The organism is Nonomuraea sp. NPDC048826, from assembly GCF_043198225.1.
Classification (GTDB): Bacteria; Actinomycetota; Actinomycetes; order Streptosporangiales; family Streptosporangiaceae; genus Nonomuraea.
Genome location: NZ_JBICUQ010000003.1, coordinates 112,835 through 168,347, shown reverse-complemented (window position 1 = coordinate 168,347; position 55,513 = coordinate 112,835). Strand labels below are relative to the sequence as shown.

The window sequence follows — 55,513 nt, the reverse complement described above, 5'->3', positions numbered from 1 at the left end:
CGCGCTGGTGACGACCCTGGCCGTTACGCTGACAGGCTGCGGCTCCGGGGGAACAAGCTCCAACACGGACGATGCGCTGGAGATCTGGATCAGGCAGGCGCCCGATTCCGAGTCCGCCAAGACGGCGCAGCGGCTGGCAGAGGCGTTCACCAAGGCCAGCGGCGTCCAGACCAAGGTGGTCGCGCTCTTCGACGACTTCGAGACCAAGCTGCAACAGCAGGCGGCGCAGCGCGACCTGCCCGACATCGTGATCAACGACACCGCCCAGATCGGCAACATGCAGACCCAGGGCTGGCTCACCGAGGTCGACAAGGCCTCGCTCGCCGGCGGCGACAAGGTCTCCGACCTCGCCTGGAAGGCCGCCACCGCCAGTGACGGCAAGACCTGGGCCGCGCCGTTCTCCGCCCAGGCCTTCGCCATCATCGCCCGCAAGGACTGGCGCGAGAAGGTCGGCATGGAAGTGCCGCAGACCTGGGAGGACCTCACCGCGCTGGCCAAGGCCTTCACCGAGAAGGACCCCGACGGCAACGGCCAGAAGGACACCTCCGGCTTCGTCATCCCCGGCGGCACCAAGCGCGGCTACGCCTCGTGGTACGCCTCCTCCTTCATCTACGGCAACGGCGGCGACTTCGTCACCCCGGCCGGCACCGGCGCGTTCACCTCCGCCGTGAGCGACCCCAAGACCGTCGAGGCGGTCCAGTACCTGCAGGACCAGTTCTGCGACGCCAAGACCGTCAACCCGGGCGCGGTCAGCAACGACACCACGGTCACCCACGAGGTGTTCGAGAAGGGCCAGGGCGGCATCTACCTGACCGGCCCGTACGTGCTGGCCCGGTTCGTGGAGAGCATCGGCACCGACAAGATCGAGGTGTACCCGGTGCCCAAGGGCCCGTCCGGCGGCCCCGGCACGCTGGGCGAGGGCGAGAACGTCTACCTGATGGCCGGATCGAAGAACACCGACGGCCAGAAGAAGTTCGCCGAGTTCGCCATCTCCGCCGAGGGCCAGCGGATCGGCATGAACAAGGACGCCAACGGCGCCATCGTCCGCCTGCCGGTCAACTCCGAGGTGGACCTGGCCGCCGAACGCCAGGACCCGCGCTGGAAGGTGTTCCAGGACGCCTACGCCGACGCCGTCTACGCCCATCCGGTGCCGAACTGGGCGCCGATCCGGCAGACGTCCGCCGACTCGATCAACACCGTCTGGGCCGACTGCGCCAAGGACGTCAAGGCCGAGATGGACGCGCTCAACACCAAGCTGACCCAGGAACTGCAGAGCCAAAAGGCATCATGACCCCGACGCTGACCACGGCGCCGCCGCGGGCGGCGGCCCCTCGCCAGGCGCCCAGACGGGCGCGCTGGCGGGGGCCGCTGATCGCCTGGGCCTTCCTCGCGCCCGCCCTGCTGCTCTTCCTGTACTTCAAGTTCATCCCGATGTTCACCGGGCTGACGATGAGCTTTCAGGAGATCCGCTACATCGACAGCACCTGGGTCGGGCTGGACAACTACGCGACCATCCTCAGCGACGACGCCTTCCGCTCGGCGATCTGGCACAGCCTGGTGCTGGCGCTCGGCACCACGGCCGGCTCCCTGCTGTTCGGGCTCGGCCTGGCGCTGCTCATCGAGGGGCCGGCGCGGTATCTCTGGTTCGTCAGGACCGCGGCCTTCCTGCCGGTCGTGGTCACCATGGCGGCGGTCGCCGAGGTGTGGCGGATCATGTACCACCCCGGCGACAACGGCACCCTCAACATGATCCTGGGGTGGGTGGGGGTCGCCCCGCAGCCCTTCCTGGCCGACGAGGACTCCTCACTGCTGTCGATCATGGGCATGAGCATCTGGCGCGGCGCGCCGTACGACATGATGATCTTCCTGGCCGGGCTGGTCGGCATCGACCGCACGCTGTACGAGGCCGCGGCGGTGGACGGGGCGTCCACCTGGCACCGGCTGCGGCACATCACGCTGCCCGCGCTGCGGCCGGTGTTCTGGATCCTGTTCACGCTCGCGGCCATCCGCGGCCTGCGGGTCTTCGTCGAGGTGTACGTGCTCACCAACGGCGGGCCGAACGGCTCGTCCGAGGTGCTGATGACGCTCATCTACAAGCTCGGCTTCCAGACCGGCGAGCTGGGCATCGCGTCCGCGGGCGGGATCGTGCTGTTCGCGGCCACGCTGGCGCTGACCGTCCTGGTCCAGCTGATGCGCAGGAGGCAGTCGGCATGATGAGGTTCGACAGCGCGCTGGGGCTGGAGTCGCGGCGCGGCCCGTTCGCCACCGCGGGCAAGATCCTGCTCTACTCGGGCATGGTGGTGGTGTTCACCGGGCCGCTGGTCGGGCTGCTGATCAGCGCCTTCAACAAGACGCTCGACCCGACCTCCTTCACCTGGTGGCCGGACGAGTTCACGTTCGACAACTTCGTGCACGCCGCCGACCGCAACGTCTACCACTACCTGTTCAACTCGTTCGTGGTGGTCGGGTTCGGGCTGCTGCTGCAGGTGATCGTGAGCGTCTTCGCCGCCTACTCGCTGGCGCGCAAGAAGTTCCGCGGCATGGGCGTGGTCATGCTGATCATGCTGGCCACGATGATGCTGCCCGAGGAGATCATCGCGATCCCGCTCTCCCTGGTGCTGGCCGACATGCCGGTGCTGCACCTCAACCTCATCGGCACGTACGCGGGCATGATCCTGCCGGTCGGGGCCTGGGGCTTCTCGATCCTGGTCATGACCGAGTTCATGAAGGAGGTGCCGGTCGAGCTGGAGGAGGCCGCCCGCATCGACGGGGCGGGCGAGCTGCGCACGTTCTTCACGATCATCCTGCCGCTCTGCCGGCCCGCGCTGGGGGTGATCGGGGTGTTCGGGTTCACCATGATCTGGGACCAGTATCTGCTGCCGCTCATCGTGGCGCCGGAATCCAGCATGTGGACGCTGCCCATAGCGCTGCGCTCGCTCCGGTCGGACGAGGAGGTGGGCATCGGGGTGCTGCTGGCGGCGACGCTGCTGGCGCTGCTGCCGTCGATCATCGCGTTCCTCGCCTTCCAGCGCCAGTTCATGCGCGGGCTCACGAGCGGGGCGGTGAAGGGGTGACCGCGTCCATGTATCTGGACAACATCCCATATGCTGACGGCCAGAAGTCGCAGTCGAGATGGGACGAGCATGGAGCCGCAGTTGGTCAAGTCCGCCGAGCGGACCGTACGCATCCTGGAGACCCTGGCCGCCTCCCCCCACACGCTGACCCTGGCGGAGCTGCAACAGCGCACCGGGTTCCCGCGCAGCAGCCTGCACGCGCTGATGCGCACACTGGTGGAGCTCAACTGGGTGGAGACCGACGCCGCCAGGTCCGCCTTCGGCATCGGCCCGCACGCGCTGCTGACCGGGACCGCCTACCTGGACAAGGACCCGGCGCTGCCGTACGCCCAGGCCACCCTGGAGGACCTCCGGGAGGAGACGGGACAGACCGCCCACTTCGCCCGCAGGGACGAGGCGCACGTCCTCTACCTGGCCACCCGCGAGTCGCGCGACGCGCACCACATCATCCCCCGGGTGGGCAGGCGGCTGCCCGCCCACGTGACGGCGCTCGGCCAGGTGCTGATCGCCCAGCTCACCGACGACGAGGTCAAGGCCCTGCTCCCCGACCCGTTGCAGGCCATCACCGAGCACACGATCACCGACCTGGGCAAGCTGACCGCCGAGCTGGACCAGGTCCGCACCCGCGGCTGGGCCTACGAACGCGAGCAGGGCACCTCGGGCGTGGCCTGCGTCGCCGTCCCGGTCGACTACCGGATCCCGGCCACGGACGCGATCAGCTGCTCGATGCCCGCGGACCTGCCGCCCGACCGGATCGAGCGGGTCATCGAAGCGGTGATCACTCACACCCACAAGCTGGGTGCCACTCTCCGACGGGAGGGCATCCGCTAGAAGGAGGCGTTGATGCGGCTAGAAGGCGTTCTGTTCTTCCCGGTGACTCCGTACGGTCCCGACGGCGACGTGGCCGAGCAGGTGCTCGCCCGGCACGTCGACAGCGGGGTCACGGCGGGAGCGGGAGGGGTGTTCACCGCGTGCGGAACGGGTGAGTTCAACGCTCTCGGCCCCGACGACTACACCGCCGCCGTGCGGGCGTCCGTGGCCGCCACCGGCGGGCGGGTGCCCGTCCTCGCCGGCGCGGGCGGCACCCTCCCCGAAGCCAAGGCCCTGGCCCGCGCCGCCGCCGCCAACGGCGCCGACGGCCTGCTCATCATGCCCCCGTACCTCGTCAGCGCCCCACCGGCCGGGCTGGTCCGCTACGTGCGCGAAGTCGCCGCGGCCGGCGGGCTGCCCGCCATCATCTACCAGCGCAACAACGCCCGCTTCTCCCCCGCCGCCGTCGCCGAACTGGCCCAGCTGCCCGAGGTGATCGGGTTCAAGGACGGGCTGGGCGACCTTGACCTGCTGCAGCGCATCATCCTGACCGTACGCGAGACCGCCGGGCCGGAGTTCACCTTCTTCAACGGGCTGCCGACGGCCGAGCTGACCGTGCCCGCCTACCGGGGGCTCGGGGTCGACCTCTACTCCAGCGCCGCGTTCGCGTTCGTCCCCGAGATCGCGCTGGCGTTCCACCGGGCGATCACCTCCGGCGACGCGGAGCTGACGCGGCGGCTCCTGACCGGCTTCTACAAGCCGCTGGTGGAGCTGCGCGACCAGGTGCCCGGGTACGCGGTCTCGCTGGTCAAGGCGGGCGTCCGGCTCCGCGGGCTGGACGTGGGCGGCGTCCGCCCCCCACTGGTCGACCCGGCGCCCGAGCACGTGGCGGAACTGGAGAAGATCATCGCCGCGGGCCTGGCGATCATCGGCCCCTGACGACCGATCCCCGGGAGGGTTCCGGCCCTCCCGGGGATCGCCGGGAACCTACCGTCCGAGGACGCCGTCGACGCGGCGCGGAATCCCCAGGGGGTTGTCGTCCTTCAGCTCGTCAGGCAGCAGCGCCTCCGGCCAGTCCTGGTAGGCCGTGGGCTCCAGCCACCGGTCGACGGCCGTGGCGCCGACCGAGGTGGTCGCCGTGGTCGTGGCCGGCCAGGGGCCGCCGTGGTGCATGGCCCAGGTGACGGCCACACCGGTCGGCCAGCCGTTCCAGATCAGCCGCCCGGCCTTGCGGCCGAGCACGTCGACCAGCGGCTCCGCCTCGTCGGCGTTCGCGGCGTGCACGGTGGCGGTGAGCGAGCCCTCCAGCCGCTCCAGCACCGGCGGCAGGTCGGCGACCTGCCGATAGGTGACCACGATGGAGGCCGGCCCGAAGCACTCCTCGCCGATGCCGGGCAGCTTCTCGGCGAAGGTGTCGAGATCGGTGGTGAACACCTTCGGCGTCACCGCCCAGCCGCCCTCAGCAGGCCGGCCCGCGGCCAGCAGATCCAGCTGCCCGAGCCGGTCCAGGCCGCCCAGGTAGCCGTCGCGGATCCGCTCGGCCAGCATCGGCCCGCCGCTGGTGCCCTCGACGGCCTCGGCCAGCGCCTTGCGCAGCTCGTCGCCCTCGGGCACGAACATCAGCCCCGGGTTGGTGCAGAACTGCCCCACGCCCTGGGTCAGCGAGGCGGCGAACCCGGTGGCCACCTGCTGCGCGGACGCCGACGGCAGCACCACGACGGGGTTGACGCTGCCGAGCTCGCCGTAGAACGGGATCGGCACCTCGCGCTCGTCGATGAGCCGCTGGATCGCCTTGCCGCCCGCCACGGACCCGGTGAACCCGGCCGCGACCACGGTGGGGTGCCGCACGAGGTCCGCGCCGGCGTCCACGCCGTGCACCAGCCCCAGCAGGTCGGGGTACGGGAGCGCGTCGCGTACCAGCTTGGCCACCCGCTCGGAGGTGCCGGGATGCCCGGGATGCGCCTTGACCACGACCGGGCAGCCGGCGGCCAGGGCGGAGGCGGTGTCGCCGCCCGCCACCGAGAACGCGAACGGGAAGTTGCTGGCCGCGAAGACCGCCACCACGCCGGGCAGCGGGAGCTTCATCCGCCGCACGTCGGGCCGCGGCGGGTCGGCGTGATCGATGATCGCGTCCAGGTAGCCGCCGTCCCTGACCACCTGGGCGAAGAACCTGAATTGGCCGCTGGTCCGGGCCACCTCGCCGCGCAGCCGTACCTCGCCGAGCGCGGTCTCCTGGTCGGCGAGCCGCCACAGCTCGTCGACGTGCGCGTCGAGCGCGTCGGCGACCGCCTCCAGCGCGGCCGCCCGGTCGGCGGCGGGAGCGGCCCGCCAGGCTTGACCCGCGGCCGCGGCGGCGGAGACGACCAAGTCGACCCCGGCGCGGTCGGTCTCGGGCACCCCGGCGCCCACGGGCTCACCGGTCCTGGGGTCGTATCCGTAGATCATCGAATGGCCCTTCGGAGTCTTGACACCTTCTCAGGTCGATTCTTACAGTTGCCGCATTCTGTCCACAAACCTGGCCCCTGTTCACATACATGGACGGCGATCATATGATCATCAGGCAGATCCACGTCACCCCTGTCGCCTTCAAGGATCCGCCCCTGCTGAACGCCGCCGGAGTGCACGAGCCCTGGGCGCTGCGCACGATCGTCGAGGTGGTGACGGACGAGGGCCTGACCGGTCTCGGCGAGACGTACGGCGACCTGGTACACCTGTCCAAGGTACGTGAGTGCGCGCAGGCGCTGATCGGCCTGGACGTGCATCACACCAACCAGATGTACGCGCGCGTCGCGGCCACCGTCGGCGACGCCGTCAGCGATCTGCACGGGCTGACCGGCGTGGCCACCAAGGAGAAGAGCATCGACCGGGTCTACTCCCCGTTCGAGGTGGCGTGCCTGGACATCCGCGGCAAGGCCGCCGGCGTCCCCGTGGTCGACCTGCTCGGCGGCCGGGTCCGCGACGCCGTCCCGTACAGCGCCTACCTCTTCTACAAGTGGGCGGGCCACCCGGACGCGGACCCCGACCGCTTCGGCGAGGCGCTCGACCCGGCCGGGGTGGTCGAACAGGCGTCGCTGTTCATCAAGGAGCACGGCTTCACCTCGATCAAGCTCAAGGGCGGCGTGTTCCCGCCGGACGAGGAGATCGAGGCCGTCAAGGCGCTGCACGAGGCGTTCCCCGGCGTGCCGCTGCGCCTGGACCCGAACGCCGCCTGGACCGTCGACACGTCCGTCCGGGTGGGCCGGGCGCTGGAGGGCGTCCTCGAGTATCTGGAAGACCCCACACCCGACATCTCCGGCATGGCGGAAGTAGCGGCCAAAGTGCCCATGCCGCTGGCCACCAACATGTGCGTGGTCACCCCCGAACACCTGCCCGAGGCCATCGCCACCCGCGCCATCGGCGTGCTGCTGCTGGACCACCACTACTGGGGCGGCCTGCAACGCTCGGCGCAGATCGCCGCGCTCTGCGGCACCTTCGGCCTCGAACTGTCCATGCACTCCAACTCCCACCTCGGCATCAGCCTCGCCGCCATGACCCACCTGGCCGCCGCCACCCCCAACCTCACCCACGCCTGCGACACGCACACCCCCTGGCAGGACGGCCAGGACGTGGTCGCCCCCGGCGCACTCCGCTTCGAATCCGGCGCCGTCCCCGTGCCGGCAGGCGTCGGCCTGGGCGTCGAACTGGACCGCGACGCGCTGGCGGTCATGCACGAGCAGTACGTCAACTGCGGGGTCACCGCCCGCGACGACACCACCTACATGCGCCGCATCCAGCCCGACTTCACCGCCAGGAGACCGCGCTGGTGACCCTCGCCCACACCGCGAGAAGACCGCGACCGCCACCGCCACCCAAGCCCTAAAAGGACCACGACCGCGACCATCAACCACCCCGAGAAGACCACGACCGCGACCATCAGCCATCCCGAGAAGACCGCGATCGCGACCATCACCCACACCCCCAGGAGGCTGCACAGGTGACCGTGACCCACACCTCCAGGAGGCGGCCGTCGTGAACGTCGCCTACGTCTACCCCTGGGACGTCGTCGGCGACCCCGCCGCCGCCGAACGCATCGCCGCCCTCGGCGTGACCACCGTCGCCCTGGCCGCCTCCTACCACTCCACCCGCGCCGCCACCCCTCACCACCCCGCGCACCGCGTCCTCGACGTCCCGCACTCCGCCTTCTACCTGCCCGTACGCCCCGAAGCCTGGGGCCGCCTCACCCCCGCCGCCCCATCCTGGACCAGCCCCGACGCCTACCTCCTCGCCCAGTCGGCCCTGCGCGCCGCGGGCCTGCGCGTGCACGCCTGGACCGTCCTCACCCACAACGCCCACCTCGGCACCGCCTTCCCGGACCTCGTCGTCCGCAACGCCTTCGGCGACCCGTACCCGTACGCCCTCTGCCCGTCGGCCCCCGACGTCGCCGAGTACTGCGAACGCCTGGTGCGCGAGATCCTAGTGGTGGCCGAGCCCGACGGCCTCATCCTGGAAGGCTGCGGCCCCATGGGCTTCACCCACCAGAGCGTCCACGAGAAGACCGCAGGCGCCGACTACGACCCGGACCTCATGTCCCTCTGCTTCTGCGCCTCCTGCACCCCCCGCTACCCCACCGACACCCGATCCCTCGTCCGCACCGCCCTGGACACCCTCGCCCACGGAGCCCTCTCCCCGCCGCCCCCCGCAACCTCCACCCCGACGCCCCCGGTCCCCGCGGCCCCCGCGAGCCCTGAGCACGCCGCCCATACCAGCCCGCACCCCTCGACCAGCCCCCCGCGCTCCACCCGAGCAGACGCCCACTCCCCCGCCAACCCCGCAGAGGCAGCCCTCAGCACCGCCCACCCAACGGACGCAGCCCCCGACCCCACCAACCCCATCGAGGCAGCCCTCGGCACCGCCCGCCCAACGGACGCAGCCCCCAACCCCACCAACCCCATCGAGGCAGCCCTCGGCCCCTTGGCAGACGAGGTACGGAGGATCCGCGTGGACCTCTCAGCCTCCCTCCGCCACCGCCTCATCACCGCAGCCCGCGAGGCCGCCCCGGACACCCCCATCACCCTGCACGCGAACCCCGACCCCTGGGCCACCGGCCCCTTCGCCGCCCTCCCCACCGGCGACCCGGGCGCCGACGTCCTCGTGGGCAACTGCTGGGGCGACCCCTCCACGGACGCCGCCCGCCTCACCCGCCTGGCTGACCTGTGCACCCCCGGCCAGCGGGTCGGCGCCTACGTCCTGGCCCTCCCCCCACGCCCCGCCGACGCGGAGTCTCTGGCCGAACTCCTCACCATCTACGCCAAGGCCGGCGCGTCCGAATTCCACCTGTACCACGCAGGCCTGGCAAGCCCCCAACGCCTGGCAGCCATGACCCGAGCCCTAACCCTCACCTCGCCCTAACCCTCCCAAGCCCACCGCCCCGCTCCGCCCCGCTCCGCCCCGCTCCGCCCCGCTCCCGCTCCGTTCCCGTTCCCGCTCCCGCTCCGCCCCGTTCCCGTTCCCGTTCCCGTTCCCGTTCCCGCTCCCGCTCCCGCTCATCCACCACCGCACCACGACGCTGCATCACCTTGGGACGTCCCGCCACCACACCACGGCATCCCCACCGCCATCCCGCACGCGGAACCGTTCTCCTCGCGCCGCCGTCCTCCTCGCGCACCCGCTTCCCTTACGGAACCGATGTCCCCTCACGCAGCCGCTTCCCCGGCGGAACCGATGTCCCCTCGCGCACAGCTTCCCAGCGGAACCGGTGTCCTCTCGCGCAGCCGGTATCCCCGCCCCCAGCCCGTCGGCCGCGCAGTCGATGGAGATCCTCACGGGAGGACGGTGGGGTGACCTTCGGCACCTGGATGGACATGTTGGACCCCGCCGACGTGCGCCCGTCGCCCGGATCCCAGCACCGACCACCGGCGAGGTGACACGCGCCTACGACCCCGCCGAGGTAGCCACCAGCTCCAGCGACAAGACACCCCTGTCACCGAACAGCCGACACCAGCCCGTTCTCGTAAGCCGCGATCACCAACTGCGCACGGTCCCGGGCGTCGAGCTTGGCCAGGAGGCGGCTGATGTGGGTCTTGACCGTGGCCAGGCTGAGCTGCAGGTGTCTGGCGATCTCCATGTTGGACAGCCCACGGGCGATCAGCGTCAGCACTTCCCGTTCCCGCTCGGTCACCCCCTCCAGCCCAGGCATCTGGGGTGCCCCAGGCGTCCGTACGAACTCCTCGATCAGCCGCCGTGTGACCGTCGGGGCCAGCAGTGCCTCGCCCTTGGCCACCACCCGGATCGCCGTGAGCAGGTCGGCCGGCGGCGTGTCCTTGAGCAGGAACCCGCTCGCCCCGGCCCGCAACGCGTCGTAGACGTACGCGTCCAGGTCGAACATGGTCACGATGAGGACCCGCGAGGCCTTCCCGATGAGCTTCGTCGCCTCGATGCCGTCCATTTCCGGCATCCGCACGTCCATGAGCACGACGTCGGGCCGTTCCCGCTCCGTCACGGCCACGGCCTCGGCCCCGGTCGACGCCTCGCCCACCACTTCCAGGTCGTCCTCGGAGTCCACCAGCACCCGGAAGCTGCCCCTGAGCAGTGCCTGATCGTCGGCGATGAGCACGCGGATCATGAATCACCCCCGTAGGGCAGGCTGGCCGACACCCGGAAGCCTTGACCGGTGGCTCCGCCCGCCTCGAACGTCCCGCCGTACATCATGACCCGCTCCCGCATCCCGATCAGCCCATGGCCGGGCCCCTTGCCCGGCAGCCCAGCACCAGGCTCTCTGTCGGGCTGCTCGCGGGGACCGGGCCCGTCGTCATTGACCTCGATCCGCACCACCCGCCCGTCGTCGACCACCGACACCCGGCACCGCGCCGGCCCCGCATGCTTGGCCACGTTGGTGAGCGCCTCCTGAACGATCCGATAGACGGACAGCTCCACCCCTTCAGGCAGCTTGTCTCCGGCGGTCCCGCCCGGCACCGGTCCTTCACCAGGAACGACGCGCGTGTCCGGCGCAGGGCGCTCCCCCGCGACCCGTACGTCGAGTTCGACGTTCACCCCCGCTTGCCCGGCCTGGTCCACCAGATCATTCAAGCCCCGGAGCCCCGGCGCAGGACCGCGGGCCGGCGTCTCGGAGGTGCGCAGCACCCCCAGAAGGTGGCGCATCTCGACCAGCGCGTTGCGGCTCGCGGTCTCGATCACGCGCAGGGCGTCGTGGGCTTCCTCCGGCTTGGTGGCGAGCACGTGGTTGGCCACTCCCGCCTTGACCGCGATCAGCCCCACGTTGTGCGTCACCACGTCGTGCAGCTCGCGGGCGATGCGCAGCCGCTCCTCCGCGACCGCCTGCTCGGCCAGGCGCCCGGCCTGCCGCGCCGCGTACATCCGCCGCTCCCGCACGGCGCGGCCGACCGTCCAGGCGCCGCCGAGCGTGGCGATGCCGAACAGCGCCTCGTCGATGCCCAGCAGCCACGCGGCGCCCTCCTGCGATTGCGGGACGCCGCCCACCGCGATCAGCCCGACCCCCGTCAACAGGGCGAGCGCCCCGATCGTCGAGGTGGGCAGCCAACTGCCCCGGTCTTCGGTGACCGCCACCAGGTAGAGCGCGTACGCAGGCGCCACGTACGCGACGCTGAGCGCCCCGCTGAGCACGGCCACCACGGCCAGCACCACCGTGAAGAGAAAGACCGGCAGCGGCCACACCCTCCTCAGGGCCAGAGGCAGCCCCAGCCCCAGCGGAAGGGCGAACCGCGCCCACAGCGGGATCCCGGCGACGGTGACCGTCGCCGTCAGAGCGATCAGCGAGAAACTCACCGCAGCGATCAGATCCAGCGTGATCAGCTGCGAGCGGCTCAGCGGCCCCACGAAGAGGCGGTGAGATTCGTGCACGGGAACGAAGGTAGCCCTCGACCCCGTGTCCGCACGTCAGACCCAGGTCTGACTTTACGGCCCATCCTCGCGGGCGAGTGTCCGCCCCGCCGGAGCGGACCCTGGCGCGGTTCCGCAAGAACAGCACACGAAACCTGATGCTGTGCCTCCGCTGCAGCAGCCCGACACCTGGCGCGGCTCCGCAAGGACAGCAGCCGACACCTGGCGCGGTTGCGCAAGAAACAACAGGCGACACCTGATGCTGTGCCTCCGGTACGGCAGGCGGATGGGCCTGCCGTACCGGTGTGGGGCTCAGACCTCGACCACCACAGGGATGATCATCGGGCGTCGACGGTACGTGTCGCTCACCCAGCGCCCCACCGTGCGGCGCACCACACGGCGGATCTCCTGCATGTCGACCACCCCGTCGGCGGCCTTCTCCTGGAGGGCCTTCTCGATCTGCGGGATGAACTCCTCGAACTGTGCCGGGTCGATGCCCGAGCCGCGCGCGTGGATCTCCGGCCCGGCCGTGAGCTTGCCCGTGCTCGAGTCGACCACGATGACGACGGAGATGAAGCCCTCGTCGCCCAGGATCCTGCGATCCTTCAGCGAGACGTCCGTGATCTCCCCGACCGAGGAGCCGTCCACGTACACGTAACCGGCGTGCACCGCACCGACGATCTTCGCGCGGCCGTCGACGAGGTCGACCACGACGCCGTCCTCCGCGATCACGATGTGGTCCTCCGGCACGCCGGTGAGCGCGGCCAGCTTGGCGTGCGCCCGCAGGTGCCGCCATTCGCCGTGCACCGGCATGAAGTTGGAGGGCCGGGTCAGGTTGAGCACGTACAGCAGCTCGCCGGCGGCCGCGTGGCCGGAGACGTGCACCTTGGCGTTGCCCTTGTGCACGACCCTGGCGCCCCACCGGGTGAGCCCGTTGATCACCTTGTTGACCGCGGTCTCGTTGCCCGGCACCAGCGAGGAGGCGAGCAGAACCGTGTCACCCTCGGTGATGCGGATGGGGTGGTCACGGTTGGCCATCCTCGACAGCGCGGCCATCGGCTCACCCTGCGAACCGGTGCAGATCAGCACCACGTCCTCCGGCGGCCACTGTTCGATGTCGCGGGAGTCGACGACGAGCCCCTGCGGCACGTTGAGGTAGCCCAGGTCGCGGGCCACCCCCATGTTGCGCACCATCGAACGGCCGACGAGCGCGACCTTCCGGCCGTGCTTGGCCGCCGCGTCGATGACCTGCTGGATGCGGTGTACGTGCGAGGCGAAGCTCGCCACGATGACCCGTTGCTCGGAGGTACGGATGACCTCGTCGATGACCGGGCCGATCTCCCGCTCGCTGGTGACGAATCCCGGCACTTCGGCGTTCGTCGAGTCGGACATCAGCAGGTCGACGCCCTCGCTGCCGAGCCGGGCGAACCCGCCCAGGTCGGTGAGCCGGCCATCGCTCGGCAACTGGTCCATCCGGAAGTCGCCGGTGTGGAGCACGATCCCGGCGGGCGTCCTGATCGCCACCGCCAGAGCGTCGGGGATGGAGTGGTTGACCGCCAGGAACTCGCAGTCGAACGGCCCGAAGGTGCGCCGCTCGCCCTCCATCACCTGGTTCTTCACCGGCTGGATCCGGTGTTCGGTGAGCTTGGCCTCGATCAGCGCCAGCGTCAGCTTGGAGCCGACGAGGGGGATGTCGCGCCGCTCGCGCAGCAGGTAAGGCACCGCCCCGATGTGGTCCTCGTGGGCGTGCGTCAGGACGATCGCCTCGATCTGGTCGAGCCGGTCCCGGATGTACTCGAAGTCGGGCAGGATCAGATCGACGCCCGGCTGTTCCGGCTCGGGGAAGAGCACCCCGCAGTCGACGATCAGCAAGCGGCCGTCGTATTCGAAGACCGCCATGTTGCGGCCGATCTCGCCCAGCCCGCCCAGCGCGACGATGCGCAAGCCGCCGTCAGGCAGCACGGGAGGGGGGCCGAGATCAGGATGTGGATGGCTCATGCCCGACCCCCATGGTCAAATCGCGTTCTCAAAACTCGCAGTTCCTCCCCGTTTCTAGTGATCTGTCAACTTCACCCCGCCGGCCACCAGGCAAGCACGCAGCTCGGCGATTTGCTCTTCCGTCGCGGGCACCAGCGGCAGGCGCACCGGCCCGGCCTCCATGCCCACCATGCTCAGTGCGGCCTTCGCCATGATCGCGCCGCCGGCGCTCATCATGATCCCCTCGACCACGGGCGCCACCTGCCGGTGGATCGCGCGGGCCTGCTCGACATCGCCGTTGCGATGGAGCTGGATCATGCGGGCGAGCTGGGCGCCGACCACGTGCCCGATCACGCTGACGAACCCCGCGGCGCCCAGCGAGAGCCAGGCGAGGTTGAGCAGGTCGTCACCGGAGTAGAAGGCGAGGTTGGTCGCGGTCATCACCTGGCTGCCGCCGAAGAGGTCGCCCTTGGCGTCCTTGACCGCCACGATGCGATCGTGCTGGGCCAGCCGGAGCAGGGTGACCGTCTTGATCGGCACACCGCTGCGCCCCGGGATGTCGTACAACATGACCGGGAGCTCCGTGGCGTCGGCCACGGCGCTGAAGTGCCGGTACAGGCCCTCCTGAGGAGGCTTGTTGTAGTACGGGGTCACCACGAGAAGGCCGTGAGCGCCCTCCCGCGCGGCCTCCCGCGCGAGCTCGACGCTGTGGCGGGTGTCATTGGTGCCGGCCCCGGCCACCACGGTCGCCCGGTCGCCGACGGCCTCGAGGACCGTGCTGAGCAGGCGGGCCTTCTCCTTGTCGGAGGTGGTGGGGGATTCGCCGGTCGTGCCGCTGACGATCAGTCCGTCGTTGCGCTGCTCGTCCACCAGATAGGTGGCGAGCCGCCGCGCCGCCTGATAGTCGACCGCGCCGTCAGAGGTGAACGGCGTGACCATGGCGGTCAGCATGCGGCCGAAGGGGGCGTCGGTGGTTCCTGTTGGCGATGCCATAGTGCGAACGCTACCCGGATTCCGAAATCACATGGACGCCGCCACCCCGTTTTGCCTGCCTGGAGCTGCCTTTTGTCACACCGTCCTCCGACATCCCCGTACACATCGCGCATCTCGCGCCCCAGGGTCACCGCATCCATACCCAGACCCCGGCGTCTTCAGCCACCGGAGCGCCGGAAACGTGGCCGGCCCCCACGGCGGGGATCACAGATTCTCACGCCGGGTCGGCGACGACGGCAGCCGGTTCGCCGGGAGGCGGTCTCTCGATCAGACCAGCACAAGCGATCAAACGGGCACATGGGTAGAGGTCGCCGATATGTGCTCGGGGGTACACACATCGACGACCTCTATCCGGAGAATCGGCACCCCTTACACCGGCGTTACAGGGTTTCTCCGATAATTTTCCGCTACCGCAAAGTTGGGGCTCCAACGGTCATCGATGACGGTCGGTTACCTGCCGAATACGGCAACATGGGGCAACGCCTCACACGAACCCCCAGGGATGGACTAGTGGCCACCTCAGATCCCGTCTACCTGCGTGTCGTCGAAGACATCCGGCGGCAGATCCTTGACGGCACCCTTCCTCCCGGCGCGCTCATCCCGTCGCGTGCGCAGTTGACCCGCAAGTATCAGGTCGGCGAGACCGCCGCCCGTCACGCTCTCCGTGCGCTGGCCGGCGAGGGCCTCATCATCGGCCGCATCGGTTCAGGCCACTATGTCAGGGAGCGGTCCGAGCTCATCCCTCTGCACCGGTGGCGGTTTCTCGACCGTCCCACCCCTTTCGCGACGGATCTGCAGTCTCAGGGCAGGCGGGTCACCTGGGACTGGCACAGCGAGCCGGCCGAGGCCGGCCCCGATCTGGCCAGACGGCTGCGGGTCGACGTCTCGGCCACCGTGACGAAGACCCACTACGTGTTCCGCGGCGACGGCCGGCCGATGCAGCTCGCGACGGCGTACGAACCGCTGGAGTTCGCGCCGCACTCGGCGGAGGAGCGGCGCAGCCTGATCGCGCGGATGTACGCGCACGGCGTGAAGATCACCGAAGTGGTGGAGAGCATCCACACCCGGGCGCCCCGCCCGAGCGAGAGCGAGGCGCTCGAACTCCCGGTCGGCGTGCACGTCCTCCACGTCGAACGCACCCACTGGGCCGGCGACCGCCCGGTGGAGACGAGCGACATCATCCTCCCGGGCGACCGGTTCCGCATGGTCTACAGCATGCCCGTCTGACGGACCGCACGCCCCAGGCTCCCTCGTATCTCGTACGGGGGAGCTTTCGCATGCGGCCCCCCGAACCGCAGAACTCAGGACGGACCCGGACATCCCCACGAAGCATGAAAGCGCAGGTCAAAGGTTGTCGGTGGGCGTTGATACAACCGACGCGGAGGTGGGGGCATGCGGGTCAAGGATCTGCCGAGGCGCGAGCGGCCGCGGGAGCGGCTCATGGAGAGCGGGGCGGCCGCGCTGGCCGATCGGGAGTTGCTGGCGGTGCTGCTCGGCTCGGGGTTCCGGGGCGCGAGCGCGATGGAGCTGGCCGCGCGGGTGATCGCGCACTGCGGTGATCTGGACGGGCTGGTCCGGTCGGAGCCGCATCGGCTGCTCGCCGTGCCGGGGGTGGGTCCGGCCAAGGCGGCGCGGGTGGCGGCGGCGTTCCACCTGATCCGGCGGGCCGACGCGGAGCCCGAGCGGGCCAGGGTCGCCTGCACGGCGGACCTGGCGGCGGTGGCCGCGCCCCTGTTGCGAGGGCACGCGCACGAGCGGCTGGCGGTGGTCGTGTGCGACGTCCGGGGCGCGGTGCTGCGCCGCACGGTGATGACCGAGGGCGGCTCGGACCACACGACGGTCCCGGTACGGGAGATCGTCGCGGCGGTGCTCACGTCCGGCGGCGCGGTGTTCGGCATCGCGCACAACCACCCGAGCGGCTCACTGGACCCGAGCGAGGCCGACGTGGTGGTGACCCGCCGGCTCCAGGAAGCCGCCGAGACGGTGGGCCTCCGGTTTCTCGATCATCTCATCGTCACGGATTCCGGATGGCGACGCGTGCAGGTATGAGGCGATTTCCCGGTCCCCGAGCATTCCCCCCAGAACCGGAAACGGATCGCTCACGAGCCGAAAAATGCATGATCCCTATGAAAGCGCGGAAGCGCAGCAGCGCCGGGGAAAGGCATGGCATCCTCTTTCCCGCGGGCAGGTCGGTTGGACGTCATCGGCCTTTACCTGTGCGTGGTTCCGTGTCCCCCGGAGGGCGCAGGACCATGTCGCCTGCTGCCGGGCATTCTCACTGCGGTCGAAGGCAATCCGTATCGTGGACGAGAGTGCTGGACGGGCATGTCACCCGGCAGCAGGCATCCTGTCCGGCCGTTCACCCGCGTGACCGGCCGACGGGTTCAACCCGCGCGGTTTTCTGTCCGGTGCCGCGCGAGGCTCCGGCCCCCTCCGCCGGTTCTCGGCGCCGGGCGATCGCCCGGTGCCGAGAACTGCTCAGCCGAAGGAGGCGGCGTGCCGTGACGTGCCGCCTCCTCTGGTCATCGCAACCGCCACCGTGGGAACGCATCGCGGCTCTGGCGGAACCCGTGCGACTGGGAAGGCCCGCCAGAGCCGCCCCCCTCACCAGCCCCGGCCCGAATCCAGGGCGTCGCGAGGGGATCTCGACCCGGCAGGCGCAAGGAGCTGGGATGACGCCTGCCGGGAACTCGGGGTCAGTGGGCCTCACCGCGCAACAGCTCGCCCCACAGGGTGTCGATGACCGCCGTGACGTCGCGCGGCGACTCCTCGACGACAATCCGCTTGTTCAACCTGCTGGTCCTGCGGATGAACCGCAGCCCTCCCGCCTGACACAGCTCGTAGACGACGGGGCGGCAGTCACAGGTGTAGTCACGCACGTGGGTCCGCTCCGCGCGAGGCACCGCCGGGAGCCAGTCGATCATCACTGCCTTGCTCGCTGTCGGCTCCGTGTGCTGCCCATGGAACTCGTCTGCCTCTTCGACCACACCGTCACCATAGCCCTAGTCATGCTTATAGGTCTACCTCATATCTATGGACCTAGGTGAGTGTCTACTTTGTGCAAGCATGTCTAGATTGGTCTACAATCCTGGCGTGCTTGACCGTGAAGGACCCGTCCCCATCTACAAACAGGTCGCCGACCTCATCCGTGAGCAGATCGAGCGCGGCGAGCTCCAAGCGGGTGATCCCGTTCCCAGCGAGGCCAAGCTCGAGCAGGACTACGAGATCGCCAGGACGACCGCCCGGCGTGTGGCCCGCGAACTGCGGGAGCAGGGCGTGGCGTACACGATCCAGGGCGAGGGCACGTTCGTGGGGCCGCCCACCGCGCCCCGCGGCGCCAGGAAGATCCCGCTATATCAGCAGATCGCACAGGAAATCGCCGAACGTATCCAACGAGGCGAGATAGCGCCCAACCGTGCGATTCCTGGAGAAAAGCAGATGATGCAGCAGTTCGGCGTCGCGAAGGTCACCGCACGCCAAGCGGTGGCCCACCTGAGAGAGCTGGGATGGGTGTTCACGGTCCCCTATCGCGGCACTTATGTGAATGCGAAGGACAAATGGCCGACGAAAGAGTAGACGCCCTTGGCGAGCGATAACCTCGCACACATGCTCGACCCCGAGGGCGACACCCCGCTCTATCTGCAACTCAGCGAGATTCTCCGGTCCCGCGTCGCCCGGGCGGCCGCAGGCGACCCGGTGCCCAGCGAGGCGGAGCTGCAGCACGAGTTCGGCGTCGCGCGCACCACTGCTCGCCGGGCGATCAGGATTCTCCGCGACGACGGCCTGGTCCGCGTGGTCCAGGGCCGGGGAGTCTTCGTGGGCTCGGACTCCGGAGCGGCGGTCCGCCTCCGCAAGGCCCCGCTCTACCGCCTGATAGCCGACGAGGTGGCGCAGCAGATCAGCGACGGCGTCTACCTGCCCAGGCGCCCCATCCCCAGCGAGACGACGCTCCTTCAGCGCTACGACGTCGCGCGCGAAACCGTGCGCCGAGCCATGGCCACGCTGCGCGAGGAAGGCTGGATCTACACCGTGCCGCAGCGCGGCACCTACGTCGCGCCCGAGGAGCGCTGGCCCACCACCCGGAACCACAAGCAGACCACCGTCGTCGAGTCGTCCACCTCGTAGCCCTCCGCGCGCCAGTAGCCGCGGTGGGCCTCGCGCCAGTGGTCGATGTCGCGGAAACCCTCGCCCTCCGCCTCGGCGAACTCCCAGGGCACCTCGGCGAACGGCAGCTGCCGCACCTGGGTCACCTCCAGGGTGGCGACGTGGTCGCCGGCGTCGTCGAGGAGGGCGAGCCGCTCTCCCGCGTGTTCCAGCTCCTCGCCCTCACGCAGGTAGTCGAGCTCCAGCAGACCGGCCGTGGCGCTTTTGGAGCCGGACAGCACCAGGTCGGTCAGCGTGGTGCGCGACTCGCCGGGCAGGCCGAGCTCGACGACGCGCAGGCCGTTCTTCCGTCCCCACATAGGCCGCTCAGAATACCGGGATGATCTCCTCGGGGTCGATGATGTCGACCGGCACGCCTTCCAGGTCGAGCTCGGGGATGGCGGGGAAGGCGATGCCCCAGCGTTCGACGATGACGCGGATCTTCGCCATGGCCACCCGCCAGTTCTCCGCCTGTTCCTCGTACGAGAGCACGCCGAGGCCGGCGTCGCGGGCGTGGTCCATGAGGACGCGGTGGTTGGCCAGGAAGTAGGGCGGCAGCTCCCAGAATCCTTCCGGCGGCTCCCAGAGGATCATCGACAGGAACACGAAGCCGGCGCGGAGCTGGCGGGTGATGAGGGAGCGGGTCTCGTCGGTGAGCCCGGGCCACTCGTTCTCCAGGATCGTCATGCAGATCTGGAGGTGGCGCGACTCGTCGCGGCCGATGCGCTGGAACATCTCCTGGAAGACGGGGTGCTGGGTGCCCGACGCCATGCCGCGGAACAGTGTGGAGGCGGCCATCTCGCCCATCATGAAGCTGGTGAACAGCACCGGGAGCGAGTACTTGCCCACGGCGGAGCTGTAGCCGGTCCAGTAGCGGCCGCCGTTGTGGTAGAGCCAGCCGATGTTGTTGTGCGCGGCCTTCTCCAGGTCGTCGGAGGGGCTCCAGTCGAGCGGGCCGCCGGGCCAGAGGCGGGCGATGGTGCGCTGGCAGCATTCCTCGTGGTTCATCTCGTCACGGGTGATCGAGAAGAAGCACTTCCTGACCGGGTCCTCCTCGTGTTTCTCGAACGCCTGGATGGTGGCCCTGGCGAACACCGCCGGGCCCGAGGCGTCGAAGTTGGCCAGCACCGCGAACCAGTACATGATGCCGAGCCGTTGTTCGCGCGTGAAGTCGGCCGGGTCGAGGCCGTCCCAGGGGAGATCCGCAGGGTTCCACACCATGCGCTTGGATTTCTCGTATATCGCCGCGAGTTTCTCGGTCTCGACTCGCCATTCCATCGGGTAGATGTTCGGCTGCGGGATCTCCGGCGCCGGCCAGAACCCGCCTTCGGGGATCGTGAGGTCCGCCATGTGTGACACCTCCTCCCCCATCCTGCGTTCTGGCGTCACGGCTTTCAAGTACGGGCGCGCTGGGTGACGGCGACGCACACGAGCACCGCCAGGGCGGCGGCCACGGTGGCGGCGCCGTACCTCTCGCCCATCAGGAACCACGCCCACACGAGCGTCAGCAGCGGCTGGGTCAGCTGCGTCTGGCCGGCGCGGGCGATGCCGCCTCTGGCCAGGCCCGCGTACCAGGGGAAGAAGCCGAGGAACATCGAGATGAGCCCGACGTACGCGAAGCCCGCGAGGGCGGACGGCGTGGGCGTCACCGGCGTGACGGCGGCCAGCACGGCGCTGACGGGGACGGTGATCGGGAGCGACAGGACGAGCGCGTACGAGATGACCTGCCAGCCGGGCGTGTGCCGGGCGAGCCTGCCGCCTTCGGTGTAGCCGACGGCGGCCGACACCAGGGCTCCGACCAGGAGGAGGTCGGGCCAGGCGGCGGAGGTCCCGGTCCGGGTGAGGGTGAAGACGGTGATGGCGAGCGCGCCCGCGGCGCACGCCGCCCAGAACATCGGCCGGGGGCGTTCGCCGGCGCGCAGGACGGCGAAGACGGCGGTCGCGGCGGGCAGCAGGCCGATGACGACGGCGGCGTGCGCCGTGCTCGCGCCGAGGTCCAGGGCCAGGCCGCTGAAGGCGGGAAAGCCGAAGACGACGCCGAGGGAGATGAGCCCGTACGCGCGCCGGTGCGGACGCGGCGGCAGCAGGGGGAGCCGGGCGGCCTTGAGGCACACGAGCGCGACGACTCCGGCGACGGCGGCCCTGCCGACCGCGACGAGCCAGGGGTCGAAGCCCTCCATGGCGTAGACGGTGGCGGGGAAGGAGCCGGAGAAGGCGAGCACGCCGAGGAAGGCGAGCAGGGTGCCGCCGCTCCTGGCGGCTTGCCGGGCCGGCTCAGGACCGGGGAACGCTATCTCCGCCGTGGGGATAGCGCTACTCTGTTCTTTCATGGACAACGATAGCAGTATCGCCCAGATCGCCGCGATGCTGCGTGCCGAGGTCACCCGGCTGCGGCCGGGCGACCGGCTGCCGTCGAGCCGGGAGATCATGCGGCGGCACGGCGTGAGCCCCGTGACGGTGTCGCGGGCGCTGGGGCAGCTCGCCGCTGAGGGCAGGGTGGTCACGAAGCCGGGCAGCGGGGCGTTCGTGGCGCCGCGCCGGGAGCCGGTGCGGGACGCCGCGGACCTCTCCTGGCAGACGGTGGCGCTCGGTGACCGGGTGGTGGACGACGATCCCATCGCCGCGCTGCTCGTCCGGGCTCCCGAGGGGGTGGTGCCGCTGACCGGCGGCTATCTGCCGCCGGGGCTGCGGCCGGACCGGCAGCTCACGGCGGCGGCCACCCGGGCGCTGCGCAGGCCGGACGCCTGGGCGATGCCGCCGCTGAGCGGGGTCGCCGAGCTGCGCCGGTGGTTCGCCCTGCAGGCCGGCGGTGACGTGACGGCCGGTGACGCGCAGATCGTCAGCGGCGGTCAGGCGGCGCTGAGCCACGCCTTCCGCGCGCTGTCCGCTCCCGGCACCCCGGTGCTCGTGGAGACGCCGACCTACCCCGGCGCGCTGGCCGCGGCCAAGGCGGCGGGGCTGCGGGCCACGGCGGTGCCGGTGGACCGCGACGGGGTGCGGCCCGACCTGCTGGCGGAGGCTTTCGCGGTGACGGGGGCACGGGTGTTCCTGTGCCAGCCGACGCTGCACAACCCCACCGGCGTCACCCTCACCCTCGAGCGCCGGCGTCAGGTCCTGGAGGTCGCCAGGGCGGCCGGCGCGTTCGTGATCGAGGACGACTACGCCCGGTGGCTGACCCCGCAGCCGCCGCCGTCGCTGGTGTCCATGGACACGCACGGGACCGTGGTGCACATCCACTCGCTCACCAAGATCCTGTCGCCGAGCCTGCGGCTGGCGGCGGTGGTCGCGCGCGGGCCGGCCGCGCACCGGCTGCGGGCCGGGCAGCTCGTGGAGTCGTTCTTCGTGGCGCGGCCGCTGCAGGAGGCGGCGCTGGAGTTCGTGGGCTCGCCGGCCTGGCGGCGGCACCTCGCGACGGTGCACGCCGAGATCGCCACCCGCCGTGACGCGCTCGCGGCGGCCCTGGCCGCGCGGATGCCGCGCGCGGAGCCGTACGTGCTGCCGATCGGGGGGCTGCACCTGTGGCTGCGGCTGCCGCCGGAGACCGACGAGCGGGCGCTGGTGGAGGCGGCCAAGCGGAACGGGGTGCTGGTGAGCGCGGGCCGCATGTACTTCCCTGCGGAGCCGCCCGGCCCGCACATCCGGGTGACGCACATCGCGGCGACCGGCGTGGCCGAACTGGCGGAGGGCGTCCGCAGGCTCGCCGAGGCCCTGCCCGTCGGATGACGCCCTACGGGCAGGATGTCCGTGAGGTCCGAAAGATCATGAGGCGAGTAGAGTGTTCCCATGCAGGCGTCGGCCGAGTCGGTGCGCGACTTCGTGAACACCTACGACGTCGAGGCCGACGCCGACGACCTGGGCACCCCCGCCGAGCTGGCTCTGTGGCTGCGCGAACGGGCGCTCGCCGGCCCCGGCGACCGGGCCACCGACGACGACCTCACGCTGGCCGTGGCCCTGCGGGAAGGGCTCAGGGCGGCCATGCGGCGCGACGGCGAGCGGCCGGAGCTGCCGGTGCTGCCTCTGCGGGTCACCGTCGGACGGCGGCCGGAGCTGGCGCCGGTCGGCGGCGGGGTGGCGGCGGGGCTGGCCATGATCGCGGCGGCGGTGACCGGGGATTCCTGGGACCGGCTGAAGGTGTGCGCCGAGGCGACGTGCCGGCGGGCGTTCATCGACAGCTCCAGGAACCGCTCCCGATCATGGTGTTCCATGCGGGTGTGCGGTAACCGCACCAAAACGCGGGCATACCGGGCGAGGAAGCAGGGTTCGCGTCCTCGCCCAGGGTCAAACACCGATACGGTGTAACTCGTGCCTTGTGGCACGTACGGCAGGCGAAGGAGCGGGCCGAGATGGCAGACGTAGGCGTCCGGGCGGCCCGGCGCGAGGATGTGCTCCAGGTGGCGAATGTGCAGGTGCGCGCCTGGCGCTACGGCTATCGGGAATTCCTGCCCGAGGGTCCCCTCGAGCAGATGACAGGCCCGGCGGCCGAGAAGATGTGGCTGCGCCAGTGGGACGAGGCGATCGCCGCCCCGCCCACGTCCCGGCACCGCGTGCTGGTGGCGGTGGAGACCATTCTCGACACGGAGGGCTTCCCGGCGCTGGGCGTGGGCGGCGCCAACATGCCGATGACCCCGCGCGGCGGCGAGCGGGTCGTGGGCCTGGCCTCCCACTCCCCCGCCGAGGACCCCGACCTCGACCCCACCGAGGTCGCCGAGATGCTGACGCTCCTGGTCGACCCCGACTTCGTGCGGCGCGGCCACGGCAGCCGGCTGCTCAACGCCACCGTCGACTACCTTCGAGAAGACGGCTACCGGCAGATCGCCACCTGGGTGTTCGCCGACAACTACCCCGTCCTCGGCTTCCTGGAGTCGGCGGGCTGGGGTGAGGACATGGCCGAGCGGGTGCTCGACATGGGGCGCCCGATCCGCATGGTCAGGCTCACCACCGACATCAGCTAGAGGTCTCCTCGGTATGGCAACCCCTGCTCAATGGTTCGCGGGAGCACGCCCGCGCACGCTCCCGAACGCGATCGTGCCGGTCCTGGTCGGCACCGGCGTGGCGATCGGCGAGGGCGGCTTCAGCTGGTGGCGCGCGGTGCTGGCGCTGCTCGTGGCGCTGCTGCTGCAGATCGGCGTCAACTACGCCAACGACTACAGCGACGGCATCCGCGGCACCGACGACCAGCGGGTCGGCCCGATGCGGCTGGTCGGATCGCGGGCGGCCACCCCGCGCCAGGTGCTGACGGCGGCGCTGGGCTGCTTCGCCGCCGCGGCGGTGTCCGGGCTGGTCCTGGTCGTGGTCACGCGGGCCTGGTGGGTGCTGCTGGTGGGCGCCGCGGCGATCGCCGCCGGCTGGTTCTACACCGGAGGCAGCCGCCCCTACGGCTACCGGGCGCTGGGCGAGGCGTCGGTGTTCGTGTTCTTCGGCGTGGTGCCGGTGGTCGGCACCGCGTTCGTGCAGACCGGGCAGCTGTCGTGGGCGGCGCTGGTGGCGTCGGTGCCGGTCGGGCTGCTGTCCTGCTCGATGCTGGTGGTCAACAACCTGCGCGACGTCGCCACCGACGGGGAGTCGGGCAAGCGGACGCTGGCGGTGGTGCTGGGCGCGCCGCGCACCCGTACGCTCTACGCGGCCTGCCTGGTGGTGCCCTTCGTGGTCGCCCTGGCGATGGTGCCGATCGCGCCGGCGGCCGCGCTCGCGGTGCTCGCCGCGCCGCTGGCGATCTCACCGATCCGCACCGTCCGCTCCGGCGGTGCCGGGCCCGCGCTGATCGGGGCCCTGCAGCAGACGGGCAAACTACAGATGGCGTACGGGGTGCTCCTGACGATCGGCCTGGCCGTCTCGCTCTGACGTTCGGGACGTTACGCTTCCCGCTGCATGGGCAGGCCATGACAGGTAAGAGTAAACTCCGATATTTCAGAGCTTGACTGATTTCCCGGCTGACCGGTCCAGAGACTTCTCACCCGCGAGGTTAAGGCGTTGAACCGGCGCAACCCCCTCACGATGACCTCACAACTGGCGCAATCGCTACGCGAGACCCTCACCGCGGCGGTCTGCGTCATGCCCGCCGGCACCATGGTGAGCTTCGTCCTGCGCGGCGAGGGCGGCCCGGCCACCGTGGCCTCCTCCGTTCCCGGCGCGGTCGTCCTGGACGCCCTGCAGTTCGCCGCCGGCGCGGGCCCGTGCCCGGAAGCGCTCGAAAGCGGCCAGGCGGTCTCGTCCGCCGACCTGGCGTCCGAGACCCGCTGGACCGGCGCGGCGGCCGAGCTCGCCGCCCACGGCGCGCGGAGCGTCCACGCGCAGCCGCTGACCCTCGACGGCCAGGTCCAGGGCACGCTCAATCTCTACGCGGAGCAGGCTGGGGGCTTCTCCGCCGAGACGCTGGCGGTCGCCGCCGTGACGGCAGGCCAGGCGGCGGTGCTGTACCACGCGGTGCTGCGGGCGGCCCGGCTGGACGAGGTCATCGCCCAGCTCCGCGAGGCGCTCAACACGCGGGCGATCATCGACCAGGCGCTGGGCATCATCATGGCCAGGCGGCAGTGCACCGCCCCGGCGGCCTTCGACCTGCTGCGGCGCAACTCCCAGCAACGCAACGTGAAGCTGCACCAGGTGGCCGCCGACCTCGTGGAGGCGGTCACCGGCCGGCCCCCGCAGCCGTCACGCTTCGGCGACCCGCCGACAGCCTCCCGAGCGAGCAGAACCGCCCCGGGGTAACGGCCGCACCGAACAGAGGACCGCGCTCAGCCAAGGACGGCACCCAGCCAAAGACCGCGCTCAGCCAAGCGCCGCACCCAGCCAAGCGCCGCACCCAGCCAAGGACCGCAGCCAGCCGAGGGCCGCGCTCAGCCGAGGGTCGCGCCCATGGCCACGCGGGGCGCCACCTCGATGCCCAGGTCGCGTTCCCTCTTCACCAGCTCGCGCAGCTCCGGCCCCCACGACGCCTCGGGCCAGACCTGGAAGCCGTGCCGTTCGTACCAGGGCGCGTTCCACGGCACGTCGCGGAACGTCGTCAGCGTCACCGCCGGAACCCCGGAGGCGCGCCCGTGATCGAGCACCGCCTCGATCAGCCGGCCGCCGATGCCCTGCCGCATCCGGTCAGGGTGGACGGCGAGCTGCTCCAGGTGGAGGTTGCCGTCGACCAGGCCCATCAGCGCGAACCCGGCCGGCGGGTCGCCCTCGACCAGCACCGGCGACGTGTCGTCGGCCTCTTCGATCATGGTCGTGCCGGGCGGGAACGTGATGCCCACCTGCTGGAACAGCCCATCGGCGGCGACCTCGACCCCGATCAGGCCGGGAAGCTCCACCGGCTCAGCCCATCGCACCATGCCGACACGATCTCACGCGTCCCGGGCTCGCTGCCTCCGGATATTAGGGTTGATGATCGTAGGCTCGGCCGTGCGGCACCGGGCCCCTCTCCTCGCCCGTGCCCGCCGACCTCTGCGGAGGTGGCGGGCACGGCGCGTCGTCAGAGGTCGAGCAGGCGCTCCAGGCCGATGGTCAGCCCGGGCAGCTCACCCACCCGCCGCACGCCGAGGAGCACTCCGGGGGTGAACGCCGCGCGGTTCATCGTGTCGTGGCGGAGGGTGAGGGTCTCGCCGCCGCCGCCGAGCAGCACCTCCTGGTGGGCGATGAGCCCGGACAGGCGGACCGCGTGCACGCGGACCCCGTCGACGTCGGCGCCGCGCGCCCCGTCGAGCTCGGAGCTGGTGGCGTCGGGCATCGGCCCCGCCCCGGCCTTGGCGCGGGCCTCGGCGACCAGCTCGGCGGTGCGCCGGGCGGTGCCCGAGGGGGCGTCGGCCTTGTTCGGGTGGTGGAGCTCGATGATCTCGACGGACTCGAAGTGGCGGGCGGCCTGCTGGGCGAAGTGCATCATGAGCACGGCCGCGATGCCGAAGTTGGGGGCGATCAGGCAGTTGGTGCCGGGCGAGCCGGCCAGCCAGCCCCGCACGGTGTCGAGCCGCCCCGCGTCGAAGCCAGTGGTGCCGACCACCGGGTGGATGCCGTGGGCGATCGCCCATTCCAGGTTGCCCATCACCACGTCGGGATGGGTGAAGTCGACCACCACCTCGGCGCCCTCAAGGCCCTCGATCGGGTCGTCCTTGTCGATCGCGGCCACCAGCTCCAGGTCGGAAGCCGCCTCGACCGCCTTGCACACCTCGACGCCCACGCGACCGCGGGCGCCGAGCACACCTACCTTGATCACAGGGTCAACCCTATACCCGGAGCTCTCAGGCGATGGCGTGGGAGAAGTCCTTGTCGCCGTACGGGCCGATCACGGCGAGCGTGAGCGGCCGGCTGAACACGTCGGCGGCGACCCCCGAGATCTCCTCGGCGGTGACCGCGTCGATGCGGGCCAGCACCTCGTCCACCGACAGCAGCTCGTCGTACACCAGCTCGTTCTTGCCGATGCGGGACATGCGTGAGCCGGTGTCCTCCAGGCCGAGCACGAGCCCGCCGCGCATCTGGCCCTTGCCGCGGACGATCTCCTCTTCGGTCAGGCCCTCGGCCACCACCCTGGCCACCTCGTCGCGGCAGATCTTGAGCACGTCGTCGATCTTGGAGGGCAGGCAGCCGACATAGATGCCGAACTGCCCGGTGTCGGCGTAGGCGGAGGTGTAGCTGTAGGCGGAGTACGCCAGGCCGCGCTTCTCCCTGATCTCCTGGAAGAGCCGCGACGACATGCCGCCGCCGAGCGCGGCGTTGAGCACGCCGAGCGCGAAGCGCCGGTCGTCGGTGCGGCACATGCCGGTCGTGCCGAGCACCAGGTTGGCCTGCTCGGTCGGCCGGTCGAGGACGCGGACGCCGGAGCGGGTGTCGGCGCCGGGGCCGCTGGTGCGCGGCCGGGCGGACTCGGCGGGCCCGCTGAGCGCGCCGGCCCGTTCGTAGGCCCGCGCGACCAGCTCCACGACCTCCTCGTGGCGGATGTTCCCGGCCACGGAGACGACGGTGAGCGGCGGCTGGTAGTAGCGGCGGTAGTATTCGGCGATCCGGTCGCGGCCGAGCGCGTTGATCGACTCGACCGTGCCCAGGATCGGCCGCCCGATCGGCTGGTCACCGTAGAGTGCGGCGGCGAACTGCTCGTGCACCACGTCGGACGGGTCGTCGTCGTGCATGGCGATCTCCTCCAGGATCACGCCACGCTCGGACTCCACGTCGTCGGCGTCGATGAGCGAGCTCGTCACCACGTCGGCGAGGACGTCCACCGCGATCGGCAGGTCCTCGTCGAGCACCCGCGCGTAGTAGCAGGTGTACTCCTTGGCGGTGAAGGCGTTGATCTCGCCCCCGATGCCCTCGACGGACGCCGAGATCTCCATGGCGTCCCTCGTGGGCGTGCCCTTGAACAGCAGGTGTTCGAGGAAGTGGGTGGCCCCCGCGTGCTCGGGGGCCTCGTCGCGCGAGCCGATGCCGACCCACATGCCGACCGCGACGCTGCGCACGGTCGGCATGGTCTCCGTCACCACCCGCAGGCCGCCGGGGAGGGTGGTGCGCTTGACCACCCCTGCCCCGTCGCGGCCGGCGTGCAGCGTGGTCGTGGTCACGGGGCCTCCTCCGCCGGCGTGACCACGGCTCCGTGTCTGGTCGTCGCCGTCACGAGTTGCGGTCGTCCCCCTCGGACCCGCCGCGGGTGCGGACGCGGGTGCGGGTGCGGCGCGGGCGGTCGGACTTCTCGCCGCCGTCGGACGCCGCCGGGGACTCGGGCCGGCCGGACTCGCCGGACTCGCCGGACTCGCCGGACTCGCCCCTGGCCTCCTTCTCGGCGGCCTCCTTCTCGATGACCTCGACCGGCACCAGCGAGAGCTTGCCGCGCTGGTCGATCTCGGCGATCTCCACCTGGACCTTCTCGCCGACGCTCATGACGTCCTCGACGTTCTCGATGCGCTTGCCGCCGTGCAGCTTGCGGATCTGGGAGACGTGCAGCAGGCCGTCCTTGCCGGGCATGAGCGAGACGAACGCGCCGAAGGCGGCGATCTTCACGACCGTGCCCAAGTAGCGCTCGCCGACCTCCGGCATGTGCGGGTTGGCGATCGCGTTGATCGCCGACCGCGCGGCCTCGGCCGACGGGCCGTCGGTGGCGCCGATGTAGATCGTGCCGTCGTCCTCGATGGTGATCTCGGCGCCGGTGTCGTCCTGGATCTGGTTGATCATCTTGCCCTTCGGGCCGATGACCTCGCCGATCTTGTCGACCGGGACCTTGATCGTGATGATGCGCGGCGCGGTCGGGTTCATCTCCGCCGGGGAGTCGATCGCCTCCTGCATCACCTCGAGGATCGCCAGCCGGGCGCCCTTGGCCTGCTTGAGCGCGCCGGCCAGGACCGAGGCGGGGATGCCGTCGAGCTTGGTGTCGAGCTGCAGGGCGGTGATGACGTCCTTGGTGCCGGCGACCTTGAAGTCCATGTCGCCCATGGCGTCCTCGGCGCCGAGGATGTCGGTCAGGGTGACGAAGTCGTCGCCCTCGCCGATCAGGCCCATCGCGATGCCCGCGACCATCTCCCTGAGCGGCACACCCGCGTCGAGCAGCGCCATCGTGGAGGCGCAGACCGAGCCCATCGACGTCGAGCCGTTGGAGCCGAGCGCCTCGGAGACCTGCCGGATCGCGTAGGGGAACTCCTCACGCGACGGCAGGACCGGGATCAGCGCCCGCTCGGCGAGCGCGCCATGGCCGATCTCGCGGCGCTTGGGCGAGCCCACCCGGCCGGTCTCACCGGTGGAGTAGGGCGGGAAGTTGTAGTTGTGCATGTAGCGCTTGGTCCGCTCAGGGTTGAGCGTGTCGATGACCTGCTCCATGCGCAGCATGTTGAGCGTGGTGATGCCCATGATCTGGGTCTCGCCGCGCTCGAACAGGGCCGAGCCGTGCACCCGGGGCACCACGTGGACCTCGGCGGACAGCGCGCGGATGTCCTTGGGACCGCGGCCGTCGATGCGCACGCCCTCCTTGAGCACGCGCTCGCGCATGAGCTTCTTCATCACCGAGCGGAAGGCGGCGGAGATCTCCTTCTCGCGCCCCTCGAACTCGGGCAGCAGCTTCTCGCCGGCCAGCGCCTTGACCTTGTCGAGCTCGTTCTCGCGCTCCTGCTTGCCGGCGATGGTGAGCGCGGTGGCCAGCTCGTTCTTCACCGCGGCCTCCACGGCGGCCAGGACGTCGTCCTGGTAGTCGAGGAAGAGCGGGTATTCGGCGGTCTCCTTGGCGGCGACCTGGGCGATCCGGGACTGCGCCTCGCACAGCACCTTGATGAACGGCTTGGCGGCCTCGAGGCCCTCGGCCACGGTCTCCTCGGTGGGCGCGACGGCGCCCTCGGCGACCAGCTTGAGCGTGTCGCGGGTGGACTCGGCCTCCACCATCATGATGGCGACGTCGCCGTCGGCGAGCACCCGCCCCGCCACGACCATGTCGAACGTGGCCCGCTCCAGCTCGTGGTGGGTCGGGAAGGCCACCCACTGGCCGTCGATCAGGGCGACGCGGACGCCGCCGATCGGGCCGGAGAACGGCAGCCCGGCGAGCTGGGTCGACAGCGAGGCGGCGTTGATCGCCACCACGTCGTAGAGGTGCTCGGGGTTGAGCGCCAGGATGGTGGCGACCACCTGGATCTCGTTGCGCAGGCCCTTGACGAACGACGGGCGCAGCGGCCGGTCGATCAACCGGCAGGTGAGGATGGCGTCCTCGGAAGGACGGCCCTCACGGCGGAAGAACGAGCCGGGGATGCGGCCCGCGGCGTACATGCGCTCTTCGACGTCCACGGTGAGCGGGAAGAAGTCGAGGTTCTCCCTCGGCTGCTTGGACGCGGTCGTGGCGGACAGCACCATCGTGTCGTTGTCGAGATAGGCGACGGCACTGCCGGCCGCCTGCCGCGCGAGCCGTCCGGTCTCGAACCGGATCGTGCGCGTGCCGAAAGAGCCGTTGTCGATGACGGCTTCAGCGGTGTGGACACCCTCCACGGGGGACCTCCTTGGTCAGTCGGTCTCCCGCGCCCTTTTTCACCGGCACCCTCGTGCCCGACAGGAAAGGTGCCGCCCCACCGTGGTTGAACCGGTGGCGGCAGGTCCGTCGAACGGACGTCCCATCAGGAGGTGCAGCGCCGGTCTTCGATCGAAGCGCCCGGTCTGAATACCGGAAGCCACTACCGAGGACCGGCCCGCAGGCGTCGCGGGTCGCATGGTGCTGAGCGGACGCGGGGGCTCTAGTGTCTCGGTTATTCAGTTGTGCGTCCGGCGCCGAGCGCCGGATCCATATGAGAAGGGAGCGGCGTCACCGCCGCTCCCTTTCCATGCTATCGGCGCAGGCCGAGCCGCTCGATCAGCGCACGGTAACGCGCGATGTCGACCTTCTGCAGGTACTTCAGCAGACGGCGCCGGCGGCCCACGAGGAGCAGCAGGCCACGACGGCTGTGGTGGTCGTGCTTGTGGGTCTTGAGGTGCTCGGTCAGCTCGCTGATGCGCTTGCTCAGCAGCGCGATCTGCACCTCGGGCGACCCGGTGTCGCCGTCGGTCGTCGCGTATTCGGCGATGATGGTCTTCTTGGCAGCGGTGTCGAGAGACACGGCTCTCCTTATGAGCTACGGGCACGCGCGGATGCGAAGTGCGAACGACCGTGCGTGCCTACAGTCGCCGCGGCGAAGGCCTTCAGGGCAGCGCACGGCGCCGCCGTCACAGAGCCGACATGTAAGGCTACCACCACGGAGGGCATGCCCGCGCGACGGCGCGCACTCTACACATACTGTTCCACGTACTCGCCGGTGGGCTCGATGGGCTGGATGACGTCGATGAGCACCCCGTTGGGGTCGGCCACGATGAAGTGCCGCTGCCCGAAGTCCTCGCTGCGCAGCGGCAGCGCGGCCGTGAGCCCGGCGCCGGTGACGAGCCGCTCCCACTCGGCGTCCGCGTCGCCGACCTCGAAGTTGAGCAGCAGCCCCGCCGCCCGCTTCCGGTACGCCTCGGGCAGCGTGGGGTGCGTGTGGTCGAGCAGGGCCAGTTCGTACGAGCCGCGCCTGAGGCTGACGTACCAGTCGGCTTCGAAGGTGATCTCGAACCCGAACAGGCGCACGTAGAAGTCGCGCGACTCCGCCACCTTGTCGGTGCAGATCACGGGATAGAAGCTGGTGAGTTCCATGACGCTCCCTTTCGCATACCGTCGGTATGTGGCGGTAGACTAGTTCGCATACCATCGGTATGTCAAAGGCGGTGTGCATGACCGGAACCAGGGCCGAGCAGCGAGAGGCGACCAGGCGCGCGCTGGTGGCGGCCGGCAGGCGGCTCTTCGCTGGCGAGGGCTACGCCGCGGTGGGCCTGGCGGAGATCGTGCGCGAGGCCGGGGTGACCAAGGGCGCGCTCTACCACCACTTCGACGGCAAGGCGGCGCTGTTCCGCGCCGTGCTGGAAGAGGCGCAGCGAGAGGTGGCGGATCAGGTGGCCGCCGAGGCCGACGCGGCGGGCGACCCGTGGGAGCAGCTCAAGGCGGGCTGCGCCGCGTTCGTGCGGGCCGCCGCCGGCCCCGGCGTGCGGCGCATCATGCTCATCGACGGCCCGGCCGTGCTCGGCTGGGCCGAGTGGCGCGCGATCGACGAGGCCGCTTCCGCCCGCCACCTGGGCGAGGCGCTGGCGGCCCTCGCGGAGAACGGCGAGATCGCGGCCGGCCCGGTCGCCCCGCTCACCCATCTGCTGTCAGGCGCGATGAACGAGGCGGTGCTGTGGCTGGCCCGGCCGGAGTCGGAGCCGGGCGACCTGGACGACACGCTGGCCGCCCTGTCACGGATGCTGGACGGCCTGCGGGTCAGGACGTGAGACGGCGGGTCAGGACGTCAGGCGGCGGGCCTGGTCGACGTCGGCGTGGATCTGGCCGACGAGCTCCTCGATCGAGTCGAACCGGGTGTTGCCCCGCAGCCTGGCGGCGAAGTCGACCGCCACGTGCACCCCGTACAGCTCCAGGTCGTCGCGGTCGAGCGCGTACGCCTCGACCGTGCGCGGCACCCCCTCGAACGTCGGGTTGGTGCCGACCGAGATCGCGGCCGGCCAGCGCTCGCCCTCGTAGAGCGCGGGCAGGTTGGCCACCGGCACGCACTCCAGCCACCCCGCGTAGACCCCGTCGGCGGGGATGGCGGTCTGCGGCGGCGACTCGACGTTGGCGGTCGGGAAGCCGAGCTGCCGCCCCCGCTGGTAGCCGCGCACCACCACGCCCTCGACCCGGTGCGGCCGGCCCAGCGCGGTGGCCGCGCCGGCGACGTCGCCCGCCACCAGTCGCTCGCGGACCAGCGTCGAGGAGACGCCCTGGATCAGCGGCACGCCCTCGGCCGTGAAGTCGTACTTCTCCCCCAGCGCGCGCAGCGTCTCGACGTCGCCCGCCGCCTCGTGACCGAACGAGAAGTCCTCGCCCACCACGACCGCCGCCGCGCGCAGCCGGTCGGCCAGCACGCGCTGGGCGAACTCCGCCGGGCTCAGCTGCGCCACCTCCAGCGTGAACGGCAGCACCACCACCTCGTCCACGCCCAGCTCACGCAGCAGGCCGGACCGCCGCTTGGCGGTGGCCAGACGGAGCGGGCGGTAGCCGGGCCGGACGACCTCCTCGGGAGGCGGCTCGAAGGTCAGCGCGACGGTGCGCAGGCCGTGCTCGGCGGCGGTCTCGACGGCCCGCCTGATCACTCGCTGATGGCCGCGATGGACGCCGTCGAACACGCCGATCGTGACGACTGACCGCTCCGATTCACGCACGCCCGGCCCCATTCGCTCATTTCCGGATCGACCCTCCAAGCCTGCCATGCGCGAACCCGTGCCCCGCAACCGAGGGCGGTACGATCCGCTGCATGCCTCGATACGCGCTGCTGATCCTGCCTGCCTTCAACCGGGTCTACGCCGACAGCGCACCCCGCCTGACCCTCGCCGAGCTGGCGGTCTTCGCCGGGCGCGGGCTGGCGGCCGACGTGGCGGGCATCGAGGAGACCCGCATCGGCGGGCTGCCGTACGTCACCTTCGAGACGGCCGAGCCGCTCTCCGGGGCGGACATGGCGCTGCTGTCCAACCTGTCGTCGGTCTACGCGCTGTTCGGGGTGGAGGGCGAGCTGCTGCGGCCCGCGGAGCTCGCCCCGCTCGACCGGCTGAGCAGCGACCTGCTCACGATCCAGAAGTACGCCGGCAAGACCAACGAGCACTTCACCAAGCTGCTGCTCAACGTCACCGTGCTGGCCTCCGGCTTCCGCCTCGGCGACCGGCTCGCCGTGCTCGACCCGCTCTGCGGCCGCGGCACCACGCTCAACCAGGCCCTCATGTACGGCTACGACGCCTACGGGCTCGACCACGACAGCAAGGACTTCGAGGCCTACTCCGGCTTCCTGCGCACCTGGCTGAAGAACAAGCGGCTCAAGCACACCGCCGAGACCGTGCCGGTGCGCCGGCAGCGGGCGCTGGTGGGGCGGCGGCTCGACGTGGTGTTCGGGGCGACCAAGGAGGCCTACAAGGCGGGCGAGACGCAGAAGGTCACCGTGGTCAACGCCGACACCGTGCGGGCGCGGGAGTTCTTCAAGCCGGGGTCGTTCCACGCCGTCGTCACCGACGCGCCCTACGGGGTGCAGCACGGCAGCAAGGGCGGCACGGGGCTGTCGCGCAGCCCGCTGGAGCTGCTGGAGCGGGCTGCTCCGGTCTGGGCCGAGCTGCTGAAGCCGGGCGGCGCGCTGGGCGTCTCGTGGAACACCTACGGCGGCGGGCGCGACGAGCTGGCCCGCGTGCTCACCGGGGCCGGGCTCGACGTGGTCGACTATCCCGACTTCGAGCACTGGGTCGACCAGGCGATCGTGCGCGACATCATGGTGGCGCGCAAGCCGGCCGGCTGAGTCAGGAGACGAAGACCGCCAGCGGCTTGGCCAGCCGGCCCTGCTCCTCCACCAGCGCCAGCAGCTCGCCGTCGGGCCCGAACATGCCGATCGGGCCCTTGCCCAGCCCGGCCGCGGGCAGCCGGCCGCCGTGCCTGACGACCCTGGCCTCCTCCAGGCTCACGTCGCGGCGCGGGAACGCCGCCGCGACCGCCTCGCCGATCGGCAGGATCTCGCACTTCCGGGCGAGCTGGTCGAGGGTCCTGGCCTGGTCGAGCCCGTACGGGCCGACGGAGGTGCGGCGCAGGGCGGTCAGGTGGCCGCCGACGCCGAGCCCGGCGCCCAGGTCGCGGGCCAGGGCCCGGATGTACGTGCCGGACGAGCAGCGCACCACGGCGTCGACGTCGATCACGTCGCCCTGCCGCCGGATGCCGCCGATCGCGAACTCGTACACCGTCACCGGCCGGGCGGCCAGCTCGACCCCGGTGCCGGCGCGGGCCAGTTTGTAGGCCCGCTCACCGTTCACCTTGATCGCGCTGACCTGCGGCGGGACCTGTGAGATCTCGCCGGTGAGCGCGCCCACGCCCGCCCGGATCCGCTCCTCGGCCACGTCGGCGGCCGAGGCGGTCGTGGTGACCTCGCCCTCGGCGTCGTCGGTGTTCGTGGCCACGCCCAGCCGGATCGTGGCCTCGTACACCTTCTGCGTCAGCGCGAGGTGGCCGAGCAGTCTGGTCGCCTTCTCCACGCCGATGACGAGCACGCCGGTCGCCATCGGGTCGAGCGTGCCGGCGTGCCCGACCCGGCGGGTGCCCGCCAGCCGGCGCAGCCTGGCCACCACGTCGTGGGACGTCCATCCGGCGGGTTTGTCGACGATGATCAAGCCGCTTCCGGCCATCACGCCTCTCTCAGCAGAGCCCGGAACTTCGCCATCGTGGCGTCGGGGCTGTCGTACGAAGTGAAACCGGCCGCGTTGTGGTGCCCGCCGCCGCCCAGCGCGGCGCACACATGAGCCACGTCGACGCGGCCCTTGGACCGGGTGGACACCTGCCAGGCGCCCTGGTCGTCCTCTTTGAGCACCGCCGCCACGTCGGCCTCGTCGGTGCGCCGCACCACGTCGATGATGCCTTCGAGCTCCGAGTACGGCAGCCCGTACGCGGCCCGGTCGACCCGGGTCACGTACGTCCAGACCAGGCCGTCGTCCAGCCGGACCCGGTCCAGCGCCGCGGCCAGCACCTTGAGGTAGCCGAACGGGGACCGGTCCCACAGCTCCCTGGCGATCTCGTCGGTGTGCAGCCCGGTGGCCACCAGCCGGGCCGCCATCTGGTGCGCGGCCGGGGTGGTGGACGAGTGGCGGAACGAGCCGGTGTCGGTGACCAGCCCCGCGTACAGGCAGGTGGCGATGTCGCGGTCGAGCGAGCCGCCGAGCCGGTAGATCAGCTGCTCGGCCAGCATCGCGGTGGCCGCCGCGCGCGCGTCGATGAGGTCGACCGTGCCGAAGCCGTCGTTGGACGGGTGGTGGTCGACCACGATCAGCGCGCGGGCCCGGCGTACGCTGCCCTCCAGCAGCCCCAGCCGGGCGACGGACGGCGAGTCGAAGGTGATCATGAGGTCGGGCTCGGGCGGGTAGCGGTCCGGCGGCACCAGCATGTTCTGCCCCGGCAGGAAGCGGAGCAGGCGCGGCACCGCGAAGTCACGGTCGCCGAACGAGGCGGCCACCCGCTTGCCCATCGAGCGCAGCACGAACCCGACGGCCAGCATCGAGCCGAGCGCGTCGCCGTCCGGCGAGATGTGGCAGGCCAGCGCGATCTCGTCGGCCTCGGAGATGAGGCGGACCGTCGACTCCCAGGCGTCTTCGGACACCGTGACGGAACCACTCCTGGCCGGGCGGCCCGGCCTGTCGCGCACGTCGGGGGTCACGGCGCCACGGGCCCGTCCGGCTCGTCGTCCTCCGGCTTACGGTACGGGTCGGACTCACCCGCGTAGGAGGCGTTCTCCGCCTGGCGCGCCACCTCGGCGTCCCGGGCCCGGGCGGCCAGGATCAGGTCGTCGAGCTGGCGGGCACTGTCGGGCAGCGGGTCGTGCTTGAACGTCAGCGTCGGGGTGAAGCGCACGCCGGTCTGGCGGCCCACCTCGGACCTGATGATCCCCTTGGCGCTCTCCAGGGCGGCCGCGCTGTCGGCCCGCTCGGCCTCGGAGCCGAACACCGTGTAGAAGACCGTCGCCTCGCGCAGGTCGGCGGTGATCCGCGTGTCCGTCACGGTGACGAAGCCCAGACGCGGGTCCTTGATCCGGCGCTCCAGCATCTCGGCGACGATCTGCTGGATGCGGTCCGCGAGCTTGCGCGCTCGTGCTGCATCCACCATGTTCGCTCCCCCTTCACGCGCGACCGGCGGTCGCGCTGTCGTTCAGTCTTCGTCGTTGTAGAGCCGCTGCCTGGCTGACAGGAGCTCGATCTCGGGACGGAAGGCCACCAGCCGCTCGCAGGAGTCCATCACCTCTTTGCAGTTACCCGCAGAGGCGGAGATCACCGCGATGCCGACCTCGGCTCTTCGGTGGAGGTCGAGATGGCCCACCTCGGCCACGGCCACGGCGGGAAAGCGCCGCAACAGCTCGGCGACCAGGGGACGCACGACGGATCGTTTCTGCTTCAGCGAATGAACGTCGCCGAGCAGGATGTCCAGGGTCAGGGCACCCACATACATCGTTGGCAGCCGCCGCTTGCACTGGTGTCGAGCGCACGCCGGACCGGTGCGGCGGATGACCGGCCCGGACGTGCGTAAGGCGCCCGGCGGATGAGCCGCCGGGCGCCCGGCCACGGGTCACACCCGCGGCTTCTCCCGCATCTCGAACGTCTCGATGACGTCGTCGAGCCTGATGTCGTTGTAGCCGACGCCGATGCCGCACTCGAAGCCCTCACGGACCTCGGTCGCGTCATCCTTGAACCGGCGCAGCGACGACACGGTCAGGTTGTCCGCGATGACGACGCCGTCGCGGATCAGCCTGGCCTTGCTGTTTCGGGTGATCACGCCCGAGCGGACCAGAGAACCGGCGACGTTGCCGATCTTCGGCACCTTGAAGACCTCGCGGACTTCGGCCGTGCCCATCTGGACCTCTTCGAACTCGGGCTTGAGCATGCCCTTGAGCGCCGCCTCGATCTCCTCGATCGCCTGGTAGATGACCGAGTAGTAGCGGATGTCGACGCCCTCGCGCTCGGCCAGGTCGCGCGCCCGGGGCTCGGGGCGGACGTTGAAGCCGATGATGACCGCGTTGTCGTCGGCGACGGCGAGGTTGACGTCGTACTCGGTGATCGCACCGACGGCGCGGTGCAGGACACGGAGCCTGACCTCGTCGCCGACATCGATCTTGAGCAGGGCGTCTTCCAGCGCTTCCACCGAACCGGACACGTCACCCTTGATGATGAGCTTGAGCTCGTCGACGCGGCCCTTCTCAAGGTCGCTGAACAGCTCTTCGAGGGTGCGCCTGCGGCTCGACTTCGCCATGTCGGCGCTGCGCTTGCGCGCCGCGCGCTGCTGGGCGATCTGCCGGGCCATCCGGTCGTCGGCGACCACGATGAAGTTGTCGCCGGCGCTCGGCACCGCCGTCAGACCCATCACCAGGACGGGACGCGACGGCGTGGCCTCCTCCACCGGCTCGCCGGTGTCGTCGAGCATCGCCCGGACGCGGCCGTAGGCCTCGCCACAGACGATCGAGTCGCCCACGCGGAGCGTGCCGCGCTGGACCAGGACGGTCGCGACCGGGCCGCGGCCCTTGTCGAGGTTGGCCTCGATCGCGATGCCCTGAGCGTCCATCGTCGGGTTGGCCCGCAGGTCGAGCTCGGCGTCGGCGGTCAGCAGGATGGCCTCGAGCAGGTTGTCGATGCCCTGGCCCTTGAGCGCGGAGATGTCGACGAACAGCGTCGAGCCGCCGTACTCCTCGGCCACCAGGCCGTACTCGGTGAGCTGGGCCCTGACCTTGCTCGGGTCGGCGCCCTCCTTGTCGACCTTGTTGACCGCGACCACGACCGGCACGTCGGCCGCCTGGGCGTGGTTGAGCGCCTCGATCGTCTGCGGCTTCACACCGTCGTCGGCCGCGACCACCAGCACCGCGATGTCCGTGGACTTCGCGCCTCGGGCACGCATGGCGGTGAACGCCTCGTGACCCGGGGTGTCGATGAAGGTGACCTTGCGGTCTTCGCCTTCGTGCTCGGTCTCGACCTGGTAGGCGCCGATGTGCTGGGTGATGCCACCCGCCTCGCGCGCCGCGATGTTGGTCTTGCGGATCGCGTCGAGCAGCTTGGTCTTACCGTGGTCGACGTGACCCATGACGGTCACCACGGGCGGACGCGCGGCCAGGTCGGCCTCGTCGCCCTCGTCCTCGCCGAACTCGATGTCGAAGGCCTCGAGAAGCTCGCGGTCCTCCTCCTCGGGGCTGACGACCTGGATGTTGTAGTCCAGCTCGGCGCCGAGCAGCTGCAGCGTCTCCTCGTTGACCGACTGCGTGGCCGTCACCATCTCGCCGAGGTGCAGCATGATCTGCACCAGCGACGCGGGGAGGGCCCCGATGCGGTCGGCGAAGTCGGACAGCGACGCACCGCGCGGCAGCCGGATCGTCGCGCCGTTGCCGCGGGCGACCTGCACACCGCCGATCGCCGGCGCCGACATATTGTCGAACTCCTGGCGCCTCTGACGCTTGGACTTGCGACCACGGGCGGGACGACCGCCGGGACGCCCGAAGGCGCCCGCCGTGCCGCCACCGCGACCACGGCCACCGCCGCCGGGGCGACCGGCGAAACCGCCGCCGCCACCGGGACCGCCGGTGCCCGTGCGCTGACCGCCGCCACCCGGACGGCCGGCGAAACCGCCGCCACCGCCACCGGGACGACCGCCACCGCCACCGCCGCCGGGACGGCCACCGCCGCCGCCGGGACGACCGCCGCCGCCACCCGGACCACCGGGACGGCCACCGCCGCCGCCGGGACCGGCAGGACGGCCCTGCGGCATCATCATCGGGTTGGGACGCGGACCGCCGGGACGCGGGCCACCCGCACCAGGACCGGGACGCGGACCACCGGCGCCGGGACCCGGACGCGGACCGGCCGCACCGGGCGGGCCGGGACGCGGACCGGGCGTGGGCCGGTCGCCGCGACCCTGCGGCGGACGCGGCATCGCGCCGTCACGCGGCGGACCGTCGCGACGCTCACGCGGGCCGGAGCCGCCTTCGCGGTTGCCACCGGGACGCGGACGCGCCTGGCCCATGCCGCTCGCGTTGGACGAGAACGGGTTGTTGCCGGGACGCGGGCCGCGGGGACCCGGCTTGGGGCCGGGACGCGGACCGCCGCCGGCCGGCGCGCCGGGGCGCGGGGCCTGCGCGGAACCGCCGCCGGACGGACCGCCGGACGAGCCGCCGGGACGCTGCGCGGGACCCGGCTTCGGGCCGGGACGTGCCGCGGGACCGGGACGCGGGCCGGGCGCCGGCCGCTGGCCGGTCTCGAACCGCGCCTGCGGAGCGCTGGAGGTCTCGCCGCGGGCGGCCTCGGGCTGCTGCTGCGGCTGCTGCGGTTGCGGCTGCTGCTGCGGCGGCTGTTGCTGCGGCGCCGACGGGCGCGAGCCGCCCGCGGGGCCTGGCCGCGGACCGGGCTTGGGCCCGGGACGCGGAGGTGAGGGCATCGGCGCCTGCGGGGCGCCGTTGCCGGCCTGGCTGTCTGCCGGCCGTGGGGCAGCCTTCGGCGGCTGCGGCCTGTGGGACGGCGAACCGCCGCCCTTCGAGGGCGCGCCCTTCGACACGCCCAGAGCTTCGGTGAGCCTGCGGACCACCGGCGCTTCGATGGTCGAGGACGCCGAACGGACGAACTCCCCCATCTCCTGGAGCTTGGCCATGACGACCTTGCTCTCTACGCCGAACTCCTTAGCGAGCTCGTATACCCGGACCTTCGCCACTGCACTCCCTAACTCGGCCCGGGAGGCTGGCTGTGCCGTCCGGACCGTCGCTACCTTGACGTCTTCATCGCCGCGTGCTCATCAGGCGCTCATAGCAATCTGACTCCGCCCCATCAACTCGGCGTCCTACATGACATTTCGTGGTTCTCCTCCCAGGTGCGCCCGCACCCGCGAGACGTCGAGCGGCCCCGGCACGCGAAACGCGCGCGGAAACGCCCGGCGACGCTCGGCAAGCTCCAGACAGCTCATGGACGGATGCAGCGATGCACCCCTGCCAGGAAGCCGTCCTCGCTGGTCGGGGACCACCCGGTCCTCGATCAGCACCAGTCGGAGCAGCTCGGACTTATCCGTGCGAACCCTGCAGCCCACACAGGTGCGCTGTGGGGCCGCGTGGCAACCATATTCCAGATTACCGTGTCGACGCATCTACGGAACCGGCGGCATCCTCTGCCTGAGTGTCGGGACGGATGTCGATCCGCCAGCCCGTCAGCCGAGCGGCAAGCCGGGCATTCTGCCCTTCCTTGCCGATAGCCAGCGAGAGCTGGTAGTCGGGCACGATCACCCGCGCCACCCGTCCGTCGAGATCGAGAACCTCGACATGGGAAACACGCGCGGGAGACAGGGCATTCCCGACGAACTCTCCTGGATCCTCGGACCAGTCGATGATGTCGATCTTCTCGCCGTGCAGCTCGGTCATCACGTTGCGCACCCGCGAACCCATCGGGCCGATACAGGCGCCCTTGGCGTTGACGCCGGGCTTGCGCGACCGTACGGCGATCTTGGTGCGGTGGCCGGCCTCGCGCGCCACCGCGGCGATCTCGACCGTGCCGTCGGCGATCTCCGGCACCTCCAGCGCGAAGAGCTTCTTCACCAGCCCCGGATGGGTGCGCGAGAGGGTGACCGACGGGCCCTTGTGACCCTTCTTCACCTGGACCACGTAGGCGCGGATGCGCTCGCCGTGGGTGTATTCCTCACCCGGCACCTGCTCGTGGGCGGGCAGCACGGCCTCGATCTTGCCGAGGTCGACCAGCACCACCCGCGGGTCCTTGCCCTGCTGGATCACGCCGGAGACCAGCTCGCCCTCGCGGCTGGCGAACTCGCCGAAGTTGATCTCGTCCTCGGCGTCGCGCAGCTGCTGCAGGATGACCTGCTTGGCCGTGGTGGCCGCGATCCGGCTGAAGTTGCCCGGAGTGTCGTCGTACTCGCGCACGATCTCGCCGTCCTCGTCGAGCTCGGCCGCCCAGATCGTCACGTGACCCGTCGCCTTGTCGAGCTCGGCGCGGGCCTTGGCGGCGGCGCCTTCGGTGCGGAAGTACGCGATCAGCAGCGCGTCTTCGATGGCCTTGACGACCAGGTCGAAGGAGATGTCCTTCTCCCGCTCCAGGCTGCGCAGGACGCTCATGTCGATGTCCACGAGGCTCCCCCTTAGCCCTCGTCGCCGTCGACGTCGTCGTCGATGCGGCGGAACTCCACCTGCACCCGCCCACGGGCCAGGTCTTGATAGTCGAGCCTGCGGGCGGCGCCGTCGACGTCGAGGTCCACCCCGGTGTCGTCGGCGGACAGCACCCTGCCCTCGATCAGGCCGCCGTCTCTCATCTCCACCTTGACCAGCCGCTTGGCGGCGCGCCTCCAGTGGCGCGGCTCGGTCAGCGGGCGGTCCACGCCGGGTGAGGAGACCTCGAGCGTGTAGGGAGCGGCGCCCATCGCGTCGTCCTGGTCGAGCGCCGCGGAGACGGCCTGGCTCACGTCGGCCACGTGGTCGAGACTCACGCCGCCGTCACAGTCGACGACCACCCGCAGCAGCCGGCGCTTGCCGGCCTGGGTGACCGTCACGTCCTCCAGATCGAGGCCCTCCGCGGCGACCACGGGCTCCAGGATCTTCATCAGGTGGTCGCGGGGTGACGCGCTGCCCATACCGACCTCCCCTATTGTCAAGTCACAGCCGGGGCGGACCTCGCCACTGGCTGTTGACACCCTATCTGTTCGGCTTCACTCCACGGCTGAAGCCGGTGGATTCCGCATCGTGAGCGATCTTCGCGCCGCGCCTCCCGTACGGGCCGCGCCTGACCGCGTGCGGCGGCACGAGCCCGTACGATGCTGTCTGCGGTCCGTAACAGTTGAAAGGTCCTGCTCGTGCGCCAGCCTCACCTCTCCAGGCGAGCCCTGCTGGCGGGCGGGGCCGCCGTGGCGGCGCTCGCGGGCTGCGGCGCGACCCCCGACCCCGAGCCGGTACGCGACACCCCCGAGCAGGCCCTGGCCCGCACGCTCATCGCCGACAAGGAGCGGACCATCGCGCTCTACTCGGCGCTGATCGCGGGCGGCGACGACGAGCTCGTCGGCCTCCGCGACCATCACCAGGCGCACCTGGCCGAGCTGCGGCGGCGCTACCCCGACCTCGCGACGCGGCCACCCGGCCCCACGACGTCCGCCTCCCCCGCGACCCCGACGGCCTCCCCCACGGCTTCCCCCACGTCCACTCCCACGATGACGCCGGGGCGGATGCGGGCGCTGGAGCGCAAGTCGGCGGCGCGGCGGCCCGCCCAGCTCGCCGGCGTGGCCCCCGCGCTGGCCCAGCTGGTGGCGAGCATGGGAGCCTGCGAGATCCTGCACGCCGCCACCACCGCCGCTGCCGCCGTCAAGCCGCCCCAGCCGCCGCCCGCCGCAAGCGGCGCCGACCCGGCCGACGTGGAGAAGCTCCGCAAGGCGCTCGCGGCCGAGCACGCCGCGGTCTTCGCGTACGGCCTGCTGGGCGCGCGCACCAGCGGCTCCCTGCGCGCCCGCCTCACCCGCGCCTTCGACGCGCACCGCGACCGGCGCGACGAGCTGCGCGCGCTCATCACCGCCCGCGGCGGCGAGCCCGCCGAGCCCCAGGCGTCCTACGCGCTGCCGTCCATCCCGTCCAGCGGGCCCGCGGCCGCCCGGCTGGCCGCCCACGTGGAGACCGGGCTCACCGCCTCCTACCTGGAGCTGGTCGCGGCCGCCGACGTCGCGCTGCGGCGCTATGCGGCGGTGGCCATGCAGGAGACGGTCCTGCGCGGCCACTCGTTCCGCGCCGGGCCGGCCACGGCCTTCCCCGGCATGCCCGTCCCCGCCGCGCCGACGCCCACCCCGTCGCCGAGCGGCTGAGCTCCTTTCGAGTCCGTCACCCGGGCTGCTTGCGCACCGTCGAATAGTTGACATCAACTAGTCGTTGTCGGATAGTTGACAGTAACTACAAGGAGGCGGGCATGGCGGAGAAGCGGGCGGTGGGCAATCTGCTGGCGCTGGCCGTGCTGTCCTACCTGAGCCGGGGCCCGATGCACCCGTACGAGCTCGGCCGGACCCTGCGCGAGCACGGGGACGCCCGCAGCATCAAGTACAACCACGGCTCTCTCTACTCGGTCGTCAGGCAGCTGGCCCGCGCCGGGTTCATCGCCGAGGTCGGCACCGGCCGGCAGGGGCAGCTCCCCGAGCGGACCGTGTACGGGCTCACCGACGCGGGGCGGCGGGAGCTGCGCGAGTGGCTGAGCGAGCTGGTCGAGCAGCCGAGGCACGAGTACCCCGCGTTCGTGGCCGCGCTGTCGCTGATCGGGGCGATGCCGCCGGAGCGGGCCGTGGAGCTGCTGCGCAGGCGGCTGGACCGGCTCGCCGGGCAGCGCGCGGAGATCACCGCCCTGATCGAGGGCGCGGTGAGCTCCGGGCTGCCGGAGCTGTTCGTCATCGAGGAGGAGTACCGGCTCGCGCTGCTGGACGCCGAGACCGCGTTCGTCGAGCGGTTCGTACGGCGGATCACCGACCCCGAGACCGGCTGGGGCCCCGCTTGGGCGCTGGCGCACGCCGCGTGGGACCCGGACGGAGGTGGTCAGCCGGGCTGACCTGTGAAAGGACCCCGGTGCGGTGCGGGAACACCGCGACCGGGGTCGACCTCGTATCAGATCCCGCGGGAACGGGACCCGGCGCACGAGGCAGGCAACCGCAAGGGTAGCCGGGATTCCTCCCCGTGGGACGTGTCGTCCACCGGAGGAGTGTCGTCATGTTCCGTTCCGCCCATCCGTCAACCGCACGCTGGATCGCCCTGGGGGCGGTCGCCGGGCCCGCGCTGTTCGAGCTGTCCTGGCTCGTGCTCGGCCTGATCAGCCCCGGCTACACGCTCTTCGGCCACCGGTTCGAGGGCTACTCGCCCGTCAGCCAGCCCATCAGCGGGCTCGGCCTGGGCGTCACCGCGCCGTACATGAACGCCGCGTTCGTCGTCACCGGGCTCATGCTGACCGCGGGTGTGGCCGGCGTCTTCCGGGTCGCCGCCGCGCCCGGCCGCCGGGTCTGCGCGGCGCTGCTCGGGCTCAGCGGCGTCGGCCAGGTGCTGTGCGGGTTGTTCACCCTTGAGGAGATGCTGCCGCACACGCTCGGCTACGTGCTGGCCGTCGGCGCGCCGGTGATCGGTTTCCTGGTGGCGGGGAGGTACTTCCGCCGCTTACCGGGCTGGCGGCGGTTCGGCACATGGCTGATGGCCGGCGGCCCGCTGACGCTGGCGCTGGTCGTGCTGTTCTTCGTGACCTTCCGGCCCACCCCCGGCGGGGCCGAGCATGGGGTGGCCGGGCTGGTGCAGCGGCTGGGCGTCGTGGAGGTGCACGCGTGGTTCGCGGCCATGGGGGTGCTGGCGTTCCGCCGGCGGCCCGGGGTCAGCGGCGGCGGCAGATCATGATCTCCGTGGTCGGGCTCTCGCGCAGCACGCGGACCAGACGGCGTTCGACGGGATAGAGCAGGGCCCCGGCCAGCCACCCGGTGAACTCGGTCAGCGTGACCGCGCGCAGGAAACCGCCCCACAGCTTGCGCCAGAGAGGGTTGGCGTCGACCTGGGCGTTCATCAGGACGAGCATGGGGACGCGGCGCACCACGTCGAACCCGGCCTCGTCGAGGGCCGCGGTGATCCACGGGAGCGTGTGGTTGACCTGGTAGTCGGAGCGCTGCTCCGGCCGGTGCAGGAAGTTCTCCGACAGGACCAGGACGCCGCCTGACCGCACCGCCCTGCCGATGTTGTGCAGGGCGGCGCGGTAACGGGTGTCGTCGGTGATGTGGAAGAGCATGTCCATCGCCGACGCCGCGTCGTAGGCGGCGTCGGCGAGCGTGTCACCGGGGTCGGCGATGTCGAGCCGCAGGAACGTGTCGTCGGGAAACCGGCCGCGCAGGCGGTCGACGGCCGCGTCGGTGAGGTCGCTGCCGGTGATGGACTCGGCGCCCAGCGCCCGCCACTGGCGGACGTAGAAGCCGGTGCCCGAGCCGATGTCGAGAATCCGGCACTTCGGCAGGTTGAGGCCCAGCGTGGTGACCTCGCGGCGGAAGCCCTCGGCGCGCACGCGATACATCCAGATGTTGAACGCCCTGCCGAGGGCCTTGTAGCCGACGCCGCTCTCGGTCCAGTCGGACTGGAGGCGCCGCTCCCAGAAATCTTTCAGTTCGACATGTGGCTTCACCGGACCGAGCGTTACAGCCACTCACCGCCCCGTCAAACCGGGGCGGTGTTCGGCCCGTCTTTGTCAGGATTCGCAGGCGGCGACGATCTGGTCCGCGGCCTCGGCGAGCGGGATCTCCCGCTTCTCGCCGGTCACCCGGTCGCGCAGCTCGATCACGCCCTGGGCCAGGCCCCTGCCGATCACCACGATCGTGGGCAGACCGAGCAGCTCGGCGTCCTTGAACTTGACGCCGGGCGACACCTGGGGCCGGTCGTCGACGAGCACCCGCAGGCCCCGCGACTCCAGCTCGCCGCCCAGCTCCAGCGCGGCCTCGACCTGACGGTCCTTGCCGGTGCCGACGATGTGCACGTCGGCGGGCGCGACCTCGCGCGGCCAGACCAGACCGAGCTCGTCGTGGGCCTGCTCGGCGATCACCGCGACCGCGCGGGAGACGCCGATGCCGTAGGAGCCCATGGTGACGCGGACCGGCTTGCCGTCGGGGCCGAGCGCGTCGAGCCCCGCGGCGTCGGCGTACTTGCGGCCGAGCTGGAAGATGTGGCCGATCTCGATGCCGCGGTCGATCGACAGCGCGGACCCGCAGCGGGGGCAGGGGTCGCCGGCGCGCACCTCGGCGGCCTCGATCGTGCCGTCGGGCTCGAAGTCGCGGCCCGCGACGACGTCGGCGGCGTGCTTGCCGGGCTCGTTGGCGCCGGTCACCCAGGCGGTGCCCGTCACGACCCGGGGGTCGACGAGGTAGCGGATGCCGAGCTCGCGCAGCACCTGCGGGCCGATGTAGCCGCGGACCAGGCCGGGGTGCTTGGCGAAGTCGTCGGCCTCGAAGATGGCGGGCTCGCCGGGCGCCAGCGCGGCCTCCAGCCGCTTGAAGTCGACCTCACGGTCGCCGGGCACGCCGATGACCAGGGTCTCGACCTTGTCGGAGCCGGGCGTGGAGACCTTGACGACGACGTTCTTGAGCGTGTCGGAGGCGGTGACGGACAGCCCGTGGTGCTCGTTGACGTACGAGACCAGCGACTCGATGGTCGGGGTGTCGGGGGTGTCCATGACGCGCAGCGGGGGCAGCCCGTCGAGGGCGCGGGCGGCGGGCGCGGGCGTCGTCACGGCCTCGGCGTTGGCGGCGTAGCCGCACGAGTGGCAGGCCACGAACGTGTCCTCGCCGGTGGGCGTGGGCGCCAGGAACTCCTCCGAGGCCGAGCCGCCCATCGCGCCCGACGTGGCGAACACGATCTTGTAGCGGATGCCGAGCCGGTCGAAGGTGCGGATGTAGGTCTCGCGGTGCTGCTCGTAGGAGCGCTTGAGGCCGTCGTCGTCGAGGTCGAACGAGTAGGAGTCCTTCATGAGGAACTCGCGGCCGCGCAGGATGCCGGCCCGGGGCCTGGCCTCGTCGCGATACTTGGTCTGGATCTGGTAGAGCGTGACCGGGTAGTCCTTGTAGGAGGAGTATTCGCCCTTCACCATGTCGGTGAAGAGCTCCTCGTGGGTGGGGCCGAGCAGATAGTCGGCGCCCTTGCGGTCGTGCAGGCGGAAGAGCGTGTCGCCGTACTCGGTCCAGCGGCCGGTGGCCTCGTAGTACTCGCGGGGCAGCAGGGCGGGGAAGAGCACCTCCTGGCCGCCCATCCGGTTCATCTCCTCGCGGACGACGCGGGTGATGTTCTCCAGCACGATCTTGCCCAGGGGCAGCCAGGAGTAGATTCCGGGCGCTACCCGGCGGACGTATCCGGCGCGAACGAGGAGCTTGTGGCTCGGCACTTCCGCGTCTGCCGGGTCGTCCCGCAGGGTGCGAAGAAACAACGACGACATGCGCAGCAACACGACTACTCCTTGGTCGGAACCGGCTGAAGGCTTACAGGCTATCGATTCCGAGGAGGCGGGCGCGCGGGCTTATCACACCGGCAGGACGGTCAGCCCCAGGGCGAACATCCCGGCCGCGACGGCGGTGATCACCAGAGCCCGCGCCCGCGCCGGTCCCGTGCGCCGCAGCAGGAGCACGCCGCCCGCGGCCAGGACGACGACCGGCAGGACGGGCAGCGACCGGACGTACGGCTCGGCGGCGACGAACCCGGGCGTCGCCCGTTCCACCACGTCGGTCACCAGGAGGGCGCCGATCATCCCGGCCGCGAGGTCGCCCCAGTGGTCGTCCCTGCGGGTCGCGTACGCCGTCAGCCCGAGCCCGAGCAGCAGCGCGAGCGTCCAGAGCAGCCCGTCGGGTGTGCCGCCGAGCGGGGCGAGGCCGGCGTCGCCGCGCAGGGCGCTGCCGGCCATGGCGGCCACCACGGTCGACACCGCCGCGAGGAACGTGGTCAGCAGCGCCCACCCGAACCCGGACGCGGTGGCCCCGACGGCGACCGCCAGGGCGAGATAGACGTACGGGTCGTAGATCTGGCCCAGCCAGCCGGGGATCCGGCCGGCGCCGAGCACGCCGGCGAGCCCGACGGCCAGGCCGGCGAAGAAGGCCACCACCAGATGGATCTCGATGCCACGCTGCCGCCGGTCGAACTCGGCGAAGGAGTCGTAGTCGATTGCGCTTGTCTTCATCTCAGTCCCCGGTCGTCCCTTCCCCTGGCAGACGCCAATGGACGACCACAACCACATTATGTGACCGTACAGAAAAGGCAAATTTGGGTTAACCGGAAGTAAGACGGCGCGTCAGCCGCCCAGGAGTTCCTCCCACGGATGGCGGGTGTTGGTGCGGCGGGTGGTGTCGAGCGCCTCGGCCAGACGCCAGAGGCCGGGGCGGGCGCGTACCCGGACCCGGCCCATCGGGTCGATGGCGCGCAGCTCGAAGCGGACGCCCATGACGGCGAGCACGGCCGCGGAGTCGTCGCTCGCGCCCGGCTCGACCAGCTCGGGCATGCGGTCGGCGAGCAGCGCCGCCGCCTCGGCGGCGAACGGGCCGTCGCGCCACTCGACGTGCCAGCTCAGGTCGGCGCCGCGCCACCAGGTCAGATCGCGGCAGGACTCGATGAAGTCGGCCTCGGTCGCCAGGGCGGCCATCACCCGGCCGAAGGCCTCGTAGTGCACGGCGCCGTCGGCCGCCGGGTCGCCGACCACGGCGGGCGGGGTGCCGGCCTTCTTCCGTCGCGGCGCGTGCTTTCGCCTCACGAGCAACACTGTGATCGGGGCGGACGCGTTTCCGCAAGGGGAGGCGCCCGGCGGCTTCGCGCTTCAGCCAGGCGGACCACCAGAACATGAGCGGACATATCGACAGACATCACCATCGAGCGGTATGCACGAAAGACGGGTTCATCTGTACGGGCGATCGGGGATACACCGATCACGTCGGCGGACCGCACCCTGGTGGGCCCTGTGTCCCAAGGTGCACAATCGCCGGAGCGAGGGAGGCGGCGTGACGTTGCGCGTGGCGGTCATCGGATCCGGTCCTGCCGGGATCTACACGGCGGAGGCACTGGTCAAACAGTCGGGCGAGCCGGTGCGGGTGGACGTGCTCGAACGGCTGCCGACCCCGTACGGCCTGGTCAGGTACGGCGTCGCGCCCGACCACACGTCGATCAAGTCGATCGCCAACTACCTGCGCAGGGTGCTGGAGCTGCCCGAGGTGCGCTTCCTCGGCGGGGTCACGCTCGGCGAGCACCTGACCGTCGAGGACCTGCTGTCCTGCTACGACGCGGTGGTCTACTGCACCGGCGCGATGGTGGACCGGCGGCTCGGCATCCCCGGCGAGGACCTCCCCGGCAGCGTGGCCGCCACCGACTTCGTCAACTGGTACTGCGGGCACCCCGACGTGGACCCGTCGCGGTTCACGCTCGACAGCCCCGAGGTGGCGGTGATCGGCGTCGGCAACGTCGCCGTCGACGTGGTGCGGATCCTGGCCAAGACCGCCGAGGAGCTGAGCTCGACCGACGTGCCGCACGAGGTGCTGGAGCGGCTGGCCGGCAGCCAGGTCAAGGCCGTCCACATGATCGGCCGCCGCGGGCCCGAGCACGCCAAGTTCACCCTCAAGGAGCTGCGCGAGCTGGGCGAGCTGACCAACGCCGACGTGTGCGTGCGCCCCGAGGAGGCCGTGGTGCTCGGCGGCGACTTCCCGCGCCAGATCAAGGGCAACATCGACGTGCTGCGCTCGTGGTCGGAGCGGGGCCCGGCCGGCCGGCCGCGCCGGCTCGACGTGCGGTTCTGGCTGCGGCCTGTGGAGATCCTGGGCACCGACCGGGTCGAGGGGCTCAAGCTGGAGCGCACCCGCCTGTCGCCCGAGGGCCGCGTGGTCGGCACCGGCGAGTACGAGACGCTGCCGGTCGGCATGGTGCTGCGCTCGGTCGGCTACCAGAGCGTCCCGCTGCCGGGGGTGCCGTTCTCGGAGAAGACCATGACGGTGCCGAACGAGGCGGGGCGGGTGCGCGAGCGCGAGTACGTGGCCGGCTGGCTCAAGCGCGGCCCCACCGGCGTGATCGGCACGAACAAGTCCGACGCCGCCGAGACGGTCCGCACGCTGCTCGCCGACCTGTCCGGCCGGCCGCCGCGCGACCTCACGCCGCTCGACGCGCTGCTGGCCGAGCGGGGCGTGCGCCCGGTGACGTACGAGGAATGGCAGGCGATCGAGGCCGCCGAGGGCGAGCTGGCCAAGTCGCTGGGCCGGGGCGACCGGGTCAAGCTGGTCGGCCTGGAGGCGATGCTGCGGGCCTGCCGTCCCTGAGAGAGGAACACCGATGCGCACCACCCTCCCGTCCGGCGTCCCCGGCTTCCAGGAGGTCTACCAAGAGCAGCAGGATCGCTACCCCCCGGGGGAGCCTGCCTGGCAGCCGGTGCACACCGTGTACGTGCCCGCCGACCGGTTCACGGCCGGCACCGTGGCCGCGTGGGGCGACGAGGCGCTGGCGCTGGCCAAGGCGCACCTGGCCACGCCCGCCGACCTGGCCGAGGTGTTCGGGGTGCCCGACGAGCTGTCGGCCGCCGTGCACGAGCGGGTGCTGCGCAAGCTCGCCACCGAGCCGGTCGAGGACCTGCGGGTGGACTTCGAGGACGGGTACGGGGTGCGGCCCGGCGAGGAGGACGGCCACGTCGAGCAGGCGGTCGAGGCACTGGCCGCGATGCGCGCGGCGGGCACGCTGCCGCGCCGGTGGGGCCCCCGGGTCAAGTCGTTCGCCGACGGCGACCCGGAACGGTCGGTGCGGACGCTCGACGGGTTCGTCACCGGGATCGTCGAACGGCTCGGCGAACTGCCCGGCGGGTTCACGGTGACCTTCCCCAAGGTGCTGATGGAGGCGTACCTGGGCCAGTTCGGCGTGTTCCTGGAGCGGCTGGAGGAAGCGCTCGGGCTCGCGAGGCTGCGGTTCGAGATCCAGGTGGAGGCGCCGCAGACCGTGCGGTTCCTCCGCGCCGAGCTGGCCGGCGAGCTGGGCGGGCGGCTGGCCGCGGCGCACTTCGGGGTCTTCGACTACACCGCGGCGCTCGGGCTGCCGCCGCACGAGCAGCGGCTCGACCATCCGGCGTGCGACCACGCGCGGCACGTGATGCAGACGGCGTTCGCGGGCACCGGGGTGGAGCTGTCCGACGGGTCGCTGGCCGCCTCGCCCGCCTCCGGCTCGGCCGCGGACGTGCGCGCGCTGTGGCGGCGGCACGCGGAGCTGGTCCGCCACTCCCTGGCGCACGGCTTCCACCAGGGGTGGGACATGCATCCCTCCCACCTGGTGAGCCGGTTCGCCACCGTCTACGCCTTCCACCTGGCGCGGTACGACGCGTACCGGGAGCGGGTGCGCGCCTGGGAGGAGCGGCGCGCGGCGGGCGGCGGCGTCATGGACGAGCCGGCCACGATCAAGACGCTGGTCGCGGCGCTGCGCCGGGCCGACGCGGCACTGCTCTGACGGGTCAGTCGCGTTCGATCAACGAGCGCCAGCGGCGGACCAGGTGCGGGTCCACCGGGTCGGCCCAGCTCCGCCGGACCGCCGAGCCCACGTGGAAGGCGCGGATGCCGTAGTCCAACAGGTCCGGAACGTGCCGGGGCTTGAGTCCGCCGCCCGCCAGGACGATGGAGGCGTCGCCTGCGTCGGCGCGCCCCTTGAGCACCGGCAGGCCGTCGCCCACGCCGTGCGGCGAGCCGGCGGAGAGCACGGTCGCCAGGTTGGGCAGCAGCCGCACGGCCCGCCAGGAGGCGTGCACGTCGGCCGCGTGGTCGACGGCGCGGTGGAACGTCCAGGGCAGCGGGGACACCGCGTGGATGAGGGCCTCGGTGGCCGCCAGGTCCACGGCGCCCGTCTCGTCCAGGAACCCGAAGACGAACCCGGCGGCGCCGGCCTGCGCCAGCTCGCGGGCGTCGCGCCGCAGGCGGTCCAGCACGTCGCCGTCCGCCGTGAAGCCCTCGTCGCAGCGGAGCATCACCATCTGCGGCAGCGGACACTCGGCGGCGATCGCCGCCACGATCTCGGGGGCCGGGGTGAGCCCGCCCACCGCCATCCCGGTGACGACCTCCAGGCGGTCGGCGCCGCCCTCTTCGGCGGCCACGGCGTCACGCACGCCGAGCGCGATGACCTCCAGCAGGGATCCCGTCATGGTGCAGAGGGTATAGGGCGATCTGCCCCCATTTGCCGGTGGATCTTCGGAGAGCGCGGGCCGGGGCCCGCACTCCCCGAATCAGCGGGCCGTCAGGCGACGGTCAGGCGACGATCAGCTCGGGCGCCGTGAGGTCGCGGAAGGCCGTGATCGCCAGGTCGGCGGCCCCGCGCTGGAACAACGCCCCTGACGCGCGGTGCGGCAGATCCACCGTGCGCACGTGGCGGAAGCCCCGGCGCAGGTAGTAGCGCTGCAGCCCTTCGTTGCGCTTGGCGCAGTCCAGCCGCAGCCACGGCAGTCCGGACCCGTACGCGGTGGCGCCCGCCCAGTCGAGCAGGGCGTCTCCCAGGCCGCTCCCCGACCAGGGCCGCGCCACCGCGAGCTTGTGCACGTACAGCGCCGCGCCGGGATCGTCGGCCTCGGTCCAGAACTCCGGATCGGCGTGCCGGTCGAGCGCGATGGTCGCGACGGGCGACCGCCGCCCGCGGGGGTCGAGCGTACGCAGCTCGTCCTCCAGCAGGTACAGCACTCGCTCCTCGATCAGCGGCGTGATACGGTCCGGGCCGAAGCCTTCCCGGGGCCACTGCCTGACGCCCCGGGCGTGCAGCCAGCCGGCCGTGTCGGCCAGGAGGGCGAGGACTCCGTGGAGGTCGACGGGCTCGGCCCGTCTGAGGGTGAGCGGGTGCAGGAGGGTGTTCGTGCGCATGGTTCACCTTTCGTTGCGGTACGCAGGCATGCGAATGCGGAACGTGATCGTCGGATGGGACGCAAACCCCGAATAGGGGCCTAAGGCCCGATTTATCCGATAGCCCGATATATACGGATAAATCGCAATATGGGGAGCGTTATAACTCCCCGCGCCCAGCGAGACGGCAGGCTCACTGTGCCGCGGCCGGCGGGATCACCCCCAACCGAGCTCTGTCAGCGGCGATCGAGCTCGTATCTGATCAGATGTTTGTCGGCAGGCAGCACCGACACCGCGACGCGCACCGGCGTATCGAAACGGTCGTAACCGACCCGGACGTAGACCACGACCGGCGTGCCGAGCTCCAGCTGGAGCCGCTCAGCCTCCTCCTGATTGGGCATGCGCGCCCAGATGTCGTCCACCACCCGCACCTGCTCGTGCCCCAGCTCCTCCAGAACCCGGTTGGCGCCGCGCTCGATGTCGCCCGGCCGGGCGATCACCGAGTCGGCCACCAGCTCCCGCGGGAAGTAGGAGTCGTTGGTGTTGTAGGGCTGGCCGTCCACGAACCGCAGGCGTCGCCGCACCACCGCGAGCTCCCCGTCGGCCAGTTCCAGCCTGCTGGCGATCTCCTCCACGGGAGATACGGTCAGAACCTCTATGTACTGGCTGGGCGCGCGGCCTTCTTGCGTGACCGCGTAGGCGAAGGCCTCGCGCAGCTCTCCGGACGGCTGCGGCTCCAGCTCGCGCTGCGGGTAGATGAGCAGCGGCCTGCGATCCCTGACCACCGTGCCGCGCCGTGGCGTGCGCGTTACGAGCCCTTCGTTCACCAGTTCCCCGAGGGCCAATCGGACGGTGTTGCGGCTCACCCCATGGTCTTCCATGAGCTGCGCCTCGGTCGGCAGCTGTGCTCCGGGGCCGAGTATGCCGGAGTAGATGGCCCTTCTCAGTTCCGAAGCCACCTGCTGATACAGCACCGACCTTGCCACTTTCACCCCTTTTGTTCCAACAATTTAGACGATCTGGTTCTAGCAGACCATCTCCCCCTTGACCGGACGGCATCCGCAGCCGCATCATCCATTCGTTGGTACAAATCCATCGAAAGGCCGGTGAGGGGGTGAGGGCCGGTGGTGCCGGTCCGCACGGGTATGCCGTACGTGCCCTGGCGGGACCCCTGCGAAGCAACACGTTTACTGCGTTACGAGTTGCCTCGCCACGGGTTCCACCACATCAGCCAGAGGAGCGTCCGACCCGGCGGTTCCGTGCCTTCCGTGTTAACCGAGCCGAGCCTCCGGTGCCAAGACGGGCCCCCCAACAGGCATGGGGGGAGCGCCCCCGTCAGCGCCCCGGAAGCGTCCAGGCCGGCACGGCGGGTTGCATCGCCGCAGCTAGACCAACACCCGGAGTCCTCGCGAGAGGGTCACTCCCCCACCAACTCCGTGCGCGACAACTCGGCTTAGGACTCCATCCCTCGCCGGAGTCCTGGGTCGCCGCTCACGGGGCAGGAAGCGCGTCCTGGCGGGTCCCCCACGCCCGCCAGGGCGCGCGTTCCTCCTTTTCGGGGCCTTTCAGAGCTTCTTGAGGGCTTTATCCCCTTTTCCCTTCCGGGAGGAGCCGCCTTGTCACCCCACGGCAGCACTTTCTTCCCTCGCGGCACGGTGACGGTTCACGGGTGGCGGGTGACGCTTTTCTTGCCTGCCGAGGGCGGTCAGGGTTCCCTATCGTGAACTCACTCCCCGCGGATTCGGTGCCGTCCGTAAAGATCCCGCCTGCCGCCTCTTGACGGGGCGGGGTGGGCGGCCTAGCTTACCAAGCAAGCGCTTGGTAAGAGCGACAGGAGGCGGCCCCGGTGATCACTCGTGAGCTACTCACCCAGGAACAGCGGCTCGCCTCCCTGCTGTGCCGGCCACGCCCCATCGCGAGCGATCCAGTGGACCCCGGGACGTTCCGCGCGGTGCTCGGCCGGTTCGCCACCGGAGTAGTGGCCATCACCGCGCTCGACCACGAGGGCCGGCCATGCGGCCTCGCGGCCAACTCGTTCACCTCGGTCTCGATCGATCCCCCGCTCGTGGCGTTCTGCGTGGCGTACAGCAGCACGAGCTGGCCCCGGTTGCGGGCGGCCAAGGTGATCACCGTGAACATGCTGGCCGAACACCAGCGGGCCGTCTGTGTCCAGATGGCCACCCGCGGCGGAGACAAGTTCGCGGGCCTGACCTGGAGGGAGTCGCCCGCCGGGAACCCGGTGCTCGATGGCGCGCTGGCCTGGATCGACTGCCGGGTCGACGCCGAGCATCCCGCAGGGGACCACGTCATCGTGGTGGCCCGTGTG

Annotated in this window: 55 protein-coding genes (2 of these 55 cut by a window edge); 24 read left to right on the top strand and 31 right to left on the bottom strand. The window is 71.2% G+C overall.

Features of this window, described 5'->3' with window-relative positions:
- The 5 genes from ACGFI7_RS11365 to ACGFI7_RS11345 all read left to right on the top strand — a co-directional run.
- Positions 1-1,291: the 3' portion of an extracellular solute-binding protein gene (locus ACGFI7_RS11365; RefSeq protein ID WP_393402296.1), read on the top strand. The gene continues 23 nt to the left of window position 1, outside the view; only the last 1,291 of its 1,314 coding nucleotides appear in the window; its start codon lies off the left edge, out of view; its stop codon occupies positions 1,289-1,291.
- Positions 1,288-2,214 carry a carbohydrate ABC transporter permease gene (locus ACGFI7_RS11360; protein WP_393402294.1) on the top strand — a complete coding sequence of 309 codons (927 nt, stop codon included), beginning with the start codon at positions 1,288-1,290 and terminating at the stop codon, positions 2,212-2,214. Before ACGFI7_RS11365 ends, ACGFI7_RS11360 begins: the two co-directional genes overlap by 4 nt.
- Positions 2,211-3,074, top strand: coding sequence for a carbohydrate ABC transporter permease (locus ACGFI7_RS11355; RefSeq protein WP_393402291.1), 864 nt, complete (start codon positions 2,211-2,213; stop codon positions 3,072-3,074). Before ACGFI7_RS11360 ends, ACGFI7_RS11355 begins: the two co-directional genes overlap by 4 nt.
- 69 nt (positions 3,075-3,143) lie before the next feature.
- Complete coding sequence (locus ACGFI7_RS11350) at positions 3,144-3,905, top strand: IclR family transcriptional regulator (protein ID WP_393402289.1); 762 nt, start codon at positions 3,144-3,146, stop codon at positions 3,903-3,905.
- 12 nt (positions 3,906-3,917) lie between these two features.
- Positions 3,918-4,823, top strand: a complete 906-nt coding sequence (locus tag ACGFI7_RS11345; protein ID WP_393402286.1) for a 5-dehydro-4-deoxyglucarate dehydratase — start codon at positions 3,918-3,920, stop codon at positions 4,821-4,823.
- A gap of 48 nt (positions 4,824-4,871) precedes the next feature.
- On the opposite strand, the gene ACGFI7_RS11340 is transcribed toward ACGFI7_RS11345, so the two are convergent.
- Positions 4,872-6,329 (bottom strand): aldehyde dehydrogenase (NADP(+)), encoded by a 1,458-nt coding sequence (locus ACGFI7_RS11340; protein ID WP_393402283.1) that lies wholly within the window; start codon positions 6,327-6,329, stop codon positions 4,872-4,874.
- 89 nt (positions 6,330-6,418) lie between these two features.
- Between ACGFI7_RS11340 and ACGFI7_RS11335 the strand changes: the two genes are divergently transcribed.
- Both ACGFI7_RS11335 and ACGFI7_RS11330 read left to right on the top strand, forming a co-directional pair.
- Entirely contained in the window at positions 6,419-7,690 is a 1,272-nt protein-coding gene (locus tag ACGFI7_RS11335) for a glucarate dehydratase family protein (protein WP_393402281.1), read from the top strand.
- A gap of 202 nt (positions 7,691-7,892) precedes the next feature.
- Positions 7,893-9,272: a hypothetical protein gene (locus ACGFI7_RS11330; protein WP_393402278.1), complete on the top strand. Its 1,380-nt coding sequence runs from the start codon at positions 7,893-7,895 to the stop codon at positions 9,270-9,272.
- Between the two features lie 571 nt (positions 9,273-9,843).
- On the opposite strand, the gene ACGFI7_RS11325 is transcribed toward ACGFI7_RS11330, so the two are convergent.
- The 4 genes from ACGFI7_RS11325 to dapA form a co-directional block, all read right to left on the bottom strand.
- The gene (locus ACGFI7_RS11325) at positions 9,844-10,485 is read right to left on the bottom strand and encodes a response regulator (RefSeq protein WP_393402276.1); all 642 of its coding nucleotides are present in this window, start codon (positions 10,483-10,485) and stop codon (positions 9,844-9,846) included.
- Positions 10,482-11,741 (bottom strand): sensor histidine kinase, encoded by a 1,260-nt coding sequence (locus ACGFI7_RS11320; RefSeq protein ID WP_393402273.1) that lies wholly within the window; start codon positions 11,739-11,741, stop codon positions 10,482-10,484. Before ACGFI7_RS11320 ends, ACGFI7_RS11325 begins: the two co-directional genes overlap by 4 nt.
- 291 nt (positions 11,742-12,032) lie before the next feature.
- Positions 12,033-13,718 (bottom strand): ribonuclease J, encoded by a 1,686-nt coding sequence (locus tag ACGFI7_RS11315; protein WP_393402272.1) that lies wholly within the window; start codon positions 13,716-13,718, stop codon positions 12,033-12,035.
- A gap of 54 nt (positions 13,719-13,772) precedes the next feature.
- Complete coding sequence (gene dapA, locus ACGFI7_RS11310; protein ID WP_393402270.1) at positions 13,773-14,690, bottom strand: 4-hydroxy-tetrahydrodipicolinate synthase; 918 nt, start codon at positions 14,688-14,690, stop codon at positions 13,773-13,775.
- A gap of 510 nt (positions 14,691-15,200) precedes the next feature.
- Between dapA and ACGFI7_RS11305 the strand changes: the two genes are divergently transcribed.
- Together ACGFI7_RS11305 and ACGFI7_RS11300 are read left to right on the top strand one after the other, a co-directional pair.
- Positions 15,201-15,917 carry a GntR family transcriptional regulator gene (locus tag ACGFI7_RS11305; RefSeq protein WP_393402268.1) on the top strand — a complete coding sequence of 239 codons (717 nt, stop codon included), beginning with the start codon at positions 15,201-15,203 and terminating at the stop codon, positions 15,915-15,917.
- Between the two features lie 165 nt (positions 15,918-16,082).
- Positions 16,083-16,739 (top strand): RadC family protein, encoded by a 657-nt coding sequence (locus ACGFI7_RS11300; protein ID WP_393402265.1) that lies wholly within the window; start codon positions 16,083-16,085, stop codon positions 16,737-16,739.
- Between the two features lie 647 nt (positions 16,740-17,386).
- On the opposite strand, the gene ACGFI7_RS11295 is transcribed toward ACGFI7_RS11300, so the two are convergent.
- Complete coding sequence (locus ACGFI7_RS11295) at positions 17,387-17,677, bottom strand: hypothetical protein (RefSeq protein WP_393402262.1); 291 nt, start codon at positions 17,675-17,677, stop codon at positions 17,387-17,389.
- 106 nt (positions 17,678-17,783) lie between these two features.
- On the opposite strand from ACGFI7_RS11295, the gene ACGFI7_RS11290 reads away from it, so the two are divergent.
- A complete protein-coding gene (locus ACGFI7_RS11290) occupies positions 17,784-18,266 on the top strand; it encodes a GntR family transcriptional regulator (protein WP_393402260.1) in 483 nt (160 codons plus the stop codon).
- Between the two features lie 30 nt (positions 18,267-18,296).
- On the top strand, positions 18,297-18,815 hold the full coding sequence (locus tag ACGFI7_RS11285; protein WP_393402258.1) for a GntR family transcriptional regulator: 519 nt from the start codon (positions 18,297-18,299) through the stop codon (positions 18,813-18,815).
- On the opposite strand, the gene ACGFI7_RS11280 is transcribed toward ACGFI7_RS11285, so the two are convergent.
- From ACGFI7_RS11280 to ACGFI7_RS11270, 3 genes are read right to left on the bottom strand one after another with little or no spacing between them, the layout of a single operon-like run.
- Positions 18,737-19,153, bottom strand: coding sequence for an ASCH domain-containing protein (locus ACGFI7_RS11280; RefSeq protein ID WP_393402256.1), 417 nt, complete (start codon positions 19,151-19,153; stop codon positions 18,737-18,739). The genes ACGFI7_RS11285 and ACGFI7_RS11280 overlap by 79 nt on opposite strands.
- 7 nt (positions 19,154-19,160) lie before the next feature.
- Positions 19,161-20,183 carry a hypothetical protein gene (locus ACGFI7_RS11275; protein ID WP_393402254.1) on the bottom strand — a complete coding sequence of 341 codons (1,023 nt, stop codon included), beginning with the start codon at positions 20,181-20,183 and terminating at the stop codon, positions 19,161-19,163.
- 44 nt (positions 20,184-20,227) lie between these two features.
- Positions 20,228-21,163, bottom strand: coding sequence for a DMT family transporter (locus ACGFI7_RS11270; RefSeq protein WP_393402251.1), 936 nt, complete (start codon positions 21,161-21,163; stop codon positions 20,228-20,230).
- Between ACGFI7_RS11270 and ACGFI7_RS11265 the strand changes: the two genes are divergently transcribed.
- From ACGFI7_RS11265 to ACGFI7_RS11245, 5 genes are all read left to right on the top strand, one after another.
- Positions 21,162-22,556: a PLP-dependent aminotransferase family protein gene (locus ACGFI7_RS11265; protein WP_393402248.1), complete on the top strand. Its 1,395-nt coding sequence runs from the start codon at positions 21,162-21,164 to the stop codon at positions 22,554-22,556. The two genes, ACGFI7_RS11270 and ACGFI7_RS11265, sit on opposite strands and share 2 nt — an antisense overlap.
- A gap of 60 nt (positions 22,557-22,616) precedes the next feature.
- Positions 22,617-23,132: a CGNR zinc finger domain-containing protein gene (locus tag ACGFI7_RS11260; RefSeq protein ID WP_393402245.1), complete on the top strand. Its 516-nt coding sequence runs from the start codon at positions 22,617-22,619 to the stop codon at positions 23,130-23,132.
- Positions 23,133-23,176: 44 nt separating this feature from the next.
- A complete protein-coding gene (locus ACGFI7_RS11255; protein ID WP_148033600.1) occupies positions 23,177-23,785 on the top strand; it encodes a GNAT family N-acetyltransferase in 609 nt (202 codons plus the stop codon).
- Between the two features lie 13 nt (positions 23,786-23,798).
- Positions 23,799-24,674, top strand: a complete 876-nt coding sequence (locus ACGFI7_RS11250; RefSeq protein ID WP_393402243.1) for a 1,4-dihydroxy-2-naphthoate polyprenyltransferase — start codon at positions 23,799-23,801, stop codon at positions 24,672-24,674.
- A gap of 153 nt (positions 24,675-24,827) precedes the next feature.
- Entirely contained in the window at positions 24,828-25,538 is a 711-nt protein-coding gene (locus ACGFI7_RS11245; RefSeq protein ID WP_393402241.1) for a GAF and ANTAR domain-containing protein, read from the top strand.
- A gap of 128 nt (positions 25,539-25,666) precedes the next feature.
- Here ACGFI7_RS11245 and ACGFI7_RS11240 read toward each other — a convergent pair whose 3' ends face one another.
- The 6 genes from ACGFI7_RS11240 to ACGFI7_RS11215 form a co-directional block, all read right to left on the bottom strand.
- Positions 25,667-26,149 (bottom strand): GNAT family N-acetyltransferase, encoded by a 483-nt coding sequence (locus ACGFI7_RS11240; RefSeq protein ID WP_393402239.1) that lies wholly within the window; start codon positions 26,147-26,149, stop codon positions 25,667-25,669.
- A gap of 140 nt (positions 26,150-26,289) precedes the next feature.
- Complete coding sequence (gene dapB, locus ACGFI7_RS11235) at positions 26,290-27,027, bottom strand: 4-hydroxy-tetrahydrodipicolinate reductase (RefSeq protein ID WP_393402237.1); 738 nt, start codon at positions 27,025-27,027, stop codon at positions 26,290-26,292.
- Positions 27,028-27,052: 25 nt separating this feature from the next.
- Positions 27,053-28,363 carry a M16 family metallopeptidase gene (locus ACGFI7_RS11230; protein WP_393402235.1) on the bottom strand — a complete coding sequence of 437 codons (1,311 nt, stop codon included), beginning with the start codon at positions 28,361-28,363 and terminating at the stop codon, positions 27,053-27,055.
- A gap of 49 nt (positions 28,364-28,412) precedes the next feature.
- A complete protein-coding gene (locus ACGFI7_RS11225) occupies positions 28,413-30,758 on the bottom strand; it encodes a polyribonucleotide nucleotidyltransferase (protein ID WP_393402232.1) in 2,346 nt (781 codons plus the stop codon).
- Between the two features lie 332 nt (positions 30,759-31,090).
- Entirely contained in the window at positions 31,091-31,360 is a 270-nt protein-coding gene (gene rpsO / locus ACGFI7_RS11220; RefSeq protein ID WP_393402230.1) for a 30S ribosomal protein S15, read from the bottom strand.
- 167 nt (positions 31,361-31,527) lie between these two features.
- Positions 31,528-31,929 carry a VOC family protein gene (locus tag ACGFI7_RS11215; protein WP_393402227.1) on the bottom strand — a complete coding sequence of 134 codons (402 nt, stop codon included), beginning with the start codon at positions 31,927-31,929 and terminating at the stop codon, positions 31,528-31,530.
- Positions 31,930-32,006: 77 nt separating this feature from the next.
- Between ACGFI7_RS11215 and ACGFI7_RS11210 the strand changes: the two genes are divergently transcribed.
- Positions 32,007-32,600 (top strand): TetR/AcrR family transcriptional regulator, encoded by a 594-nt coding sequence (locus ACGFI7_RS11210; RefSeq protein ID WP_393402225.1) that lies wholly within the window; start codon positions 32,007-32,009, stop codon positions 32,598-32,600.
- Positions 32,601-32,609: 9 nt separating this feature from the next.
- On the opposite strand, the gene ACGFI7_RS11205 is transcribed toward ACGFI7_RS11210, so the two are convergent.
- A complete protein-coding gene (locus tag ACGFI7_RS11205) occupies positions 32,610-33,536 on the bottom strand; it encodes a bifunctional riboflavin kinase/FAD synthetase (protein WP_393402223.1) in 927 nt (308 codons plus the stop codon).
- 80 nt (positions 33,537-33,616) lie between these two features.
- Here ACGFI7_RS11205 and ACGFI7_RS11200 point away from each other — a divergent pair, with 80 nt between their 5' ends.
- Positions 33,617-34,639, top strand: coding sequence for a TRM11 family SAM-dependent methyltransferase (locus ACGFI7_RS11200; protein ID WP_393402221.1), 1,023 nt, complete (start codon positions 33,617-33,619; stop codon positions 34,637-34,639).
- A gap of 1 nt (position 34,640) precedes the next feature.
- Here ACGFI7_RS11200 and truB read toward each other — a convergent pair whose 3' ends face one another.
- The 8 genes from truB to rimP form a co-directional block, all read right to left on the bottom strand.
- Positions 34,641-35,513: a tRNA pseudouridine(55) synthase TruB gene (gene truB, locus ACGFI7_RS11195; RefSeq protein WP_393402219.1), complete on the bottom strand. Its 873-nt coding sequence runs from the start codon at positions 35,511-35,513 to the stop codon at positions 34,641-34,643.
- Positions 35,513-36,535 (bottom strand): bifunctional oligoribonuclease/PAP phosphatase NrnA, encoded by a 1,023-nt coding sequence (locus ACGFI7_RS11190; protein ID WP_393402217.1) that lies wholly within the window; start codon positions 36,533-36,535, stop codon positions 35,513-35,515. Before ACGFI7_RS11190 ends, truB begins: the two co-directional genes overlap by 1 nt.
- Positions 36,532-36,981: a 30S ribosome-binding factor RbfA gene (rbfA, locus tag ACGFI7_RS11185; RefSeq protein ID WP_393402214.1), complete on the bottom strand. Its 450-nt coding sequence runs from the start codon at positions 36,979-36,981 to the stop codon at positions 36,532-36,534. The genes ACGFI7_RS11190 and rbfA overlap by 4 nt, the downstream gene beginning before the upstream one ends.
- Positions 36,982-37,023: 42 nt before the next feature.
- Positions 37,024-37,320: a DUF503 domain-containing protein gene (locus ACGFI7_RS11180; RefSeq protein ID WP_393403894.1), complete on the bottom strand. Its 297-nt coding sequence runs from the start codon at positions 37,318-37,320 to the stop codon at positions 37,024-37,026.
- Positions 37,321-37,437: 117 nt separating this feature from the next.
- Positions 37,438-40,554 (bottom strand): translation initiation factor IF-2, encoded by a 3,117-nt coding sequence (gene infB / locus ACGFI7_RS11175; RefSeq protein WP_393402211.1) that lies wholly within the window; start codon positions 40,552-40,554, stop codon positions 37,438-37,440.
- A gap of 126 nt (positions 40,555-40,680) precedes the next feature.
- A complete protein-coding gene (locus tag ACGFI7_RS11170; RefSeq protein ID WP_393402208.1) occupies positions 40,681-40,980 on the bottom strand; it encodes a YlxR family protein in 300 nt (99 codons plus the stop codon).
- Positions 40,964-41,956: a transcription termination factor NusA gene (gene nusA, locus ACGFI7_RS11165; protein ID WP_393403891.1), complete on the bottom strand. Its 993-nt coding sequence runs from the start codon at positions 41,954-41,956 to the stop codon at positions 40,964-40,966. Before nusA ends, ACGFI7_RS11170 begins: the two co-directional genes overlap by 17 nt.
- Positions 41,957-41,979: 23 nt before the next feature.
- Complete coding sequence (rimP, locus tag ACGFI7_RS11160; RefSeq protein WP_393402205.1) at positions 41,980-42,468, bottom strand: ribosome maturation factor RimP; 489 nt, start codon at positions 42,466-42,468, stop codon at positions 41,980-41,982.
- A gap of 219 nt (positions 42,469-42,687) precedes the next feature.
- Here rimP and ACGFI7_RS11155 point away from each other — a divergent pair, with 219 nt between their 5' ends.
- From ACGFI7_RS11155 to ACGFI7_RS11145, 3 genes are all read left to right on the top strand, one after another.
- A complete protein-coding gene (locus tag ACGFI7_RS11155; RefSeq protein WP_393402202.1) occupies positions 42,688-43,680 on the top strand; it encodes a DUF4439 domain-containing protein in 993 nt (330 codons plus the stop codon).
- 101 nt (positions 43,681-43,781) lie between these two features.
- On the top strand, positions 43,782-44,408 hold the full coding sequence (locus ACGFI7_RS11150) for a PadR family transcriptional regulator (protein ID WP_393402199.1): 627 nt from the start codon (positions 43,782-43,784) through the stop codon (positions 44,406-44,408).
- Positions 44,409-44,566: 158 nt separating this feature from the next.
- Positions 44,567-45,235 carry a DUF998 domain-containing protein gene (locus ACGFI7_RS11145; protein WP_393402197.1) on the top strand — a complete coding sequence of 223 codons (669 nt, stop codon included), beginning with the start codon at positions 44,567-44,569 and terminating at the stop codon, positions 45,233-45,235.
- Here ACGFI7_RS11145 and ACGFI7_RS11140 read toward each other — a convergent pair.
- The 4 genes from ACGFI7_RS11140 to ACGFI7_RS11125 form a co-directional block, all read right to left on the bottom strand.
- Positions 45,213-46,004, bottom strand: a complete 792-nt coding sequence (locus tag ACGFI7_RS11140) for a methyltransferase domain-containing protein (protein WP_393402194.1) — start codon at positions 46,002-46,004, stop codon at positions 45,213-45,215. The genes ACGFI7_RS11145 and ACGFI7_RS11140 overlap by 23 nt on opposite strands.
- A 63-nt stretch (positions 46,005-46,067) precedes the next feature.
- A complete protein-coding gene (locus ACGFI7_RS11135; RefSeq protein WP_393402191.1) occupies positions 46,068-47,813 on the bottom strand; it encodes a proline--tRNA ligase in 1,746 nt (581 codons plus the stop codon).
- Between the two features lie 72 nt (positions 47,814-47,885).
- A complete protein-coding gene (locus ACGFI7_RS11130; protein ID WP_393402188.1) occupies positions 47,886-48,536 on the bottom strand; it encodes a hypothetical protein in 651 nt (216 codons plus the stop codon).
- Between the two features lie 111 nt (positions 48,537-48,647).
- Positions 48,648-49,103 (bottom strand): hypothetical protein, encoded by a 456-nt coding sequence (locus ACGFI7_RS11125; protein WP_393402185.1) that lies wholly within the window; start codon positions 49,101-49,103, stop codon positions 48,648-48,650.
- A 244-nt stretch (positions 49,104-49,347) separates the two neighbouring features.
- Between ACGFI7_RS11125 and ACGFI7_RS11120 the strand changes: the two genes are divergently transcribed.
- Together ACGFI7_RS11120 and ACGFI7_RS11115 are read left to right on the top strand one after the other, a co-directional pair.
- Positions 49,348-50,649, top strand: coding sequence for an FAD-dependent oxidoreductase (locus ACGFI7_RS11120; protein WP_393402183.1), 1,302 nt, complete (start codon positions 49,348-49,350; stop codon positions 50,647-50,649).
- Between the two features lie 13 nt (positions 50,650-50,662).
- The gene (locus tag ACGFI7_RS11115) at positions 50,663-51,817 is read left to right on the top strand and encodes a DUF6986 family protein (protein WP_393402180.1); all 1,155 of its coding nucleotides are present in this window, start codon (positions 50,663-50,665) and stop codon (positions 51,815-51,817) included.
- A gap of 4 nt (positions 51,818-51,821) precedes the next feature.
- Here the strand turns inward: ACGFI7_RS11115 and ACGFI7_RS11110 are convergent, their stop codons facing one another.
- The 3 genes from ACGFI7_RS11110 to ACGFI7_RS11100 all read right to left on the bottom strand — a co-directional run bounded on the left by ACGFI7_RS11110 (position 51,822) and on the right by ACGFI7_RS11100 (position 54,146).
- On the bottom strand, positions 51,822-52,502 hold the full coding sequence (locus ACGFI7_RS11110; RefSeq protein WP_393402178.1) for a copper homeostasis protein CutC: 681 nt from the start codon (positions 52,500-52,502) through the stop codon (positions 51,822-51,824).
- Positions 52,503-52,605: 103 nt separating this feature from the next.
- Positions 52,606-53,208, bottom strand: a complete 603-nt coding sequence (locus ACGFI7_RS11105; protein ID WP_393402176.1) for a GNAT family N-acetyltransferase — start codon at positions 53,206-53,208, stop codon at positions 52,606-52,608.
- A gap of 215 nt (positions 53,209-53,423) precedes the next feature.
- Entirely contained in the window at positions 53,424-54,146 is a 723-nt protein-coding gene (locus ACGFI7_RS11100; protein ID WP_393402174.1) for a GntR family transcriptional regulator, read from the bottom strand.
- Between the two features lie 932 nt (positions 54,147-55,078).
- On the opposite strand from ACGFI7_RS11100, the gene ACGFI7_RS11095 reads away from it, so the two are divergent.
- Positions 55,079-55,513, top strand: the 5' portion of a protein-coding gene (locus tag ACGFI7_RS11095) for a flavin reductase family protein (protein ID WP_393403888.1). Its footprint extends 81 nt past the window's final position; the window shows 435 of its 516 coding nt (coding positions 1-435); the start codon lies at positions 55,079-55,081; the stop codon falls past the right edge of the window.

Excerpts from the sequence above, each read along its gene's own strand:
- ACGFI7_RS11280 (WP_393402256.1), bottom strand. The coding sequence starts at position 19,153 with ATGTGGGGACGGAAGAACGGCCTGCGCGTCGTCGAGCTCGGCCTGCCC.
- ACGFI7_RS11300 (WP_393402265.1), top strand. The coding sequence starts at position 16,083 with ATGCGGGTCAAGGATCTGCCGAGGCGCGAGCGGCCGCGGGAGCGGCTC.
- ACGFI7_RS11360 (WP_393402294.1), top strand. The coding sequence starts at position 1,288 with ATGACCCCGACGCTGACCACGGCGCCGCCGCGGGCGGCGGCCCCTCGC.
- ACGFI7_RS11205 (WP_393402223.1), bottom strand. The coding sequence starts at position 33,536 with ATGGGGCCGGGCGTGCGTGAATCGGAGCGGTCAGTCGTCACGATCGGC.
- ACGFI7_RS11270 (WP_393402251.1), bottom strand. The coding sequence starts at position 21,163 with ATGAAAGAACAGAGTAGCGCTATCCCCACGGCGGAGATAGCGTTCCCC.
- ACGFI7_RS11115 (WP_393402180.1), top strand. The coding sequence starts at position 50,663 with ATGCGCACCACCCTCCCGTCCGGCGTCCCCGGCTTCCAGGAGGTCTAC.
- ACGFI7_RS11200 (WP_393402221.1), top strand. The coding sequence starts at position 33,617 with ATGCCTCGATACGCGCTGCTGATCCTGCCTGCCTTCAACCGGGTCTAC.
- ACGFI7_RS11350 (WP_393402289.1), top strand. The coding sequence starts at position 3,144 with ATGGAGCCGCAGTTGGTCAAGTCCGCCGAGCGGACCGTACGCATCCTG.
- ACGFI7_RS11105 (WP_393402176.1), bottom strand. The coding sequence starts at position 53,208 with ATGCGCACGAACACCCTCCTGCACCCGCTCACCCTCAGACGGGCCGAG.
- ACGFI7_RS11355 (WP_393402291.1), top strand. The coding sequence starts at position 2,211 with ATGATGAGGTTCGACAGCGCGCTGGGGCTGGAGTCGCGGCGCGGCCCG.
- ACGFI7_RS11275 (WP_393402254.1), bottom strand. The coding sequence starts at position 20,183 with ATGGCGGACCTCACGATCCCCGAAGGCGGGTTCTGGCCGGCGCCGGAG.
- ACGFI7_RS11210 (WP_393402225.1), top strand. The coding sequence starts at position 32,007 with ATGACCGGAACCAGGGCCGAGCAGCGAGAGGCGACCAGGCGCGCGCTG.
- ACGFI7_RS11255 (WP_148033600.1), top strand. The coding sequence starts at position 23,177 with ATGGCAGACGTAGGCGTCCGGGCGGCCCGGCGCGAGGATGTGCTCCAG.
- ACGFI7_RS11180 (WP_393403894.1), bottom strand. The coding sequence starts at position 37,320 with ATGTATGTGGGTGCCCTGACCCTGGACATCCTGCTCGGCGACGTTCAT.
- ACGFI7_RS11170 (WP_393402208.1), bottom strand. The coding sequence starts at position 40,980 with ATGCGTCGACACGGTAATCTGGAATATGGTTGCCACGCGGCCCCACAG.
- nusA (WP_393403891.1), bottom strand. The coding sequence starts at position 41,956 with ATGAGCGTCCTGCGCAGCCTGGAGCGGGAGAAGGACATCTCCTTCGAC.
- ACGFI7_RS11250 (WP_393402243.1), top strand. The coding sequence starts at position 23,799 with ATGGCAACCCCTGCTCAATGGTTCGCGGGAGCACGCCCGCGCACGCTC.
- ACGFI7_RS11150 (WP_393402199.1), top strand. The coding sequence starts at position 43,782 with ATGGCGGAGAAGCGGGCGGTGGGCAATCTGCTGGCGCTGGCCGTGCTG.
- rbfA (WP_393402214.1), bottom strand. The coding sequence starts at position 36,981 with ATGGTGGATGCAGCACGAGCGCGCAAGCTCGCGGACCGCATCCAGCAG.
- ACGFI7_RS11215 (WP_393402227.1), bottom strand. The coding sequence starts at position 31,929 with ATGGAACTCACCAGCTTCTATCCCGTGATCTGCACCGACAAGGTGGCG.
- ACGFI7_RS11110 (WP_393402178.1), bottom strand. The coding sequence starts at position 52,502 with ATGACGGGATCCCTGCTGGAGGTCATCGCGCTCGGCGTGCGTGACGCC.
- ACGFI7_RS11325 (WP_393402276.1), bottom strand. The coding sequence starts at position 10,485 with ATGATCCGCGTGCTCATCGCCGACGATCAGGCACTGCTCAGGGGCAGC.
- dapA (WP_393402270.1), bottom strand. The coding sequence starts at position 14,690 with ATGGCATCGCCAACAGGAACCACCGACGCCCCCTTCGGCCGCATGCTG.
- ACGFI7_RS11315 (WP_393402272.1), bottom strand. The coding sequence starts at position 13,718 with ATGAGCCATCCACATCCTGATCTCGGCCCCCCTCCCGTGCTGCCTGAC.
- ACGFI7_RS11265 (WP_393402248.1), top strand. The coding sequence starts at position 21,162 with ATGGACAACGATAGCAGTATCGCCCAGATCGCCGCGATGCTGCGTGCC.
- ACGFI7_RS11240 (WP_393402239.1), bottom strand. The coding sequence starts at position 26,149 with ATGGTGCGATGGGCTGAGCCGGTGGAGCTTCCCGGCCTGATCGGGGTC.
- ACGFI7_RS11145 (WP_393402197.1), top strand. The coding sequence starts at position 44,567 with ATGTTCCGTTCCGCCCATCCGTCAACCGCACGCTGGATCGCCCTGGGG.
- ACGFI7_RS11245 (WP_393402241.1), top strand. The coding sequence starts at position 24,828 with ATGACCTCACAACTGGCGCAATCGCTACGCGAGACCCTCACCGCGGCG.
- ACGFI7_RS11285 (WP_393402258.1), top strand. The coding sequence starts at position 18,297 with ATGCTCGACCCCGAGGGCGACACCCCGCTCTATCTGCAACTCAGCGAG.
- ACGFI7_RS11340 (WP_393402283.1), bottom strand. The coding sequence starts at position 6,329 with ATGATCTACGGATACGACCCCAGGACCGGTGAGCCCGTGGGCGCCGGG.
- ACGFI7_RS11130 (WP_393402188.1), bottom strand. The coding sequence starts at position 48,536 with ATGAAGACAAGCGCAATCGACTACGACTCCTTCGCCGAGTTCGACCGG.
- rimP (WP_393402205.1), bottom strand. The coding sequence starts at position 42,468 with ATGGGCAGCGCGTCACCCCGCGACCACCTGATGAAGATCCTGGAGCCC.
- ACGFI7_RS11260 (WP_393402245.1), top strand. The coding sequence starts at position 22,617 with ATGCAGGCGTCGGCCGAGTCGGTGCGCGACTTCGTGAACACCTACGAC.
- ACGFI7_RS11345 (WP_393402286.1), top strand. The coding sequence starts at position 3,918 with ATGCGGCTAGAAGGCGTTCTGTTCTTCCCGGTGACTCCGTACGGTCCC.
- ACGFI7_RS11335 (WP_393402281.1), top strand. The coding sequence starts at position 6,419 with ATGGACGGCGATCATATGATCATCAGGCAGATCCACGTCACCCCTGTC.
- truB (WP_393402219.1), bottom strand. The coding sequence starts at position 35,513 with ATGGCCGGAAGCGGCTTGATCATCGTCGACAAACCCGCCGGATGGACG.